Source organism: Patescibacteria group bacterium (assembly GCA_041661625.1).
Classification (GTDB): Bacteria; Patescibacteriota; Patescibacteriia; order JAHIZJ01; family JAHIZJ01; genus JBAZUB01.
This window is the reverse complement of sequence record JBAZUB010000001.1, coordinates 115,344-173,014: the sequence shown is the minus strand read 5'-3', so window position 1 is coordinate 173,014 and position 57,671 is coordinate 115,344. Positions and strand designations below refer to the sequence as shown.

Annotated in this window: 60 protein-coding genes and 2 tRNA genes (1 of these 62 only partly in view); 35 read left to right on the top strand and 27 right to left on the bottom strand. The window is 44.8% G+C overall.

The window, feature by feature from the left end; genetic code table 11:
* The 10 genes from rplA to WC734_00870 all read left to right on the top strand — a co-directional run.
* On the top strand, positions 1 to 29 hold the 3' end of the coding sequence (rplA, locus tag WC734_00915; GenBank protein ID MFA6197703.1) for a 50S ribosomal protein L1. It extends 652 nt beyond the left edge of the window; only the last 29 of its 681 coding nucleotides appear in the window; the start codon falls outside the window, past its left edge; the stop codon is at positions 27 to 29.
* A gap of 15 nt (positions 30 to 44) precedes the next feature.
* Entirely contained in the window at positions 45 to 584 is a 540-nt protein-coding gene (locus WC734_00910) for a cytidine/deoxycytidylate deaminase family protein (GenBank protein MFA6197702.1), read from the top strand.
* Positions 581 to 1,012, top strand: coding sequence for a hypothetical protein (locus WC734_00905; protein MFA6197701.1), 432 nt, complete (start codon positions 581 to 583; stop codon positions 1,010 to 1,012). The genes WC734_00910 and WC734_00905 overlap by 4 nt, the downstream gene beginning before the upstream one ends.
* Positions 1,013 to 1,038: 26 nt before the next feature.
* Entirely contained in the window at positions 1,039 to 1,602 is a 564-nt protein-coding gene (locus WC734_00900; protein MFA6197700.1) for an AAA family ATPase, read from the top strand.
* Positions 1,592 to 2,014 carry a dUTP diphosphatase gene (gene dut / locus WC734_00895; protein MFA6197699.1) on the top strand — a complete coding sequence of 141 codons (423 nt, stop codon included), beginning with the start codon at positions 1,592 to 1,594 and terminating at the stop codon, positions 2,012 to 2,014. The genes WC734_00900 and dut overlap by 11 nt, the downstream gene beginning before the upstream one ends.
* Before the next feature lie 9 nt (positions 2,015 to 2,023).
* Positions 2,024 to 3,727: an FAD-dependent thymidylate synthase gene (locus tag WC734_00890; protein MFA6197698.1), complete on the top strand. Its 1,704-nt coding sequence runs from the start codon at positions 2,024 to 2,026 to the stop codon at positions 3,725 to 3,727.
* Between the two features lie 54 nt (positions 3,728 to 3,781).
* Positions 3,782 to 4,393 carry a hypothetical protein gene (locus WC734_00885; GenBank protein ID MFA6197697.1) on the top strand — a complete coding sequence of 204 codons (612 nt, stop codon included), beginning with the start codon at positions 3,782 to 3,784 and terminating at the stop codon, positions 4,391 to 4,393.
* A complete protein-coding gene (gene gatB / locus WC734_00880) occupies positions 4,308 to 5,903 on the top strand; it encodes an Asp-tRNA(Asn)/Glu-tRNA(Gln) amidotransferase subunit GatB (GenBank protein ID MFA6197696.1) in 1,596 nt (531 codons plus the stop codon). Before WC734_00885 ends, gatB begins: the two co-directional genes overlap by 86 nt.
* Position 5,904: 1 nt before the next feature.
* Positions 5,905 to 6,105, top strand: a complete 201-nt coding sequence (locus tag WC734_00875; GenBank protein MFA6197695.1) for a hypothetical protein — start codon at positions 5,905 to 5,907, stop codon at positions 6,103 to 6,105.
* Positions 6,106 to 6,518: 413 nt separating this feature from the next.
* A complete protein-coding gene (locus WC734_00870; GenBank protein MFA6197694.1) occupies positions 6,519 to 6,896 on the top strand; it encodes a DUF805 domain-containing protein in 378 nt (125 codons plus the stop codon).
* A gap of 47 nt (positions 6,897 to 6,943) precedes the next feature.
* On the opposite strand, the gene miaA is transcribed toward WC734_00870, so the two are convergent.
* The 5 genes from miaA to WC734_00845 all read right to left on the bottom strand — a co-directional run bounded on the left by miaA (position 6,944) and on the right by WC734_00845 (position 11,541).
* Positions 6,944 to 7,849, bottom strand: a complete 906-nt coding sequence (miaA, locus tag WC734_00865) for a tRNA (adenosine(37)-N6)-dimethylallyltransferase MiaA (GenBank protein MFA6197693.1) — start codon at positions 7,847 to 7,849, stop codon at positions 6,944 to 6,946.
* Positions 7,839 to 9,224, bottom strand: a complete 1,386-nt coding sequence (locus tag WC734_00860) for a MiaB/RimO family radical SAM methylthiotransferase (GenBank protein MFA6197692.1) — start codon at positions 9,222 to 9,224, stop codon at positions 7,839 to 7,841. The genes miaA and WC734_00860 overlap by 11 nt, the downstream gene beginning before the upstream one ends.
* Complete coding sequence (locus tag WC734_00855; protein MFA6197691.1) at positions 9,221 to 9,655, bottom strand: hypothetical protein; 435 nt, start codon at positions 9,653 to 9,655, stop codon at positions 9,221 to 9,223. Before WC734_00855 ends, WC734_00860 begins: the two co-directional genes overlap by 4 nt.
* A gap of 303 nt (positions 9,656 to 9,958) precedes the next feature.
* Positions 9,959 to 10,708 (bottom strand): endonuclease/exonuclease/phosphatase family protein, encoded by a 750-nt coding sequence (locus WC734_00850; GenBank protein ID MFA6197690.1) that lies wholly within the window; start codon positions 10,706 to 10,708, stop codon positions 9,959 to 9,961.
* A 185-nt stretch (positions 10,709 to 10,893) separates the two neighbouring features.
* A complete protein-coding gene (locus tag WC734_00845) occupies positions 10,894 to 11,541 on the bottom strand; it encodes a Type 1 glutamine amidotransferase-like domain-containing protein (GenBank protein ID MFA6197689.1) in 648 nt (215 codons plus the stop codon).
* Between the two features lie 262 nt (positions 11,542 to 11,803).
* On the opposite strand from WC734_00845, the gene WC734_00840 reads away from it, so the two are divergent.
* On the top strand, positions 11,804 to 12,022 hold the full coding sequence (locus tag WC734_00840; GenBank protein ID MFA6197688.1) for a hypothetical protein: 219 nt from the start codon (positions 11,804 to 11,806) through the stop codon (positions 12,020 to 12,022).
* A 1,185-nt stretch (positions 12,023 to 13,207) separates the two neighbouring features.
* On the opposite strand, the gene WC734_00835 is transcribed toward WC734_00840, so the two are convergent.
* The 8 genes from WC734_00835 to WC734_00800 all read right to left on the bottom strand — a co-directional run bounded on the left by WC734_00835 (position 13,208) and on the right by WC734_00800 (position 19,498).
* Positions 13,208 to 13,444: a hypothetical protein gene (locus tag WC734_00835; protein ID MFA6197687.1), complete on the bottom strand. Its 237-nt coding sequence runs from the start codon at positions 13,442 to 13,444 to the stop codon at positions 13,208 to 13,210.
* A gap of 73 nt (positions 13,445 to 13,517) precedes the next feature.
* Positions 13,518 to 14,165, bottom strand: a complete 648-nt coding sequence (locus tag WC734_00830) for an alpha/beta hydrolase (protein MFA6197686.1) — start codon at positions 14,163 to 14,165, stop codon at positions 13,518 to 13,520.
* 99 nt (positions 14,166 to 14,264) lie between these two features.
* Positions 14,265 to 14,807, bottom strand: coding sequence for a hypothetical protein (locus WC734_00825; GenBank protein ID MFA6197685.1), 543 nt, complete (start codon positions 14,805 to 14,807; stop codon positions 14,265 to 14,267).
* A 350-nt stretch (positions 14,808 to 15,157) separates the two neighbouring features.
* Positions 15,158 to 15,364 (bottom strand): hypothetical protein, encoded by a 207-nt coding sequence (locus WC734_00820; protein MFA6197684.1) that lies wholly within the window; start codon positions 15,362 to 15,364, stop codon positions 15,158 to 15,160.
* Between the two features lie 1,113 nt (positions 15,365 to 16,477).
* Positions 16,478 to 17,002, bottom strand: coding sequence for an NUDIX domain-containing protein (locus WC734_00815; GenBank protein MFA6197683.1), 525 nt, complete (start codon positions 17,000 to 17,002; stop codon positions 16,478 to 16,480).
* A 283-nt stretch (positions 17,003 to 17,285) separates the two neighbouring features.
* The gene (locus tag WC734_00810) at positions 17,286 to 18,026 is read right to left on the bottom strand and encodes an SDR family oxidoreductase (GenBank protein MFA6197682.1); all 741 of its coding nucleotides are present in this window, start codon (positions 18,024 to 18,026) and stop codon (positions 17,286 to 17,288) included.
* Positions 18,027 to 18,301: 275 nt separating this feature from the next.
* Complete coding sequence (locus WC734_00805) at positions 18,302 to 18,682, bottom strand: cupin domain-containing protein (protein MFA6197681.1); 381 nt, start codon at positions 18,680 to 18,682, stop codon at positions 18,302 to 18,304.
* A 138-nt stretch (positions 18,683 to 18,820) separates the two neighbouring features.
* Entirely contained in the window at positions 18,821 to 19,498 is a 678-nt protein-coding gene (locus WC734_00800; GenBank protein ID MFA6197680.1) for an SDR family oxidoreductase, read from the bottom strand.
* Positions 19,499 to 19,764: 266 nt separating this feature from the next.
* Between WC734_00800 and WC734_00795 the strand changes: the two genes are divergently transcribed.
* Positions 19,765 to 20,124, top strand: coding sequence for a hypothetical protein (locus WC734_00795; GenBank protein ID MFA6197679.1), 360 nt, complete (start codon positions 19,765 to 19,767; stop codon positions 20,122 to 20,124).
* A gap of 117 nt (positions 20,125 to 20,241) precedes the next feature.
* Here the strand turns inward: WC734_00795 and WC734_00790 are convergent, their stop codons facing one another.
* The 6 genes from WC734_00790 to WC734_00765 form a co-directional block, all read right to left on the bottom strand.
* Positions 20,242 to 20,646: an NUDIX domain-containing protein gene (locus tag WC734_00790; protein MFA6197678.1), complete on the bottom strand. Its 405-nt coding sequence runs from the start codon at positions 20,644 to 20,646 to the stop codon at positions 20,242 to 20,244.
* A 1,647-nt stretch (positions 20,647 to 22,293) separates the two neighbouring features.
* Positions 22,294 to 24,051: a hypothetical protein gene (locus WC734_00785; protein MFA6197677.1), complete on the bottom strand. Its 1,758-nt coding sequence runs from the start codon at positions 24,049 to 24,051 to the stop codon at positions 22,294 to 22,296.
* A 208-nt stretch (positions 24,052 to 24,259) separates the two neighbouring features.
* Positions 24,260 to 24,580: a divalent-cation tolerance protein CutA gene (cutA, locus tag WC734_00780; protein ID MFA6197676.1), complete on the bottom strand. Its 321-nt coding sequence runs from the start codon at positions 24,578 to 24,580 to the stop codon at positions 24,260 to 24,262.
* A 263-nt stretch (positions 24,581 to 24,843) separates the two neighbouring features.
* On the bottom strand, positions 24,844 to 26,013 hold the full coding sequence (locus WC734_00775) for a baseplate J/gp47 family protein (protein ID MFA6197675.1): 1,170 nt from the start codon (positions 26,011 to 26,013) through the stop codon (positions 24,844 to 24,846).
* Positions 26,014 to 26,017: 4 nt separating this feature from the next.
* Positions 26,018 to 29,521: a DNA polymerase III subunit alpha gene (locus WC734_00770; GenBank protein ID MFA6197674.1), complete on the bottom strand. Its 3,504-nt coding sequence runs from the start codon at positions 29,519 to 29,521 to the stop codon at positions 26,018 to 26,020.
* An 18-nt stretch (positions 29,522 to 29,539) separates the two neighbouring features.
* Entirely contained in the window at positions 29,540 to 29,845 is a 306-nt protein-coding gene (locus WC734_00765; GenBank protein ID MFA6197673.1) for a hypothetical protein, read from the bottom strand.
* A gap of 126 nt (positions 29,846 to 29,971) precedes the next feature.
* Here WC734_00765 and WC734_00760 point away from each other — a divergent pair, with 126 nt between their 5' ends.
* From WC734_00760 to WC734_00735, 6 genes are read left to right on the top strand one after another with little or no spacing between them, the layout of a single operon-like run.
* Positions 29,972 to 30,814, top strand: coding sequence for a hypothetical protein (locus WC734_00760; protein MFA6197672.1), 843 nt, complete (start codon positions 29,972 to 29,974; stop codon positions 30,812 to 30,814).
* Positions 30,815 to 30,842: 28 nt separating this feature from the next.
* Positions 30,843 to 31,946 carry a rod shape-determining protein RodA gene (gene rodA, locus WC734_00755; protein ID MFA6197671.1) on the top strand — a complete coding sequence of 368 codons (1,104 nt, stop codon included), beginning with the start codon at positions 30,843 to 30,845 and terminating at the stop codon, positions 31,944 to 31,946.
* Between the two features lie 57 nt (positions 31,947 to 32,003).
* A complete protein-coding gene (locus WC734_00750) occupies positions 32,004 to 32,354 on the top strand; it encodes a hypothetical protein (GenBank protein MFA6197670.1) in 351 nt (116 codons plus the stop codon).
* A gap of 18 nt (positions 32,355 to 32,372) precedes the next feature.
* A complete protein-coding gene (locus WC734_00745; protein MFA6197669.1) occupies positions 32,373 to 33,059 on the top strand; it encodes a 50S ribosomal protein L25 in 687 nt (228 codons plus the stop codon).
* Positions 33,060 to 33,076: 17 nt separating this feature from the next.
* Entirely contained in the window at positions 33,077 to 34,144 is a 1,068-nt protein-coding gene (locus tag WC734_00740; protein ID MFA6197668.1) for a DUF3048 domain-containing protein, read from the top strand.
* A gap of 1 nt (position 34,145) precedes the next feature.
* Complete coding sequence (locus WC734_00735) at positions 34,146 to 35,276, top strand: DUF3048 domain-containing protein (GenBank protein ID MFA6197667.1); 1,131 nt, start codon at positions 34,146 to 34,148, stop codon at positions 35,274 to 35,276.
* A 27-nt stretch (positions 35,277 to 35,303) separates the two neighbouring features.
* On the opposite strand, the gene prmC is transcribed toward WC734_00735, so the two are convergent.
* Genes prmC through WC734_00715 form a run of 4 tightly spaced genes read right to left on the bottom strand, consistent with a single transcriptional unit; the run spans position 35,304 to position 37,897 of the window.
* Entirely contained in the window at positions 35,304 to 36,167 is an 864-nt protein-coding gene (prmC, locus tag WC734_00730; protein ID MFA6197666.1) for a peptide chain release factor N(5)-glutamine methyltransferase, read from the bottom strand.
* On the bottom strand, positions 36,164 to 37,207 hold the full coding sequence (prfA, locus tag WC734_00725; protein MFA6197665.1) for a peptide chain release factor 1: 1,044 nt from the start codon (positions 37,205 to 37,207) through the stop codon (positions 36,164 to 36,166). Before prfA ends, prmC begins: the two co-directional genes overlap by 4 nt.
* A 49-nt stretch (positions 37,208 to 37,256) precedes the next feature.
* Positions 37,257 to 37,487, bottom strand: a complete 231-nt coding sequence (rpmE, locus tag WC734_00720; protein MFA6197664.1) for a 50S ribosomal protein L31 — start codon at positions 37,485 to 37,487, stop codon at positions 37,257 to 37,259.
* 5 nt (positions 37,488 to 37,492) lie between these two features.
* Positions 37,493 to 37,897 carry a hypothetical protein gene (locus WC734_00715; protein MFA6197663.1) on the bottom strand — a complete coding sequence of 135 codons (405 nt, stop codon included), beginning with the start codon at positions 37,895 to 37,897 and terminating at the stop codon, positions 37,493 to 37,495.
* A gap of 230 nt (positions 37,898 to 38,127) precedes the next feature.
* Here WC734_00715 and rpsB point away from each other — a divergent pair, with 230 nt between their 5' ends.
* The 6 genes from rpsB (at position 38,128) to WC734_00685 (ending at position 41,429) form a co-directional block, all read left to right on the top strand.
* Entirely contained in the window at positions 38,128 to 38,886 is a 759-nt protein-coding gene (gene rpsB, locus WC734_00710) for a 30S ribosomal protein S2 (protein MFA6197662.1), read from the top strand.
* Between the two features lie 13 nt (positions 38,887 to 38,899).
* Complete coding sequence (locus tag WC734_00705; GenBank protein MFA6197661.1) at positions 38,900 to 39,484, top strand: translation elongation factor Ts; 585 nt, start codon at positions 38,900 to 38,902, stop codon at positions 39,482 to 39,484.
* Between the two features lie 2 nt (positions 39,485 to 39,486).
* Entirely contained in the window at positions 39,487 to 40,275 is a 789-nt protein-coding gene (ricT, locus tag WC734_00700; protein ID MFA6197660.1) for a regulatory iron-sulfur-containing complex subunit RicT, read from the top strand.
* Positions 40,272 to 41,120: a hypothetical protein gene (locus WC734_00695; protein MFA6197659.1), complete on the top strand. Its 849-nt coding sequence runs from the start codon at positions 40,272 to 40,274 to the stop codon at positions 41,118 to 41,120. The genes ricT and WC734_00695 overlap by 4 nt, the downstream gene beginning before the upstream one ends.
* Before the next feature lie 77 nt (positions 41,121 to 41,197).
* Positions 41,198 to 41,273 (top strand) — tRNA-Thr (locus tag WC734_00690).
* 70 nt (positions 41,274 to 41,343) lie between these two features.
* Positions 41,344 to 41,429, top strand: a tRNA-Tyr gene (locus tag WC734_00685).
* A 7-nt stretch (positions 41,430 to 41,436) separates the two neighbouring features.
* On the opposite strand, the gene WC734_00680 is transcribed toward WC734_00685, so the two are convergent.
* From WC734_00680 to WC734_00665, 4 genes are read right to left on the bottom strand one after another with little or no spacing between them, the layout of a single operon-like run.
* Positions 41,437 to 42,714 (bottom strand): glycoside hydrolase family 1 protein, encoded by a 1,278-nt coding sequence (locus WC734_00680; protein MFA6197658.1) that lies wholly within the window; start codon positions 42,712 to 42,714, stop codon positions 41,437 to 41,439.
* A gap of 4 nt (positions 42,715 to 42,718) precedes the next feature.
* On the bottom strand, positions 42,719 to 43,069 hold the full coding sequence (locus WC734_00675; GenBank protein MFA6197657.1) for a hypothetical protein: 351 nt from the start codon (positions 43,067 to 43,069) through the stop codon (positions 42,719 to 42,721).
* A 9-nt stretch (positions 43,070 to 43,078) separates the two neighbouring features.
* Complete coding sequence (locus WC734_00670) at positions 43,079 to 43,759, bottom strand: ABC transporter ATP-binding protein (GenBank protein MFA6197656.1); 681 nt, start codon at positions 43,757 to 43,759, stop codon at positions 43,079 to 43,081.
* A gap of 20 nt (positions 43,760 to 43,779) precedes the next feature.
* Positions 43,780 to 45,066: an FtsX-like permease family protein gene (locus WC734_00665; GenBank protein ID MFA6197655.1), complete on the bottom strand. Its 1,287-nt coding sequence runs from the start codon at positions 45,064 to 45,066 to the stop codon at positions 43,780 to 43,782.
* Between the two features lie 361 nt (positions 45,067 to 45,427).
* Here WC734_00665 and WC734_00660 point away from each other — a divergent pair, with 361 nt between their 5' ends.
* From WC734_00660 to rseP, 11 genes are read left to right on the top strand one after another with little or no spacing between them, the layout of a single operon-like run.
* Entirely contained in the window at positions 45,428 to 46,315 is an 888-nt protein-coding gene (locus WC734_00660) for a glycosyltransferase family 2 protein (GenBank protein MFA6197654.1), read from the top strand.
* The gene (locus tag WC734_00655; protein ID MFA6197653.1) at positions 46,312 to 47,802 is read left to right on the top strand and encodes an O-antigen ligase family protein; all 1,491 of its coding nucleotides are present in this window, start codon (positions 46,312 to 46,314) and stop codon (positions 47,800 to 47,802) included. Before WC734_00660 ends, WC734_00655 begins: the two co-directional genes overlap by 4 nt.
* Positions 47,771 to 48,799 carry a glycosyltransferase family 2 protein gene (locus WC734_00650; GenBank protein MFA6197652.1) on the top strand — a complete coding sequence of 343 codons (1,029 nt, stop codon included), beginning with the start codon at positions 47,771 to 47,773 and terminating at the stop codon, positions 48,797 to 48,799. Before WC734_00655 ends, WC734_00650 begins: the two co-directional genes overlap by 32 nt.
* 4 nt (positions 48,800 to 48,803) lie before the next feature.
* Positions 48,804 to 49,613: a glycosyltransferase family 2 protein gene (locus tag WC734_00645; protein MFA6197651.1), complete on the top strand. Its 810-nt coding sequence runs from the start codon at positions 48,804 to 48,806 to the stop codon at positions 49,611 to 49,613.
* Positions 49,610 to 51,580, top strand: coding sequence for a DUF4012 domain-containing protein (locus tag WC734_00640; protein MFA6197650.1), 1,971 nt, complete (start codon positions 49,610 to 49,612; stop codon positions 51,578 to 51,580). Before WC734_00645 ends, WC734_00640 begins: the two co-directional genes overlap by 4 nt.
* Positions 51,581 to 51,583: 3 nt before the next feature.
* Positions 51,584 to 52,591 (top strand): rod shape-determining protein, encoded by a 1,008-nt coding sequence (locus WC734_00635; protein ID MFA6197649.1) that lies wholly within the window; start codon positions 51,584 to 51,586, stop codon positions 52,589 to 52,591.
* Between the two features lies 1 nt (position 52,592).
* Positions 52,593 to 53,789, top strand: a complete 1,197-nt coding sequence (locus WC734_00630) for a glycosyltransferase family 1 protein (protein ID MFA6197648.1) — start codon at positions 52,593 to 52,595, stop codon at positions 53,787 to 53,789.
* Between the two features lie 41 nt (positions 53,790 to 53,830).
* Entirely contained in the window at positions 53,831 to 54,841 is a 1,011-nt protein-coding gene (locus WC734_00625) for a DNA polymerase III subunit (protein MFA6197647.1), read from the top strand.
* Positions 54,842 to 54,848: 7 nt separating this feature from the next.
* Entirely contained in the window at positions 54,849 to 55,898 is a 1,050-nt protein-coding gene (locus tag WC734_00620; protein MFA6197646.1) for a hypothetical protein, read from the top strand.
* 2 nt (positions 55,899 to 55,900) lie between these two features.
* A complete protein-coding gene (gene frr, locus WC734_00615) occupies positions 55,901 to 56,443 on the top strand; it encodes a ribosome recycling factor (protein ID MFA6197645.1) in 543 nt (180 codons plus the stop codon).
* A 3-nt stretch (positions 56,444 to 56,446) separates the two neighbouring features.
* A complete protein-coding gene (rseP, locus tag WC734_00610) occupies positions 56,447 to 57,556 on the top strand; it encodes an RIP metalloprotease RseP (protein ID MFA6197644.1) in 1,110 nt (369 codons plus the stop codon).
* Positions 57,557 to 57,671: the final 115 nt, after the last annotated feature.

The following is a 57,671-nucleotide window of genomic DNA, read 5'->3' as shown; positions in this document are numbered from 1 at the left end:
TGGGACCGGGGATAAGGGTCAGTCTATAATTATCCCGCATGCCTATGTCCATAAATAACCAACACCGTCCAGACTGGGACGATTATTTTATGGCAATTACGCGTATTATTGCTACTCGATCCACTTGTGATCGACTGCACGCCGGCGCAATTTTGGTAAAAGATAACCGGATCATATCCACCGGCTACAACGGCTCGCCACAGGGATTGGCGCATTGTGACGACGTCGGCCATCTTATAGAAGAGGGACATTGCGTCCGAACAATTCACGGCGAACACAACGCCATTCTGCAAATAGCCATTGCGGGTGGGCCGAGTACGATTGGCTCAACCATGTATGCCAAATACAACCCCTGCATTCATTGTGCCAAATACGTGGTATCGGCCGGTATCAAGCGGGTAGTGATTGGGCAGCTTTATCGCGGTGAGGCAGCGGTAGAATATTTAAAAAAAGCCGGAATCATAGTAGACAACTATCGAGCTAATCCTGATTGGAATACAACAATCCGGGAAATGTTTTCCGATCAAATCGAAACAATCGACGCTCCCGAAGGTAAAGTTAATCTCAAGGAGATAAAACTATGATCATTGGCTTAACTGGATATGCCATTGCTGGAAAGACGGCTGTGGCCGCATATCTCCAAACTAAGCGATTTGAGTTGCTTAAATATTCGGCGGAGAATCTGGCCAAAGTTGCGAAATTGCCCAACGGTGAATACGTTTTTGATGATCTAAAGACGCCCGAAGAAGTGGCGGCGCTGAAGCAATGCGGACGATTTTCCCTGTGGAGCGTGGAAGCTCCCATGCCGATACTTTACGAACGTTTGAAAACCAGCCAGAAAGGGAAACCGGGTACATTTGCCGAATTCCGCCAACGTGAAACTACTGAATTAACTAGTGATGCTGGGCAGAAATTATTCAAATGCCGGAAGTTGGCTGATTATAACATCGTCAATGATGGCAGTATTGAAGAGTTGCATTATAAGATCGACCTGATACTGCAGGAAATATAAAAGAACAATCAATACCTTCTGGGTATATGCCTGAACCAAAGATAGTTTTAGCGGTGGTTGGTCTGCCTGGGGCAGGAAAGACCGAAGCCACTCAATATATTCTCAAGCAGACAGGATGGCCCAAGGTATATTTTGGCGACGTAATATTCGACGAGATGAAACGTCGCAATTTAGATATCAACGAGGATAATGAAAAAGTAACGCGGAATGACATTAGGGCGCAACGTGGCATGGGTGCCTGCGCCATTATATCGATGCCCAAGATAAAGAAGTATTACCAAACATCCAGCGTTGTTCTGGAGAGTTTTTACAGTTGGGAGGAATACAGGGTCACCAAGCGAGAGTTCGGCGATAATTTTTACGTGCTGGCGCTTTTCGCTTCTCCTCATACCCGGATACAGCGGTTGATACATCGTCCGGTGCGTCCATTAAGCGAAGCGGAGGCCATATCACGGGACTATTCACAGATTGAAGACGCTCACCAAGCCGGACCGATCGCCCGAGCCGATTTCATGATTATCAATGAGGGCAGCCGGGAATATTTGTTTGATCAAATTGATAAAATATTAAAGAAACTGCGTGGAATTTAAGGTTCACAAACTATACGACGATACTCGTTTGCCCGAATATGCCCATCCTGGTGATGCCGGTATGGACGTATTTAGCCGTGAAGAATATCTGCTTAAACCCGGCCAACAACACACTTTTAAATTAGGCTTTGCGGCCGAGCTATCCGATGGCTATGTGGTTTTAATTTGGAGCAGAAGTGGGTTAGCGCATAAGCATGGTGTACACTGTTTATCTGGCGTGATCGATGCCGGTTATCGTGGTGAATACGTGGTCGGGTTGTATAATACCGGCCATGAACCATATCAGATTAAACAAGGTGATAAGATAGCCCAGATCCTAATCCAGCCAGTTGAGCGTGCCACCATTGTTGAAACTGATACTTTAACCCAAACCACCCGCGCCGATGGGCGATATGCCAGCACCGGGCGATAATCATATTCAATGACAAAATTAACTCACGAAGAAATAGAGTTGCTAAAGAGATATGTTACCGACCCGATAGGTAATGTATTTTGCGTCACCAATTTAGCCGGATTGACTGGTGCCGCCTACGCTCGTTACAGCCGAGCTAAGGGAGGCTTCAGGGAGGTCCTGCTGAAGGAATTTATCAAGGAGGGCGTAGTTGACCACCAGCACGCTTCCGAGCTCATTCAGCGCGTTTTAATTGCTTATGGGGATGATTCAGTCGGCGAGCTGGAAGGGGCGCACCTGTCTTTTGAAGAAATATCCATTTTGGCCACCAAGGAGATCGAAGAGTGCCGCATCGGCGGTTCCCCGATTGAGCAATCGACACGGTACGTGTTCTATGATCAAAAGGACGACCATGGCCACTTTCGCTATTACACTGATCCGGCCATAGCTTCATCGCCCTACGCTCAGCTGTATATCGAAACGATGGACTGGCTGTTTCAGACCTACTGCGACCTGATTGAGCCGATGCAGGAGTATTACCGCAAGTTGAAATCGCTAGAACAGGCCGAATATGACATAAAAGGCCAGGGCATTAAACAGCGCTGGGTCGATTTAACCGATCCGGCGGATCAAAAAGCGTTTAAGCGCACCTACCAGTCCGATATCCGAACCCGGGCTTGCGATGCGCTACGGGCTATATTGCCGTTAGCTACGCGGACAAATGTCGGCCTATTTGGCAATGGGCGCTTTTTCCAAAGCATGCTGTCAAGTCTGTATTCCAGTTCATTGCCAGAGGCGAATATGTTGGGCAATGCATCGCAAGCGCAATTGAATCAGGTAATGCCGGTGTATATCCGTCGGGCCGAGACCAACGCCTATCAAAATGAATGCGAGCAACGACAACAGGAATTAAGCGAAGAATATCTAAAGCATGTCAAACCGATGTCTGATGAGCCGGTCGCATTGTATGACAACGGCGCCAGCTACCTGGCCCACTGCCTGGCTGGCCAAGTGGTGACGCTAGATTTGGTGAAGAAAACCATGAATGAAATCCGGGATCAGCTGACCCTGGCTTTAATGTTATACCCAACTTCGAAGCACCCGCTTAATCAGCTGGTAAAGATCGTCGGTCAAATGACGCACGAACAACGTCAAAAGTTGATTAATGGCTACGTGGGAAACCGGCGCAACCGGCGTGATCGTCCCTACCGGGCCTTCGAAAGCGGCTATGACTACACATTTGATTTGGTAACCGACTTTGGGGTATACAAAGACTTGATGCGACATCGGATGACATCGCAATTACGCCAGCGATTTTCTCCCTTATTAGGTTTCAATATGCCACCGGATATAATAGCCGCTGGCCATGAATCCAAGGTGCGGGAATGTCATGATCGGTCGGTAAATTTGTATAATACTTTAGTTAAGGATTTTCCAATCGCCGCTTCGTATGCCACGTTGCACGGTTCTAACGTGCGCTGGTTGATGGCCTTCAACGAGCGGGAGGCCTATCATTTATTGGAATTACGAACCACACCACAGGGCCATTCCGGTTATCGCCGGGTGGCGCAATTAATGCATCAGAAAATTAAGGAACGTTCGGCTTGGCGCGCCGATTTGATGAAGTTCGTTGATTATCATGAATATCAATGGGCGCGGGGAGACGCCGAAGCTAAACAACGCGTCAAAGAAAAAGATTTGGACAAGAAGATCGGCCACTTAGATACCCTATAGGTTGCTCGATAGCGGTCGGGTGGTTGTGATATACTTAACTAAACAAAAAAACCCATGAAACGAGCCGGTTATCTCATTGCTGTGTATGGCATAAACAATATCGGTAAATCAACCCAGGTTGAAAAACTGGTAGATTTCTTAAAAGCCAACAAATGGCCGTCCGAAAGTGTGAAATATCCGGTTTACCGGCAAAAACCGACGGGTCCGCAGATAAATTCGATATTGCGCGGCGGAAAAAAACAAGGCATTTCCGAGGAAGAATTCCAAATGTGGTATGTACTGAATCGTTTTCAATATGAGCCTGTTCTGCGAAAAAAAATTCAGCAGGGTAAGATTATCGTAGCGGAGGATTATAAGGCGACCGGGATTGCCTGGGGGGCCACCAAGGGCGCTGACCTGGACTGGCTGGTAGATCTGAATAAGCCGCTATTAAGGGAAGATCTGGTAATATTGCTGGACGGTGAACGTTTCTTAGCGGGTAAGGAAAAACGGCACCTGCACGAAGGACGGGACGATTACATGAAGCTATGCCGCCGCTGGTATCAGAAATTGGCGGAGATGTACGATTGGAAAGTCGTCAATGCCAATCAGTCAATCCAACAAGTGCACGAAGATATTTTGGAAATTGTTTCAGCATTTTTACGCCAGCACAACACCTGGCAGTAAGACGGATAATATTATGGAATTAGAGCCGGTCATCGGCCTGGAAATTCACGTGCAGCTGAAAACTAAGAGTAAGATGTTTTGCAGCTGTGACAACGCGGGAGAAAACCAGCCGCCCAATACAACCATTTGCGAAATCTGCACTGGCCAGCCGGGTACACTGCCGATGTTAAACGAACAGGCGGTTGATTTTGGCATTCGGATCGCGCTGGCGCTCAATTGCCGCATACCCCATCAATCGGTGTTCAGTCGAAAGAGTTATTTTTACCCCGACTTACCAAAGGGGTATCAAATATCGCAGTATGACCAACCGATCGCTCTGGAAGGACAGTTTACTTTTCCGGTTGATGGTGAAACGAAGACAGTTGGCATCATCCGCGTTCATCTTGAGGAGGATACGGCTAAAATGACACATCTATCCAGCAGCGGAGAAAGCATGCTTGATTACAACCGCGCCGGAACGCCGCTGGTGGAAATAGTCACGCAACCTGATTTCCACACCCCTCAGGAAGCCAAGAGATTTTTGCAGGAATTGCGATTATTATTTCGCTACTTGGATGTTTCAGACGCCGATATGGAGAAAGGCCATCTGCGATGTGACGCAAATATATCGCTCCGGCCAGTGGGAGAGTTGAAGTATTATACCAAAATAGAGATAAAGAATTTAAACTCATTTAGATCGGTCGAAAAAGCGCTGCAATACGAGATCGAACGTCAAACCAAGCTCTGGGAAGCGGGCCAGGCGCCCAATCAGCACGCCACGCGCGGCTGGAATGATCAGCGGAATATTACGGTCGAGCAGCGCACCAAAGAAGGGGAGGCTGATTATCGCTATTTCCCCGAGCCTGATTTACCGCCACTGAAAGTTACCCAGGCTGAAATTGAAAAAATGCGCATCACCATGCCGGAATTACCGAGCCAGGCGCGCATACGTTTGAATGACTCATACGGGCTTTCGATTACCGATATTGATGCGATTGTCTCAGATCGGGTACTTCTGGAATATTATGAATCAACCATGTCAGAACTGGAAGCCTGGCAGGAATCAGAGGGTCTGGAAAGCGAGCCCACTATGACAGAGGAATCGCGAAGACGGCTGTCAAAAACAACGGTCAACTGGCTAATTCACAAGCTGTTAAAAATGATTGCAGACTCCAAGTCTGGTTTTGAGGATTTGAAAATAACACCGGAAAACTTTGCCGAATTTATCAACCTGATTGACCGGGGCAAATTGCACTCGGCTATCTCGGGTGAAGTTTTGAATCGTATGTTCGCTACCGGGCAAGACCCCTCCAGCATAATTGAAGAACGCGGCTTAAACAAAGCCGGTACTTTAGAGGATTTAGATTTGATAATCGTAAGGGTATTAAATGCTCATCCCAAGCAAATTGCACAATATCAATCAGGAAAGATTGTCGTACTCCAATATTTGATCGGACAAGTAATGAAAGAAACCAAAGGCAGCGTGAACCCGGATTTAATAAAGGATGCGTTACTAAGTAAGCTAAAATAATATGAATGAGCGTGGATCACATATGCAGGAGTATATCGAAGGCAGGTTTGGGCGGATGGAGGGTGAAGAAATTACTGACGCTGAACTGGAGGCCGCGAATAGAAGAAAGCGGGCGATAAAATCCGGTCAGGGAGACGGAGGTGAGGCTGGCGTTTTTGAGAGCGATGACAAAGAAAACGAACAGGAAGACGAGCCAGTTTAATACAAAAAAGGACCACCGGTGACGTTGGGAGCAAACCGCCCAGAGATCGCCAGGGTTGGGCGTTCCTTCCGGACGGGATTGACAAACGTCGCTAGTGGGTTGGCATCATCCACTCACGCGTGTGTTGTCACGTTGGTGGCCAGTGGCTGGCTCGGATGATGAAGTGATGTCGTGAGATTAGCACAAAACGCAGCAATGTCAATGTTACGTTATATGAAACCTTATCGCGAAAAGGTTGAAAAGTGTGAAAATTTTTCCTAACATTAGGTAAATAACAGTAATAATTATCCACCATATAATCACACAACGACCACTGTAACATTCAGGCAAAATATGGTATTATTATCACTAAGCGGTTTCAATGTGGGCCAATCAAATTAAACCATTACATATAATTTAATTAAAAAAAGACAATGAACTACTTCATGGAGGCATTAAAAAAGTACGCCGTATTCAATGGACGAGCAAACCGGGCAGAGTATTGGTATTTTGTTTTGTTTTACATTATTATCGCTGTGGTGCTGTCGATAATTGATGCCGTTCTAAAGACTAAGGGTACTCTGACGTATTTGCTATCGCTCGCTTTGTTGCTGCCGAATTTGGGATTGACGGTTAGGCGTTTGCATGATATCGGCAAGAGCGGACCGTGGATTTTCGTCTCGTTAATACCGGCGATTGGTTCAATCTGGCTGCTGATTCTGTTGGCTACGCAAGGTAATCCCGGTGACAATGCGTATGGCAGCCCATCAAAGCCGCTAATGGCCACCCCGAAACCTCCTACAACAGCATAAAGTATTAACAAAAAACTGGGTTGAAATTATACGATCCAGTTTTTTTGTTATTTATTCTGGGCAACAAAACGCCGGCAAAGTGCCGCAGCGGCACTTCTGTTTTTTATCCAGTGAATATTGGTACGTTTGCGGTACCAGGTTAGCTGCCGTTTGGCGTAGTGACGAGTGTCGCGCTTGATCAATTCAATCGCTTCATCACGGCTGATATCGCCACTGAGCCATTGGCCGATTTGGCGATAGCCGATACCAGACATGGCCGGACGCGACCAGCGATAGCGCTTGGCCAAACGTTTGACTTCCGCGATCAGGCCTTGTTTAACCATCAAGTCAACTCGCTGATTGATACGCTTGTAAAGCTTGGCGCGATCAATGCTGGCTCCCAATTGCAGGGTATGATAGCGTGGTTTTTTGGCAGCCGTTTGCGAACTGCTATGGTGTTTTGTCTGCTCAAGGGCGCGAATGACTCGGTGTCGATTTTTTAAATCAAGGGATTGTGCAGCAGCGGGGGAAAGTTTCTGAAGCAACGACGCCAATTGGGTAGTAGTTTTCGTTACCAACTTTTGGCGTAAAGATGCATCGGGGCCAGCTGTCGACAAAGAGTATCCTTCAGCCAGAGCTGTCACGTATAAACCCGTACCACCCACAATAAAAGGTAGTTTGCCTTGTTGCCACACTTCGGTCAAAACTCGATCGGCGTATTTCATGAAATCGGACAGTGTAAAAACTTGATTGGGCGTAACCAGATCTAGGCCATAATGCGGCACCACTTTACGTTCCGCACGGCTGGGTTTGTTGGTGCCAATATTCATATATTTATAGACTTGCCGCGAATCGGCACAAATTATAACGCCATTAAATTTCTTAGCCAATGACAAGGCCAGCGCAGACTTGCCCGATGCGGTTGGGCCAACCACATTAATCAGAAGATTGCGGTAATTACGTTTATTTTTCATCTTGTTTGTCAGGTGATGTTCCGTTCAAACTCCAAGCCGTAGCGCCAGATACTTTCACGCGCACAAATTGGCCGGTTAAGTTAATGTTAGTCGCGAACTTGATATTCTTGAAGCCTTTCGTATGACCATAGGCCGTGCCATTTTTACAACGCTCGACCAACACATCCTGTTCCATGCCAGCCAGCGGTTGGTTGTTTTCGAGAGCGACTTCAGCCAATACTGCGTTCAAGCGATTAAAGCGGCTCAGCTTATCGGCTGGCGTGACGTCATCGGGCCAATCGTAAGCCGCATTGCCGGGGCGGGGTGAATATTGAGCGATGTAGGCCATATCAAATCGTGCCTTACGTACCAGCTTTTCCGTCGCTTGATAGTCAGCCTCGGTTTCTCCGCAAAATCCCACAATGATATCAGTACTGATCGTGGCGTTTGGTATCAGCTGGCGAATTTTCGCCACCCGTCCCAGATAGTGTTCGATCGTATATTGACGGTTCATTCTTTTTAATACATGATTGGAACCAGACTGAACAGCCAGGTGGACATAGGGGGTAATGCGATGATTCCGAGCCATTGTTTCAATCAGCTGATCGTTCATGTCATAAGGGTGGCTGGTGATAAAGCGAATCCAATAGTTGCCATCAAAATTTGCTACATTGTTCAGTAGCTGGCTAAAATTCATTGGATTCGATACGGATCGTTTTTGGATTTCTAGTTTACCCGCGGCATTTGATTTCATTATCGAAACTTTTTGTTTCGGCAGATTTATCGCCACGCCCTCAAAATCCCAGCCGTATGAATTGACATTCTGTCCCAGCAGAGTGATTTCTTTATAGCCCTTGCTGACTAAAGCGAGCACTTCGGTGATGATATCATCGGGCAGGCGTGAAACCTCGCGTCCGCGGGTCAGGGGAACGGCGCAGTAACTGCAGAACTTATTGCACCCGGAAGAAATAGGCACAAAGGCTTGAAATGTCGATTGGTACGAAGGAGCGATGCTAAAATACTCGTCCAAAGGCGCGGTAGTACTGACAACGGGATTTGTCGGTTTCGATTTTAGTAATTCGGGCAGGCGATTAAGGTCTTTGGTCGGTAGGATATAATCGAACATCTGGCTCAGGGTGCGCTTGTCGGCATCAAGGACGCAGCCGGTCAGCACGGTAACAAATGGCCGGGTGGCCCGATACTGCGCCCAGCGTTCCGCCCGCCCGAATATCCGATCGACCGCTTTTTGGCGGACGGCGCAAGCCAGCACCATGATTAAGTTGGCCTCGCTTTCGTGTTCGGTCGGTTCATATCCCAAACCGGCCAATATTGTTCGAGCCCGCTCGGCGTCCGATTCGTTCATCTGGCACCCGAAGATCTGGATATAGTATTTCATGACTTAATATGTTTGATTATGCTGTCTAAGTCAGATTCATTAAAATGAACGAAGGAAAATTTAATATTGTTGCTGTGCTTAGAGATATATTCAGCTATTTTATACATTGTCCAGTTACAAAATGTGGTCGTGGGTACTTTTGATATTTGAAAACCACTGGCATTATTCGTATCGAGATAGTAGCAGTCCTGACCGGGTCGCGCAATCTTCTTGTTACTTCCAAAAGTATTTATCGCCACGGCCTCAAACTGGGTGGCTTTTTTCGTATGGGCCAATCCGATAATACGTTTGGGTATTTCACTGACCAGTTTGCGCTCGAATCTTGCCAGGTCGCTATTTAACGAACCAAACACAAACACATCAACGTCATTTTGACGAAACAAATCTAGATGTTTATTCGTACGAAAAGAGTAGCAAAGGGTGCTTCCCATGGTTGAATACTAAATGACTTTATCGATCCTTATTATACAGTAGGTAATACCAGTGAAACATACGCAATTTTGAGCAAAATGTCAAAAACACCTTTTGGTCAAAAGGTGAATATGACAAGCAGATTACAGTACAATGTTTCGGCGTATGCGACGCCGGGGACGAACGGAACTGGTAAACTTAGCGCAGAGCGCTACCAGTGAAGGAAGTCACCGATGTCGTATAAGCCGTGTTATACGAGGGTGGGCGTAGCGCAGTAGAGCGAAAGCGCAGCGTCCCCCTTGAGTTTGAGTTGGGGCGTTCCTCTATTTATCTTTTAATTCAATGTCAGCAAAACATAAAAAATGATCAGCCTTGCCATTTATTATATCAGAATTAGAAGATTCCCATTCTTTTGAAACAATGATTTTATCATAAGTTCTTCCTTTTGGAGTTGTTGGATTATTCTTTAAAACAAATTTAAAATCATTTTCAAATACATTTGGAATTAACTTTTCAATTTCATCATTAAAATTCATATCAGCACAGATTATTTTTGGCATTTTCTCATGAAGAATAATTATTTCAATTTGGTTTCTAATCTCTTTAAATTCACCATCTAAAAAATTCTTACCAAATTTTCTGAATGGAACCATGTGCCCAGATAGTACTCTAATGTTTGTTCCTTTAAAATCCAAGACCGCTTCCATGAAACCTTTATCATGAGAAAATGCCGTTTTCCCTCTCCATTCAAATTGGAGATTAGGATTAGGGAGTAAATTGAATTTTGATGAAATTACAGGGAATCTGCTGATGATAGAAATTGATAATTTATCATTATCTTTTAAATGGGAACCCGCTATTGAATGAGTCGTAATATATTGAAACCCCAAAGAATCAGCAATTATCTTTGGCTGATCATTTTTTTCAGAAACATGAATTTCTTGGAAACATGCAATATCTGGATTTATTGATTTTAGCTCTTGGATAAAGTAGTTAATATCTTCAATATCATATTCATGTTTCTGATTTGATTCTATGAAACCCCCACCAATATTCCATGTTGCAACTCTCATAATATGGGATTAATAAGTAAATATTTAATAATGTTTTGCTGGCTGTAGTCCCAACTCTATTTATGTACAACGTTTCGGCGTATCTGAAGTCTCGAAGTGAGTGGGGGGGGGGTATAATAGCACGGAGCGCTACCGCCTAAGCGAACGAATCCATATCGGATATACCGTGTTATACGATGAAAATATTATCCGTGTCCTTTAGGATTAAGCGTAATTTCCTCACCGCCTCCGAGGAGCTGAACTTCTCCGTCTTGGACAAGCAGTGCCTGGCCATCATTGAGCACCCGAACCGGATATTGCAGGTCTTTTGATTTTTCTTCAAGCATTGCCCTCATCTCCAGTGTGTAATGAGCTTTGAGTAAAAAAGGCACTAGGTTCATGGCAGTATAGTCTATGATACCGCATTGATCAAAACCGCGATTTGACCAGGTTGCCACAATAATTGACGGACACACGATATATGAACCAGCAGATGAACCAACGTACACAACACCTTTTTCGATCAGTCCCTGGAGAACACTTTCAAAGCCGCTTTCACGGACGGCTTTTAATAAGTAGAATGTGTTTCCACCCTCAACCATGATAATATCGTATCCGTCGAGTGCCTTTTTTAATTCTGATTCATTCTTACCGGCAATATCAATTTCCGTGTAGGAGAAGTTCAGCTCATTCATTTTTTGCCGATGTCGATCGACATAACCTGTATCATTGACCTTTTTCGATGCAGTAATAATGTATGCGATCTTACAATCGGTAATTTTCTTCGGCAAAAACTGATCTATATTATGGGCGGTGATGAACTGTCCGCTGGAAGTAAGAATTAGAGTTTTCATAGAGTCAGGATAATATTTATTTCGTATTACGTTTCGGCGTATCTGAAGTCTCGAAGTGAGTGGGGGGGGGGTATAATTGCGCGGAGCGCACCCCGAAACGAACGAGAGATTTGGGTGGAGCAAATGAGGAATTCTTGATTATTTTACCTTAAATTAGGACTTTTTACAATTCAATTTGCTCCTTGACATTTTTCAATAAATGTAATATACATTAGTGTCTCGTAATGCCACGAGACGAAAATGGCCTAAAAAGGGAGGAGCCATGGCAACAAGTCAGACTGCTACTTTTACGTGGGGTGGAAGGATCTATTCGGTAAAATCAGACAACCGCCGTAACGAGGTTCGTCTCCCCGATGGAACTTGGATAAAGGTGCAGTGGAGCAAGATCGGAGATGACCCTTGGATCGTCACGCCACTACATGCAATGGATCCCCACGAGGCCGTCGAGGTGGCCGCTACAGACCCGTCGATCACCACCTGAGAAGCGACAGCTTGATCTCAGTTTGTGTTGAGCCCCGCGTGGACTTCTGTTCCCGGGGCTCCCTTTCTTTTTCGAGACATTAAAAACGTAGTCTGAATCAAAGAAATAATCATGAATTCCTTATTTGCGGAACCAGATACACAGTGTTGTACGGTGTCGTGTTTTTGGCCATTATTAGCCACATTGATCGTCTAGCCATTGACATTTTCTGTAAGATGCGATAATTTACTTTGTCGAGGAAATGGTATTGTTGTGGTGTGTCCTGGCCCATGGGTCGTCATAGAAGGAGGTGGTCATGGCTCGTACCCCGCAGGAGATAGTCGAGAGTGTTCTCGCATGCATCCCCGACTCGGCTCCGGAGAAGGAGGTTCTGAGGGCTCACTTTGATGCGGATATGAAGACCCCTATGTTTCCTAACCTATCATGTGCTACCCCTGAGGTCCTCCAGGCAAAAGACATCAGACGGATAGCCGACGGCTGCCAAGCCTGCCAGGAGGTGTTCGGAGATCTCTCGTGGCCCGACTGGAAGGAAGAGCTCGCGGCCTATCTTCTACAGGCCGGTAAATAGGAGGTTCAACAGACATCCGCACACCCACGAGACCCACGGAGCCTACTCCAGGGTCTCGCTTCTATTTGTGAAAAAACACGATATCGTACAGCGTTTGCGTATATGCGACGTGCTAATGTCGTATACGCGCTGTTGTATGATGTCAATATTTATCGTTAGAACAGCAGCGGATCGTGACTAAGACCTTTTTGCCAAAGAAGGGCAAGGGTGATAATAACGAATGGGAGGATATATCGAACTGTTATTTTTACCTTTCGTTTATTGACCTTCAGTTTGAGCCGAGTGAGTACGTGGTACCAGAAGGTCATGTCCGGGTCTGACTTGCCGAATTGCTGAAAGGTGAGAATACATCCACCAATAACGATATTCTGTATCCACAGAACGATCGCCGCTATTGCAATTAGCCACCAGGAAAAGAATAAAGGCGAAATGAGGATGATAGCGAGTAACGTGAGATGTGCCCAGAATACGGGCCGATAATCGTTTTGCTGGTTCAACATTCTTGGAAGAGAAATATTGATGTCATATAACGTGTTAGGCGATGTGGCGCTCAACGAATACTGTTAGGAAGCGGGGAGACGCTCGGTATCTCCCCTGGATAGTCGCAAGGATCTAAACTAAGAAGTTGGAACGGGCTTTCCAGTCTCTCGGTAGTGCCCCAGATATTGCCTCTCCCTCTCTGCACCACCCTGTTCTTTGTATGCCTCATCCGAGTAGAATGTGCCGGTAAAGATCACCTCCACGGTTCCGGTTCCACTGTCTCGAACGGCAATTTGGGTAGTTTCAGCCGCAGCGTTCAAGGTGAACCGCGGGGCAGAATCTGGTCCAGTACGCCGAACAATGAGCTCTTTCATCATCATTACCTCCCTTCAGTAATTGGTCCGAGCTTCCTAACAGTATTCGTTCTTTCAAAGAGCGCCGTGTTGCCTAACTAGGTATTGTACGCCGTAATAAGAACTGCTTTTTCTTAAGATCAGCTTTTATCAGTTTCACAATCTCTGGAAACTCAGATATTTCAAAGTGACCATTAATACGAGGGTATACGATAATATTTGCATTTTTTAGTTTGACGGCATACTTTTTGGCGTGTGAAGGAGGTACTACGCCATCATTTTTTGAGAACAGTAAGTGAAGTATTGGTGAATTTTGCTCAAGCAATGATAAATCCACTGGTAATTTGAAGCCGCCAACCAAGTCATAGTTTGGCAGAGAATCGTCAAACGGTGGACAGACTAAATAGGTAGCAAGTATTTTTTTGGGAAATTTATTTTCCGAAAGGTACTTTGCCAAAAAAATGCCGCCGAGAGACCCGCCGATTAAAATAACGCCATCTCTCAACAGAGGAAAGTGCCGTTCGAAATGTAACGCCCATTCTCCATACTTGGCGTTATCTTGAAGGGGCATCCGAGGTCGTATGATTTCGAAATTTGCGCCAAGTTTCTTATCTAAAAACGTAGTGTGCCATTTAATTCTGTAAGGCACTGATATTTTACGAGTCTTTAAAAAATGCAAATATGTCTTTTGGTTCCTAAAAGTATCACCGCCGTGAATGTAAAATATCTGAGTTTTCTGCATAGATGTTAATTAATGAGTTTTTATTATGGCGTACAACGTTTGCTTATCATGCGCCGTGCATAGTATGACGTATATACGCTGTTAGGCGATGTTTGTCTCTCAACCGTTCGTATCTTGATAAAGCTTGAAAGCAGCAATTGCCTCATCGATGATGGTCATATCCAGTATACGCTTACTTTTTGGATTCTGGTAGTATTCTCGAATCCACGGAAGAGCGTCTTCAATTCTTTCGACCACGAGATCGGATGTAGAGAGTAAGAAAGGGTGAATCCAATCCCCAATGAGACTGCCGTTGAAAACAATGTTGGACCGGCGATGATGAGTGTCTTTCGGAATGACGGCGATGACTGGCCGGGAAAAATACTTGGCGATGAGTATTTCTTGAGCCGTACCAGCGCCAATACCTTTTCCGATTTCTTTTTCGGCGTCTACAATGATGAGATCGGATGATTTGATCATACTCGCATCATGACCGAACGTGAGTTGAGGCTGTGATTCGTCCTTCCAATCATCGCCGTCAACGAATTCGACACCATCAAGTTTTGAAAGCACCTGTGTGTAACGTGTTTTCCAGTCAGTCCAACCCTTTCGGTGGTCATCACCTTTTGGAATGGAACCGATGAAGCAAATCTTGAAACTCATACCAGGTAAATTACAATCTTAGTTGAGAGGCAACGTTTGCGTGTGTACGAAGTCGCTGGTGAATGGAGGGGGTACAATAAGGCCGGAGGCCAACCCCCATAATGAACCGGCGATTTGGGCGGAGCGGCATTTCGAACGCTACTCAGGTTTGAGGAACTTCTAAAACTTCCCTAATCCACCTCAAGTATAATCTTTAAACGCGGAGCCGTACACACACTGTTGCATGCTGTTTGGGTTTGGTTCGGGTTGACATAGGAACAATTTTGTGATAAGAATAGCACGGTTCCTTTCCAATCTGCTCGGCACCTGCTTGGCAGATTTCCGTGGTTTCTTACCACCTTCCAAGGAGGCTAAACATGCCCGATCTGCACATGAACTTCTTTACGCCGTCGGATCTGCTCCGGCTTGAGCAGAGTACAGCGCTCTTGATCCGAGCGATCAGACAAAGCATGACGGGATCCGAGAGCGGTGAAAGTCGTCTCGAGATTGACTTCAGGACGACCGCGAAAAACGTCGACGTCGTGAAGGGTGCACGCTGGCATATCATTCCTAGCCATGGTTGCCGAGACGTCCTTCCGTGCTTTAGTGAGTTTTATGAGTCGGATATCATTCAAGTGCCGAGCAATGTGGCCTGGAGAGACTACTACGAGCTACTCTTTCTCAAGGTTTGTAACGGGCTTGCGGGCACACTTGTCCTCGAAATGAGTAGCTCGGGCCGAGCGAGAGTGACTCTCCACAAGTCTGCTTGAGCACTTAGCTGCAACGTGAGATCTAGACCGCTGGTAAACGCTGGCGGTCTTCTTATTTAAATTTAAAGAACCAAACCCAAATGGCATATAACGTTTCGGCGTATGCGACGCGGAACAACGTGGAGTGACGTATACGCCGTGTTATATGATGGAACAATACATTCTTTACCCGACTGAAGGGAAGGGTTTGGGAATCAGGGCAATTTTTCTTCGGTTTTTAGGGCATTAACGCTTGACATCTCTTTGAAATGGTGATATGATTCCCCATTCTGTTTCTGGGCGGTTTTTCTTACAAGGATGCTGTAAGACGAACCCAGAGCAGGGGTTCGTTGTCAGCATTATCACATACCGAGGGGGATCCATCGATGGACACGATTCAGTTCGAGTACGAGGGCAAGAGCTACTGGGTGGGCATGGCGGCCTTCCACAAGAACCTCCCTATCAAGCTCCCGGATGGACGCATCCTGACGGTCACCGGAGGCTGGCAGGAGAGTATGCCGCCTCGGCCACTGGGACTCCAGATCCTCGAGTGTGCTAAGGCCACAGAGGTCGGGTAGGTGTGATGATACGTTCGCTTAGGTGGACGATGATCCTACGGGGCGTTGGTTCAAAGGAACCGCGCCCTTTTCTTATTTCAAACAGCAGAAGAAAAATTGCCCTGATTCCCAACCGCCACAGCAGGGGCGGAAAGAATGTGTTGTTCTGTCATATAACGGGCCGCGCCTGATGCGACGTGCCCGGAGCCACGCTCTGCGGGGTGACGGGCATGTCCGTATAGGCGCTGTTGTGCGATGTCGCGATTAGCGACGAGCGCAAACAGCGACGGCAGGAGCGGCCCGTTGTGGCGAAAAGCGAAGCGATTTCGTACAACGTTTGTGTATCATATGCTGTGTCGCGGTAGCGCATGGCAGATATACGCTGTTATGTGATGTGCCGCCCGGAGCCTGCATGATTTGTGAAATACGTTACACAATCCTTGGTAGATTTCAGAAAATTATCTGGAGAATCAGCTAATATTTTGAGTAACTCCTCTCTTGAAAACCATTTGATTCGTTCAACTTCTTCCTTTTGAATTGTAAACTCATTAATATCCCTATCCAGTAAGGCAAAATACCACTGGACGAAATACTTATGTTTACCGTCGTTCCTTTTATAAAACGCTTTTACAAAATGGTGGTTCGTCAAACCAATTTCTTCATCGGCCTCTTTGATGATGTTGGAGTCATAGGTTTCTCCTTCATCAACAGTCCCGGCGACTGCGGGACCCCATTTTCCAGGGTCGTTTTTTTTGTCGAATGATCTTTGGGCTAAGAGAGTGTCACCTTTAGAATTCTGAATCCATAAGGCCGAGACGCGATAAATATCCTCCGCATTTAAAGTTCCTCTTTCTTTCAATCCAACTACTTCGTCGTTTTCATTGACAATAAGTATTTTTGCCTTGCTCATACTCGTTTACAGTTCAATGATTTTCTTAGAGAGGCTCCGGGCGGCATGTCATACAACGGGCCGCGCCTGATGCGACGTGTCCGGAGCCACGCTCTGCGGGGTGACGGGCATGTCCGCATAGGCGCTGTTGTGCGATGTCGCGACTAGCGACGAGCAGAACAGCGACGGCAGGAGCGGCCCGTTGTGGCGAGGAGCGAAGCGATTTCGCCACAACGTTTGCGTGTATGCGATGTGGTAATATCGTATACACGCTGTTGTGCGATGATTAAATCAGCCGTGGTTGTTAACTGATATTCCCAAGCCGGTACCCACCATCAACGGTCAGTATTTCACCACACATTGCGTCATTCTTCACCAAGAAGGTAATCGCGTCGGCAATCTCTTCCGGTTGGATCATTCGTTTAATGAGATGCACCTCGCCAAGCTTCTTTTGTCGACGTGTATTTAACTTCCCCCACATCGGTGTTGCCACTCGTCCTGGTGCCACAGCATTAACCAATATTCTTGGTGCAAGTTCTTTTGCCAGATTCTTTGTGTAATTCTCGAGTGCTGCTTTGAAAGCGGCGTAGGCAATCGCTGTTGGTCGTCCATACCCCAATCGGCCATGAATCGAAGATACATTCACGATCTTACCTCGCTTCATGGTTTTCAATGCGTGCTTAATAACGGAAATATGACAAAGAAAGTTATTTTGAAACAGGTTCTCAAACGCTTCGACGTTCGTTGGATTATCGTGTTCATCGAAGGTTCCAGCGTTGTTAACGAGTACATGAAGTGAGGGATAAGTTTTTTTGATTCTTTCAAACATGTTCTGGACGGCAACATTATTGGTAATGTCCGCTTTGATCGCCAGGTTGCCTGTTGAATAGACGGTACATTGATCCAGGACATTCTTGGCTGATTGACCGTCCGTTTTGTAGTTAAGAACAACCGAACAACCTTCTTTGGCCAAGGCGATTGCCGTAGCTGCTCCGATTCCTTTTGAGGCACCAGTGACGAGGGCAACTTTATTCTTGAGTTTCATGGTGAATTATTATAAAGGCTGATTTAATTTTCGCACAACGGGCCGCGCCTGATGCGACGTGCCCGGAGCCACGCTCTGCGGGGTGACGGGTATGTCCGCATAGGCGCTGTTGTGCGATGTCGCGACTAGCGACGAGCGCAAACAGCGACGGCAGGAGCGGCCCGTTGTGGCGAGGAGCGAAGCGATTTCGCCACAACGTATGCGTATCATCTGCTGTGCCGCGGTAGCGCATGGCAGATATACGCTGTTGTGCGATGTTACCAAAAGCGCCATAGTTATTGATCGACGACCTTATCAGTTTTCAAAACATCCCGTTTGTTTTCTCCAGAGAGCACCTGCTTTATCACGAGAAATTTCACGACCTTGTCAGTATGATTCGTGAATGTGTGAGGGGTATGTTCCGTTTCGATGAGGTCACCAGCTTGGACAATTTGTTTCTCGGTGATCTCACCAGTTTTCCACTCTGCGGTTAGCTCACCTTCAATGATATACAGTGTTTCGAGGATTTTCTCATGATGGTGCCAGGTCTGGGTTGATCCAGGAACCTGATCATTATAATGAACTTCGTACTCTTCACGGAGATAATACCGAACATTCGTACCTTCAGGTTTTGAGACAAACGGGACTTCACTGCTTTTGAGAATTTTCATGGTCATAAATGGTTAGCTTTTGGTAATGTCGTACAACGTTTGCGTATATACGATGCGATAGTATCGTATATACGCTGTTGTCCGAAGTCTCCTTTTCTTTCGTTCGTCAGAACCTATTTCCGTAATAAATATATTTGATCCTGATTATTCTTGCTGTCTTGTCTCGACAATCTCAACCTTTTGCGGATTACGGAGTATTTTAGCATAGCGGTATTTAAATGGACCGCTGGACAATTCTACCACCTGCTCGGCCACCCATTTTGGTTCAAGGTATTCTGACGTGTCATTACTGTTTTTCCAGAAAGGCGTTTTCATGCCGGATGGCGCGACCACGAGAACCTTGCCAATTCCCAGATCAAGCGAGAGGGATGCTCCAAGCATGCCGAGTGCGGCTTTCGTGGAGGTATACATTGGCTCGAGTTCACGCGGAGTGTACTGCGAGCTCGAGGTTATGAGCATGACTTTAAGCGGCTTTCCAGGATTATTTTTCAATCGACGAACCATGAGGGCGGGTACGAGAAGGTTGATGTTTACCATTTCGGTGATTTGAGTATCACTCAGTTCGTCAACGTGGCCTGATTGGTAGAATCCAGCGGTATAAATCAACGTATTTACTTTTTCTATCTGCGACAGTAATTCATCGATTTGTTTAATGGTTTCTTCTAGGTGGCTTGTGATTGAAAAACTGACAAATCGAACATTGGTAAGATTGGGGTTTTTCCGACCGGCAATAGTAACTGTATGGCCGAGCGAACTATAGATTTTTGTCAGTTCAAGGCCTAGTCCAGATGTTCCGCCTACAATTAATATGTTTTTCAGCATACGTTCTTGAGATTAGCTTTTATAGAGAAGGATCAAATATATTTATTACGGAAATAATAGTGATAGCTTAGAAAGAAAAGGATATTTCGGACAACGTTTGCGTATCATCTGCTGTGTCGCGGTAGCGCGTGGCAGATATACGCTGTTGTGCGATGTCGTGTATTGGTCATTCTAACACCACTTGGGCGTCTCGTCGCAGTATTGACTAATGCGTTGTCTTATGATACGGTCCAACAGAACTTAGGCCGAAATAGGAGGGAGGCAACATGACCTTTGTTCAGATGTGTTTGAAGGCGGCTAACACAATCGCATTCTGCGATTTTCGGGTACGGGTTCTGCTTCTAGGTATTGGTGACACACCGCCGGTCCTGAAGTGTGTCATTCGAGTGGGTGAGAATCACTGGTTTCGATACCTTGTCGTGACCAGCACTGAAGTCACAGACAACCCCACGTTGGCGGTGTTGGCAACATCGCAGAACAAGAAACCAATCGAGGAAGTGAAACTCGGACGGCCAGCACAAGTAATCACGCTCAACGATCTGGTGGCAGGTAGTTACGTTGGCATAAGAAGAATGCTGAATGCCGACGAGATTGAGGCCAGCGTACGTACCCGGGGCAGCCGTTAACTACCAGCAGACGCCCAAGCTTCTTCCGAGACCCAAGGTTATCCAAGGGTCTCGCTTTATTTGTGAAAAAACACGATATCGTACAACGTTTCGGCGTATGCGATATAACGGCAAAGATTAGAAGACTGCACTTCTAACCTCGCCAGTATAGTCCAAACAATCCTTAACTCTCTGACGCTGAACATCGCTCAGCTCATCAATACTATGATATCGATAATCAGAATGTTCACCACTTAATTGCATAACCGAGTCTTTCGCTAGGCTGCACCTGTATATAAATACGTACGAACTATGTTTCTGGTGGTAGTAAACACCACTTAAGTATTTAATCTCGATATCGCAATTAAGTTCCTCCTTACATTCTCTAATTAACGTAGCCTGTATAGTCTCTGGAGGTTCTGGTGCACCACCTGGCAGCCCCCACCTTTCATTGTCGTAAGTTTGTTTGAGCAACAAAACATTCTGATTATCATCGGTGATAACAGCATGGACGCTGATTCTAAAAAGATGGTTATAGCTCATAATATTTGCCGTTATGTCGTATACGCCGTGTTATATGGTGTATTGCTTGGCCCTGAGAACTAGTAAAATATTCTTGGGGGACGGGGAAGGATTCTTCCCCTAAGGAGCGTTGGAACCGTTGGTGTGGTTTCGATTCGGATGGATGATGTTGAGGAGGGTGTTCTTTAGGAACACTTTCGATCCACTCGGGCCAAACATGAACACGCTGTACATAATGAACACGAGAAGCCCAACACCACCACACAAGAGAAGAACAACGATAATCGTGCAAATCCATTGGAGCACTTCAAGCATGACTACCTCCTATTGTGCGAGCCCCCCAAGAATATCTTATCTGTTAAAGGACGAATGTGTGATTTTATATCTGGAACGTCTTGAAGTCAAGCCGAGCAATATGCCATATAACGTTTGCGTATCATCTGCTGTGCAGCGAAGCGCATGGCAGATATACGCTGTTGTACGCCGTTTTCCTTAACCATATGAATAGTGAGTCATTTTTGGGCATTTATACTTGACATTTACCGAAATTTGAAGTACCATTGCTCATCCACGGGAAACTGGGATTTCTGTGGTAATCAGGCCGGAAGCCTGGAGGAGGAAGCATGTTCAGGCGAGTTATTACCCCGCTGCTCAGACATCTATTCATCCGAGAGTTCTCGAGCTGGGACGAGGATGCCGTTAGACTGCAGCTGGAAGCGTCCAGGAATTGTCTTGAGGAAGCTTTTCGGTTGAGGGATTCTGATCGTGCTGATGCAGTAATGGTGGAGGAGCATGATCCACACTACTCTTGTAGACCGTTCACTCGTGGTTACTACCAGACGCGGCTAATGATCGCCAACGAACGTGTGGTTTTAGCACAAAATAAGCTTGACTACATGCGCGGTCTTGCCTACCTGATGGGTTATGGAAAAATCGTGGACAGGGTGTCGCGCTGAGACCTTGTTCTCTATGCTTCTGAGCGCCTCGTGCTGGAACGTCCAATCGGACAATCTGGCACGAGGTCTTGTTTTAATGTTCAAAAATGACTAGGAGAAATGCTCGAGGAAAATGGCGTACAACGTTCCGGGCTAGCCGAAGTTGCGACGGAATGGAGGTGGTAGAATTGCGCGGAGCGCTACCGCCGGAATGAAGGAGTAATTTGGGTGAGTGAGCGAAAAATACTATCGTTTCCAGTAATCGAATTTTCTCATCAGTCCACTGCCGATAGTCGTCCGTATGATACCAAGGCATGTCTTTTGGCATTCAGATATACACTTTGTCTCTTGTGTACATGATTCATTGAAAGAGATGCCAAAGCAGCTTTCCCAACGGCCATCAAGTGGTATCTGGCACTCGAGCGAGGATGGATCATACGCCGAAGAAATCCGTCGATAATCCAATTTTCCAGGCGCAAATAAAAGTATCGCAAGAACAAAGATGAGTACTATGATGATTGTTCGGTAGATGTGTTGCATATATTTTCGCTCACGAACCGGCTAGCCCGTGTTGTGCGATGTGGCGAATGCTTACAGCCATGTCATACAACGTTTGCGTGTATGCGATCGTGCAGGGCATGTCGTATACACACTGTTATATGATGTATACTTTTCCTATCCTTTATACCATTGAGTGTCTTTCTGAGTGAACGGATTTCATTGAGGCAACCACCTAGTCTTCAGCGGGCGGATGCTTCTCGTCCATGAATTTTCTATGCAATTGCATTAGACGCGGATCGTCCTCGCTTCTAGAAGTCCGGCTCGAGAGGTACGGGTATTTTTTTTGGAGCTCCGCGAGCTCACTTTCGTTAAGTTGTCCAAGGATCGTGAAGCCGCGGACTTTGTCGGGGAAGGCAACACCCTTAGCTGATGCCAGGTTTCTAAGGTCAAGAAACCAACCGATGTATTTCGGGAAGTTAGCGTTGTTGGCGCTCTTAAGACTTGTAAGACACAGGGTCTCCTCTACCCGATCCGGAAAGTCGACTCCATCAGCGTTTTCCAGGCTATCGAGATACAGCGAGCCACCCACCCGATCCGGAAAGTCAACTCCACCAGCGTTTTCTAGACTATGGAGATACAGAGAGCCACCCACGTACCTGGGGAGTCGCAGGGTAGTCACAGAAACCAGTTTTTCTAGACTGAGGCTTCCCTCAATTCTGTCAGGCAGGATCATACCTTCGGCTGATGTCGCACTGCCGAGGCTGAGATCGCCGCTCAGGCGCTCTGGAAAGACCAGCCCATCAGCCGAACGCAATTTGTCCAAATCAATGTCTCTTTCGATCCTGGCTGGAAGAACGAGACCATCAGAAGATTCAAGACTGTTGAGATGGATGCTGGTGACCCTTTTCGGAAGCGTCACGCCCTTTGCCGAAGTCAGTCGGTTAAGCCACACTGAGCAAGCCTCAGCCGGAAGCACCACATTATTCGCCGATTCAAGACTTTTAAGAAGTAATTGCCCGACCTTTTTCGGGAACCTCACATTCTCGATAGCAACAAGACTTGAGAGATCGAGCAAAACGCCGACCTTATCCGGGAAAACGCAGTTCGTCGCGGTGACGAGACGTTTAAGCTGCATAAGACCGCCGACCTCGCGCGGAAACGTGACATCGTCTGCCGAAGTAAGACTGTTAAGCACGACCGAGTTTCCCACGCGTTCCGGAAACGTGACGCCGCGCGCGGTTTGTAAGCCGGGCATGAACAGCGAGCCACCAATCGATTGTGGGAGTACTAATTCTTTTGCTTCTCGCAGTTTGTCCAATCGGAGATGTCCGTCGATTTGCTTCGGAAATGTCAGACCATCTGATGATGTGAGTTTTTCAAGATACAGCGATCCAGATACGCGCTCAGGTAGCTCCACCCCGTGGGCCGATGGAAGTTTGCTCATATCAAGATCTCCGAAGTGGAATAGTTTTCCGCCAGCGAGCGCCTCTTCTGTCGTAATGCTGATTTTATCTTGGGGGATATCCAAGGCAATCGACAGGTCAGCCCTCATGTCGCGATGGTTTCGGATATTCTCGATGATTTCATTCACTGATTCACTCGCGGGAAGTCGCCTATCAATTTCATAAACGTACCGAAGTTGCTCGATAGTAAGTTGAACGCCTTGGTCGTGCGACCGCTCTATTTCTGAGAGACGGAGAAGAGCGCGGTTTTCGACTTTCTCCGCTTCTTCCTCCATTTGCTCGTAATTAGTGCGTTTGGTATCGGGTTTTGAATCGTCCTGAATCTCGGGCGGAGCGCTTAACCCATGGTCTCTGGGCGAATAGGGCATATCAGGAAGGGTGCGATCAGCCAGAAACTCGATCTCATTAAGTGTTTCTTCAGCTGAGACTTTTCCATCTAGAAAATGCGGATCGTCCCGACCTTCGCTCTGGCGAAGTTCATCGGGTGATAGAGGGTGAAAGGGGGGTTCTGACTTTTCTGGAGTCATTATAGTAGCATTATTCGATTAGCTGGATCGTCTTTGAAAGCTTGTGCATCACTGAGTCTGATATAAGTAAATCATATTATCTCATCCAGAGATACGGGGGTTTATTGGTTAATGAAAGGAAAAGTATATGCCATATAACGTTCACGAGTATCCGATTGTGCGGAGCATATCGGATACTCGTTGTTATCGGATGTTTCTCGGGCGATTTTCACTTCGTTTCTTTGTTTATCCAAGATTCATAATTATCATTTGCATTAACATTAATTTTAATTATGCAAGGCGTTTCATAAGGATGAAGCTTGACCACTGCAGATTTAACTTTTTCCCAGTTCTTGGTTTTTGTTTTTACTATCGAAACGGTTTCCTTGGAGTTCTCAATTTTGCCTTTCCACCAGTAAGTATTTTGTATTGGGAAAAAGTTCCCACAAGCAATCAGGCGACTTTTCATTAAAGAGGCCACGATTTTCTTCGCGGTTTTTAAGTCAGGATGTGTAATATAGATTATTATGAATCCGTTGTTCATTGGCATGTTTAAATCTTAGAAGTGCTTAGCCCGAGAAATTTCCGATAACGGGCCGCGCCTGATGCGACGTGTCCGGAGCCACGCTCTGCGGGGTGACGGGCATGTCCGCATAGGCGCTGTTGTGCGATGTCGCGACTAGCGACGAGCAGAACAGCGACGGCAGGAGCGGCCCGTTGTGGCGAGGAGCGAAGCGATTTCGCCACAACTAGGTATTATGCGAACTTAAATATATATACTTACCTAATATTAGCCAATAAGTGATATTGCGTTTATTTGAGACGTACTTCGATATGATCCGGCAAGGATGGCGCTCGAATTACCCAAAATGGCGAAAATCTCACTTCAGCTGAATCCACTTCCTTGAACCCGCTGAAATAGCCGGTGATTTCCTGACGGTCTTTGTTGACCAGGTTTTTGCGGTCAAACATCGGATTGGTCAATTTTACAGTGGTGCTGCCGCTTAACAAAGCCCTGACTTCAACGGTATTGGTTTTAACATCATAACGCTCGATCGTATAGGTGATAGGCTTGTCGGTATTGCGGCTGAAAGAATCCTCGGCTGAAATTTGTGATTCAGCTAACTCCAGCACCTGGCGTTCGGTTGCGGAGGCATCAAAAGCCACCCCTAGAATATTCATTGATGACGATACTTCAATAGTGCTGGTGGCTTGATCGGGTTCGGCGTTAACGTTTTCGGTAACAATTTCTTTGCGAGTGGCGGAAACATTCCAGTCGGCATTAATTTTTTTAATCTGCGAATTCAATTCGTTTATACCCTGGTCGTATATCTCGGATCGAGACGCTTCTTTGGCTTTTTGAATGTCATTGATCGTCGCGACTTTGGTGTCGGTCGTACCGCCCGACATGGCGGTGGCGCTTTCGCCGTAGATTTTATCTTGCAAGCCCGGCCATAGTCCCGGAAGAATAAAGTGGCTCGGATCTATTTCGTAGTCTTTGCCCACTTGGTCGGCGATCACGTCGACAGCCACCGAACCGTTAACCGGCGCATCCACTCGCTCGGTCGTGCGGAATAGCTTGCCGCCATCGGACACCAAACGAGTGCCGGCCACTAATGGCTGGGCTTTGTTATTCTTATTATATATCGTGATTGTACCGGCCGCCTTAGATGGGATCGAGGCCAGGGTGGTAAGGTCGGTGTATGATTTCTTTAGCTTCTGAGTATGCTGCAATATAATGCCAGGGATAGCCGCTTCATCTTGTTGAGTAGCGGCAGCGGGAGGAGTGGCAGAGCCGTATACCGACAAGGCAACGGTTAGGTCAACTGGCTCTGATTTAGCCGTTACGGTGATAATGGTGCGCGAGAATGAAAAATACACTATCACGCCTACTATTAACAAGCTTACGACAATAAAAACCGATAACAAAGGTCGGTAGTATCTTTGAATTTTGGCTGAGCTTATGTGGTGTTTTTCGGGCATATGCCTAGTTGATTTTTACAGATTTCGGGCCGAGTAATTGATTGACTTCGTTGGTCAGGCTATCCGCATAACTGACACGTAAATCAGCTTTGATGATACGCTGTCCGCGCACCCCAGGCAGCACAACATAAACTGATTGTTCACCCGGGTATTTTAACAGAATTTGCTTGAGTTTGTCATATATTGTCTGGTCTGTCTGGGGCGGTACATAAACATAGAGATTGCCGGATTCTGTAATGGGTAAAGTGTTGGTAACAACGTATTGTGGCGGAATAAATGAATTCATTATACTTGTCGCATCCGGTAGGTTTAATATGGCGGCGTCATTGGCGATAATTTTACGTTCGCTGTCTTTGTCTGTTATCCGTCCGCTGACTAGAATAGCCTGATCTTCTACCCATGGCGCAGACTTTTCGGATAATATTTTTGGAAACACCAACACCTCGACTGCGCCCGTACTGTCCTCAATTTTCGCAAAAAACATTGTCTCGTGTGATTTGGTCAATATCTTTTTTAAGCCGGTTACCATGCCGGCGATAATGACGGTATCCGAGCCGGCACAGCTTAGCAGATTGGCGATTGGAGTTACCCGATCTTTGACCACTTCGGCATATTCCGAAAAAGGATGCGCGGTGATATACAGCCCCAGCAGCTGCTTTTCCCAGGTGAGGCAGTCTAGCTGGCTGGCGGGTTGGGCCGTACGCAGGCGCAGGGCGGGCCGGTGATCTACCGGCGCGAGATGAAAAATATTGATCTGGCCATTGCTGCTGGCGCGATCGGCCGATTTGGCGTAGGCGAGCAGTGTTTCCAAGTTGGCCAAAAGTTGATTTCTTTCACCATAGCGTTCCATGGCACCGGCTTTAATCAAGCTTTCCATCGACTTCTTGTTCAGATCTTTTGATTTAACCCGCGTCAAGAAATCTTCCAGTGTTTGAAACGGACCGTTGGCTTTTCGTTCGGTAATTATCGTATTGACAATATTTGTGCCGACGTTCTTTACGGCGCATAAGCCGAATCGGATAGTGGGCTGGCCGGCAAGAGTTTTCTCGGCCACAACGGTAAAAGTAGAAAAGCTTTCGTTTATGTCAGGGGGCAATACCTGGATATTCATCTTGCGGCATTCATCGATCTCAATGGCGATCCGGTCGATATTTTCTTGATCGGATGTCAGCAGCGCGGCCATAAATTCGGCTGGGTAATTGGCTTTGAAGTACGCAGTCTGATAGGCTATTAAAGCATAACAGGCACCGTGAGAACGATTGAAGCCGTAACGGGCAAATGGTTCGATAAAGTCAAAAACTTTTTCGGCGGTTGATTTCGGAATGTCGTTATTAACGCACCCATCAATAAATTTGTTTCGCTGTTCGGCCAGAAGCTTGGCGATTTTCTTACCCACCGCTTTACGGAGCACATCGGCCTCTCCCAAAGTAAATCCAGCCAAAGCTTGAGCAATCTGCATAATCTGTTCCTGATATACGGCCACGCCGTATGTTTTTTCCAATATGGGTTGGAGCTTGGGATGCAGGTAAACCGTACGTTTCAGGCCATGCTTGCCGGCGATGAAGTCGGGGATAAACTCCATCGGGCCGGGTCGATATAAAGAGACCATGGCAATAATATCTTCCAAGTCGTTGGGTTGGAGCTGCTTCAGGTAGCGCTTCATGCCGGAGCTTTCCAGCTGGAAGACGCCGGTGGTTTTGGCTTGCTGCAGCAGACGAAATGTCGCTGGATCGTCCAGCGGTATGCTATCGAGATCGATTTGCTGCTGACGGATTTTCTCAATAATATTTATTGTGTTCTGCAATATGGTCAGGTTCTTCAGGCCCAAAAAGTCCATTTTCAAAAGACCCAGATCTTCGATCGGGTGGAGCGAGTACTGGGTGACGATAGTGGCGTCGTCCTGGGCGGCGTGTTGGACCGGAACGTAGTGATCTAGCGATTCCTTGGTAATAACCACGCCGCATGCGTGGACCGAAGCATGGCGGGCCACGCCCTCTAGTTTTTTTGCCGTATCAAGTAGATTGCGACCTTCGGCATCGTGGGCATATATTTCTCTCAATTCCGGAATACTGGCAATGGCTTCAGTCAGGGTGGTAAACATCGGAATTAATTTAGCGACGCGATCGCAGTAGCTGTAGGACAATCCCAGCACGCGACCGACATCACGGATGGCGGCGCGGGCAGCCATGGTACCAAAAGTGATAATCTGAGCGACGTGATCCTTGCCATATTTGCTTTCGACATATCGAATTACTTCATCACGACGGTCGTCGGCAAAGTCAATGTCGATGTCAGGCATTGATATGCGTTCAGGATTCAGAAAACGTTCAAATAGCAGCTCATATTTTAATGGGTCAAGATTGGTGATATTTGTCAGATAAGATACGATAGACCCGGCGGCAGAACCGCGTCCCGGACCGACAACTATCTTGTTTTGTTTGGCCCAGTTAATGAAATCCTGTACGATCAAAAAGTATGAAGCAAAGCCGGTCTTCAGTATCACCGACAGCTCATAGTCCAAGCGATCAATTACTTTCCGCTCAAGATCATCTTTCGGGTGGGCCGGGTCCTGGATGTCATAACGTGAAAGTAAACCACGATGACACAGCGCTTTTAAGTATGATTCCGTGGTTTGGCCCAATGGTACCTCAAAGTAGGGCAGGGTGATTTTACCCAGCTCGATAGACAAGTTACAGCGCTCGGCAATCTTAACTGAATTGGTTATAGCCTCAGGGTGGTCGGCGAAATCACTAGCCATTTCTTCAGCCGTACGTAACGACACATCAAAATCTTTATATGTCATCCGATTCTGATCGGATAATTTATGCTTTGTTTGAATACACAACAAGATATCATGCGCCGCGGCATCTTCTGGTGTCAGATAATGAGAGTCGTTTGTAGCCACCACGGGGACCTTCAAACGTTCAGATAGGTCGAATATCGCCTGGTTTACTCTGGCTTGATCGGCTACGTTAAGATGATGTTGAACTTCCAAATAAAAATTGTCAGGTCCGAACAAGTTTTGATATTGTCGGATCATTGTTTCGGCTAGATCCAGCTTACCGCTCAAAATATGCTTGGGAAGCTCGCCGGCCATGCAGGCGGTTAAGGCAATCAAACCATCATGGTGTTGGGCGAGTAAATCAAAATCAATCCGGGGTTTGTAATAATACCCCTCGAGATGAGCCCGGGTGGTGAGACTGATCAGGTTGCGGTATCCGATCTCATTTTGCGCCAACAGCACTAGGTGGTAGGGCCTTTCCTCGGTTCGGCTTACCTTATCGGCTCGACTGGCATGGGCGACATAAGCTTCGACGCCAATAATTGGTTTAATGCCGGCGGCTTGCGCTTTTTGATAAAACTCGATCGCGCCATACATGACTCCGTGATCGGTTAGGGCGATTGACTTCATGCCCAGTTGTTGCGCGCGCGCTATTAAATCATCAACCTTAGAGAGCCCGTCTAGCAGGCTATAGTGGCTATGGACGTGAAGGTGGACAAACTCCATTAAGGCGTAGGTGGAAAATTACTTGGTTTTGGCATTTGACGAGGCGTTTCGTTTCTTGGTTCGGCGTTCTTGAACATATGAAATTAAACTGGTGAGCGATTTGATTAGCAACCCAAAGTAGGCCGATGAGTTGGTAAATTTCTCCTTTATCGCATCGATCAGTTCGCCAAATGAGCGGACTTTAGTTTCCACTTCCTTGATAACCGAATTCGCTTCCCGGATTATCGATATCATATAATACAAAAACCAGCACAAAAAGCCGGTCAATACTGCTACCGATAGAGCGATGACCCAGAATAAAATGTCCTTGGAAGTTTCAAACATAGAGCCCCCTTTTTAAATAGCGAGTAAGTTATATAATCGATAAAATTCATGATTATTATAACATAGATCCGTCTTGTTGAAAAATAACGAATCTGGTACACTGTCAATGTCTTAAATACGATTTTTATGGCTCAACCCGGGGAATTAGGCAATCGAGAACTTAATGCCAGCTATTGGTATTTGACACACAAGAGTCTTCTCAGAAAGATACTCATTATTGGTCTTATTGCGTTTAATGCAGTTTTGATACTGCCCCTGGGATGGGGTGTTTATGGATACATAAGTGAATTACCCGGATCAGCTGCTTGGGCAGATGACATTAGAAGCAATTCAATCAACTGGGTCGGCGTCCATCAGAAAATAAAACCCAAAAACATTACCGTAAGCCGAACCGAAATAGTGCCTCGCTCAACCGGGACGTATGATATAGTCGTATGGCTCAAGAATCCAAATTCACAATGGTTCGCTGACCAAGCCAGTGTCACGGCCACATTGGCCGGTACAAAATCCGACCCCATAGAAATATTTATTTTACCTAACGAAGAAAAAATAGTCGCGATAAAAAATATCCGCATACCGGCCACAACTAACATTAGTCAGGAAACCGCTCGAAGCAGCGTCCTGGTAGATAGTTGGCAGCGCTTAGACGATCCAAGAAATTATCAACTGCCGAGTTTTAGCGTCAGCGATACGAAAGCAGAAAGTTTAGGAGATCAATATACGCAGACAAGAGTACTGGGCCATTTATTTAACAGAAGTTTATCGGGCTATGGATTAGTCGATCTAACGGTAGTGCTGTGGAATGGGCCAAAGGCAGTCGGTGTGGCAACGGCCGATCTCCAGAATGTGACTCTTAATGAAGAACGTTCGTTTGATGTCAGATTTTCTCAAATGTATCTCAATGTCACAGATATTACGGTATCACCCAGCGCAAATAACCTCGATGTTGATAATGTGCTGGATAAGTAATCAGATTATCATCAATACTTGAGGAATAATGAATCGGCTTCTCTGGCAATTAAAGCGCATGGATTGGATTATGACCAGCTTGGTACTGCTGCTGGTGTGTTTGGGCATGCTGGCCATATACAGCACATCATCAAATGTTAATGGATCGCCTGACGTAATATTTAGCAAACAACTGGTTTTTGCCGGTGTTGGATTATTAGGGTTTTTTGCCGCCAGTCTGATTAATTATCGTTTTTACCGATCTTTTAGTTTGCCCCTATATGTAATTGGCGGGATATTACTGGTGGTTGTCTTATTATTTGGCACCAAGATACACGGCACCACCGGCTGGGTATTTATAGGTAATTATGGATTTCAGCCGGTTGAATTTGTAAAGCTGTTTGCCATAATCATGTTGGCTCGATACTTTTCGCGACATGGCCAAGAATTTGACCGGCTGGGCACGCTGGTGCGCAGCTTCTTAATTATTGGGATATATTTGGTGTTGATTTTAAGCGAACCCGATCTGGGGTCGGCCATCATATATCTTATCATCTGGCTGGGATTGATATTTTTTGTAAACGTCAAGCGGTCTTTGGTAGTGATTATGATCGCGGGTATCATTGCTGCCGGTAGCGCCGGATGGCTGTTTGTTATGAAAGATTATCAAAAAGAGCGTATCACCAACCTTTTTATGCCCAACAAGGACTCTCTTTCGACCGGGTATAATATTCATCAATCTATTGTCGCCGTTGGATCGGGCGGGTTTTGGGGTCGGGGGTTGGGTTTGGGACCTCAAAGCCAGTTAAAATTCCTGCCCGAACAGCAAACTGATTTCATCTTCGCGGTGATTGCCGAGGAGATGGGCTTCATTGGGGTCGGTCTTACCTTAGGGATCTTTGCCGTTTTGTTTTTTAGAATTCTTTACCATGCCCGCAAATCAAGAGATGATTATTCCATATTTTTAATCGGCGGGGTTATAATTATGATATATACCCAGGTATTCATAAACGTGGGCATGAATTTGGGTATTGCGCCGGTGATAGGCGTGCCGTTACCATTTGTGAGCGCCGGTGGAAGTTCATTGATCACCAGCTTGATTGCCATCGGCATGATACAAAGCGCCATAATAAATCGGCCAAAAACCATCTGATAATTTGACGGGGGGTAAAAAAGTGCTATAATATAGCTACAAAAATAGGGATAAACTATGAATCGAAACGAAAAATCAAGGTTTTTACCGAATTCTGACAATCTTAAGCTGATTACTTATTGTCCGCTATGTAATGCCCACTTCAGTTTTAGTGCCGCAAAGGTGCTCGAGGAGCGGGAGGACGCGCATTTGGTCCATATCCAGTGCCAAAAGTGCTCATCATTCATTGTGGCCTTGATTTTGACTAATGCGATGGGAATCAGCACGGTCGGATTGATTACCGACTTGACCAGCGATGATGTCAGCAAATTTACGAATTCATCTCGCCTAACCGTAAATGATGTGATTGATCTATATCAGGTCACACAGAGCGGAAAAAATCTGGCAGAATTACTTATCAATCATTAACTGAAGGAATGGACACGTATGACTGAATTGGTATTAACAGCACAGCCCAGAACAAAAATCGGACGTCAGACAAAAATATTGCGGCGCGACGGTATTTTGCCGGCGGTTTTATACGGCAAGAATACCGAAACCACGCCGGTCCAGATAAATTACCGTGAATTTGCGAAAATATTTGAATTAGCCGGAGAATCAACTTTGATAACGCTGCAGTTAGACGGCAAGCCGTTCAAGGTGATTATTCACGATGTCACAAAGAACGCAGTCAGTGATAAATTCGATCACGTCGACTTCCATCAAGTAGACCTAAAAGAAAAAGTTGAAGCTGAAATAGAGCTGCAGTTTGAGGGCACCCCCCCAGCTGTCAAAGATTTGGGTGGCGTATTGGTAAAAAGCTTGGACAAGATCAAAGTTGAGGCGCTTCCACAAGATCTAGTAGCACACATAGTGGTCGACATTTCCAATCTTAAAAACTTTGATGACATCATACATGTGAGCGATTTGAAAATACCCGATACTTTGAAAATTCTTGATCGAGGTGATGAAACTGTAGCTTTGGTTCAGGCTCCAAGATCCGAGGCTGAATTAGAAGAACTCGATAAAACAGTTGAAGATAAAGTTGACCAAGTTGAAAAACTCGTCAAAGAAAAAGAACCTGGTGAAGAGGCCGAGGAGGCTAACGCCGAAGAAACCAAAAAAGCTGAATAACATAAATAAATAAAACAATGGCACTAAAAGATTTTCTTTGGTCGTTAAAAGATAACAAACGGCGTTTAACCGTTGTGATAGTCATCGTGCTGGTTCTTGTGGCTGGAGTTGCGGGATATCTGGTATTCGGAAGATCCGACAGTGACAATGATAATAACGGCATTTCAAAGAAAGACAACAAGAACACCAACGCGACTCGACTTCTCCCGCGTATTATCGATGGCGTGCCCGTTATTGATGCTAAAGAAAACATTCTGCCGGTTGCCATTATGGTAGAAAACCAAGTGTCATCTCGACCCCAAGCCGGCCTGGATAAATCAAATCTAGTCTATGAGGCCTTAGCCGAGGGAGGGATTACCCGGTTTATGGCTATATATGCTTCTGGTGATGAAATAGAAAAGATTGGACCCGTCCGGTCCGCGCGCGCCTATTATTTGGATTGGGCACGCGAATTGGATTCGGTGTACGCACATGTTGGCGGGAGCCCCGAAGCGCTTCGGTTAATACCACAATATGATATACGTGATTTGAATCAATTCTATAACAGTCAATATTTTTGGAGGGCCAAAGAAAGGCCGGCGCCGCATAATCTCTATACATCATCAAAATTAATGGGTTTCGCGGTCCGCGACAAAGATTATCCTAATACTGGTAATTATACCGGTTGGAGTTTCGCTGGCGAAGACAGTGCAATATCAAATACACTCAAAACGTTAACCATTGATTTTTCGACGATCAATTATCAAGTTGAGTATAAGTATGCACCGGCTACTAATGACTACGCCCGCTATCAGTCTGGCCAGCCGCACGTAGTCGAAACAGGTGAGACAATCAAGGCTAAGAATATCATTGTTCAATTTACAAAAACACGCCTGGTCGAAGAAGGACGCTTGAGTATGGAGACAATCGGCGAGGGCGTGGCTCGAATATATCGCAACGGAGAGGAGATTGTCGGTACTTGGAAAAAGGATTCCCGAGAGGATCGGACCAATTACTACGATGCCAGCGGACAGACCGTGGTGTTTACGCCGGGCACAACCTGGGTTGAGATTGTTCCGACTGACCGTAATGTAACCTATCAGTAGTATGCCCAATAAAACAAACTCAAATAATCTCATCACCTGGTTGCGCCAGCTTCAATGGAAGTACGTCTTACCGGTGGCGGTTTTTGTAATAATACTGGGGGCTGGTATAGCCATTTACACCGTACCCGGATGGAGTGAAAATATGCCTTGGTCAAAAGACAAAACGTCAAATAGTGGCAATCAGAACGACAGTCAGAGCTTATTAGTAAATAATTCCAAAACAGATTTAGTAGCCAGAGCTATTGATGGTGTTTTGGTAAAACCAGATTTAGCCAACGAACATCCGGTAGCCATCATGATAGATAATGTACCGGGTGCCTGGCCGCAAAACGGCCTGGAGGCAGCCTCGGTGATATATGAAACCCTAGTTGAAGGGGGAGCGACACGACTTATGGCTGTTTTTGCCGGTGGCACTAGTACCAAAATTGGTCCGATTCGCTCGGCGCGGCCTTATTACTTGGACTGGGTATCAGAGTATGACGCTTTCTATGGCCATGTCGGGGGTTCGCCGGATGCTTTGGGCGCGATTGATGGTTTAAAGATAAAAGATTTCAGTCAAATGAAAAATGGCCAGTATTTCTGGCGTGACACCGGTCGAGCGGCTCCGCACAATGTTTATACCAGCAGCGAATTAATCGCCCGCGCTCTACGGGATAAAAACATCACCGCCGCCACGACATACGAGCCTTGGAAATTTAAAGACGAGGCATTGATTGAGCAACGGCCTGCGAATCAGGGTGTAATCGAAGTTAAATTTTCAAATGGCAATACCTGGACATCGCAGTTTAAATACAACGCTACGGACAATACCTATCGACGATTTGAACCTAAGGACACACCGCAGGTGTATGCCGAATCTAGCCAACCTACTAAAGTAAAAAACGTTATTGTGCAAATAATACCCTCGATTCTAGGCGTAGGCGAAAAAGGCCGTTTAACGTTAGATGTGTCGGGTCAAGGTAGTGCTTATGTATTTCGGGATGGGGTGAAAATTGAGGGTTCTTGGCGCAAACCAGACCGTCTATTGCGGACGCGCTACTATGACACATACGGAAACGAAGTGGAGCTGAACCGGGGGACGACCTGGGTGTTGATCATACCAAAAGATCAACCAGTAACATATACTGAATAGTATAACGATATAGCCGGTTAGTAAAAATTATGCCGGCAGTTTTGTTATAATCAAAAACCGGGGTATGTTATTATAATCGCGGATCGATTTACAGCCATAGTTTGGCAATAGTCGATGAACCAATAGTGTTAACGGCGCACACTGACGCCATCCATGCTCAATAACGACACATTCGGGTTGATGGGTTACATTGAGAGATATATTACCAAAAAATTTACGATATATGTTTAAACCTCCCGCGCCGCCGCATAGGGCTTTATATGGTTCGAATCGCAATTCTTGGTAGGTGGGGCTATTTAGTATTTCTGCTCGAGTTAAATAGGGAAGGTTGGCAACTATTAGGTCTGATTTAACATGTCGCCAGGAAGATAGCAATACGCCTGATTTTAAGCGCAAATGATGCTGTCTGGGTAGTATTGCCTCTATATTACGTTTGGCTACGCTCAGAGCCTCAGGGCTACTGTCAGAGGCAAGCATGTTGAGTTTGGGGAATAAAATAGACAATGTGATAGCGATAACGCCGCTACCGGTGCCAATATCGATAGCGCACTTTACATGACGACGATTGATAATGTCGGCGGCGATATCAACCAGCTGCTCAGTTTCTGGGCGGGGGATTAATACGCGGCGATCAACATAAAATGTATGACCGTAAAACCCCGCCCGTTTAATTATATAAGCTACCGGTTCATGAAGAGAGCGCCGTTTTATAAGTGCCGAATATTTGTGTTGAAGTAACGAAGAAATACTATTCTCGGGGTGGGCAATAATGTATTCTGAAGTTTTATTACTGACATGTGTAAAAAGAAGGAGCGCTTCTTGCTGGGCAAAAATAATTCCGCACCGCTGCAGTTGCCGCGTTGCTGTATTTAATAAATTTGCATAGTTCATTTCGCGGCTGCTTTTAACGCTTGAATAACCAAGCCCAGATCACCATCTAATATTTGCTGGATATTGTGCCAGCTAGCTTTTATTCTATGATCGGTCACGCGATCCTGGGGATAGTTGTAGGTTCTAATTTTTTCCGAACGATCGCCGGTGCCGATCTGGTTACGACGGTTTTCGGAACGTTCGCGATGCTTTTTTTCTTCGGCCAATGCTAAAAGACGAGAGCGCAAAACCTGCATGGCTCTTTCGCGATTTTGTAATTGGGAACGCTCGTCCTGGCACTGGACCACCATGCCGGTGGGTTTGTGAACTATTCTGATGGCCGAGTAAGTTGTGTTAACGCTCTGGCCGCCGTGGCCACCGGCGGTAGATGCCTGAATTTCTAGATCTTCGGGTCGGATATCGATGTCGGTGGGCTCGGCTTCGGGCAATATCGCTACGGTGGCGGCCGATGTGTGGACACGGCCCGATTTTTCGGTCTCGGGCACACGCTGAACGCGGTGTACGCCGCTTTCATACTTAAGCTGACTGTAGACCGATTGGCCGCTGATTTCAAATATAATTTCCTTAAATCCGCCGATGCCTGTACGATTAGAGGTAATTAAATGAGTAGTCCACTTTTTTCGTTCAGCAAAGCGAGAATACATACGAAACAACTCAGCCGCAAATAGCGCCGCCTCCTCACCGCCCGTACCTGCCCTTATTTCGATGATAATATTTTTTTCATCCATCGGATCTGGTGGATGTAGCCCAATTTCAACTTCGGAGTTGAGCTGAGCCATCTCGTCATTGAGATTCTTTATTTCATCGTTAATCATTGCCACTACCTCGGAATCACTTTCTATATTTATGGAATTAGTCAATTTAAGGATATTATCAGCAATTTCAGCGAGGCGATCAATTTTTGTAACCAAAACTGAAATACGGTTGTATTCCTGGGAAAGCTTCTTCAATCGGTCAGGATCGCGCACAATTTCAGGATCGGACATCTTCTGCTCGATCTCTTTAATTTTGTCCCTTAAGTATTCGTATTTATCAGGCATATAATAACACGAAAAGCGCGGAAATGTGATTCCGCACCATGACGCTCGCTTATTTATGTTTCTTAGACGTTGTGGGCTTTTTCTTTTCCATCAAACGTTGATAGCGATCAACCCGGCCGGCCGTATCCATTAATTTCTGTTTGCCGGTATAAAAGGGATGACAATTTGAACACGTTTCTACGTGGGTTTCGAGCTGAACTGAACCAACTTCAAACTTATGGCCGCAGGCGCAAATAATTTTAGATTCTTTGTGATACTTGGGATGGGTTTCTTTTTTCATATAGGTTATGTTCTACGTCGGTTAAAGTGTAATCCTTTAGACTTCTGCGTGATGACGAATATGCCGAGAACGCCTATGTACGTAGCCACCGCTTCGCTGGGAAGCTGATATTGGCCATGGCTGAAAACAGCCAACAAAGACAACAGAGCAATTATAAACGTCCAAATCGGTACATAATACTCGCCATGAAATTTCGAAGCGTGACCGCGCGTCCACCGATCAAATTCTTTTGAGCCAGCATACAATCCTAGAATGCTGATAAACAGAACACTAATTGCACCAGCTGCCGAATTATATTTATTTTTTGAAAAGAAGTCAAGCGTATAAAGGCCAATTGTCATAATTGACCAGAAATCGGCAATATATTTCCAAAAGTATAGCCTGCCTCGCGCCAGCGTCTTGTTTGCCATATCGGATGAATAATACTCCAATCCGGTAAAAAGAGCAATAAATGATTATAAAATGTAATATGAGATGGGGGATACTTGAATTAATTAACGGAATCTGTTATTATCATTTTGTCTAATTTTTATATCCCACAGGTCCCCACATCATCGTCTCCGATGAGCCAGTGTATCACCTTGGCCGTAATTATGCGGTCGATGCGCTAGGTAAGGGGTCCGAGGTTACAAAGGATCTTATGAAACAAGAAATCTCATTGATTGAGCTGCTTAAAAGTGGCGTACACTTTGGGCATCAACAGTCTCGTTGGCATCCCAAGATGAAGCAATTCATCTTTACGGAACGCAGCGGTGTACACATTATCGACTTAGAAAAAACCAGAACAAAGCTAAATGAAGCCTTGGCCTACGCTCAGGACTTGTCGAGCCGCGGCGGTATTATTGTGTTTATCGGCACAAAAAAACAGGCCCAAAGTATCGTTAAGCGCCATGCGGAAGCCTGCGGGTCTCCGTATGTCATCAATCGTTGGATCGGAGGCCTGCTGACGAATTTTACGATTATCAAAAAAATGATTGATCGATTACTCGATCTTACCAAGAAACAGGCGAGTGGAGATTTAGACAAATATACCAAAAAAGAACAGTCGGAATTTAATAAGGAAATAATTCGACTGCAAACTCTAGTAGGCGGCATCAGTGAACTTAGAAAAATACCCGACGCCGTATTTGTGGTCGATTTAAAGATAGAAAAAACAGCAATTCGAGAGGCGCAAAGAAAGGGCATACCAATTATTGCCCTGGCTGATACCAATACCGATCCCAGCAAGGTGACATATCCAATCCCAGCAAATGATGACGCAACCAAATCTATCGATCTAATTACCGGCCTATTGGCCCAAAGCATATTAGCTGGCAAGAAACAAGCCAGCGCTGATAAGGCCAATAAGCCCGCCGATAGAATTCCTGTCAGCGAAACTGAAAGCAAATCCAAAGAATAACATTAGAATTACCATGAACATCACACTAGATCTTATCCAAGAGTTTCGCCGACGCACCGGCATGGGCGTAATGGACTCAAAACAAGCATTGAAAGATTCCGATGGAGATATCGATAAAGCTATGGCCACAATGCGTTTGAGGGGCGACAAAATCTCACAGAAGAAAGAAGGGCGCGTTACCAAGCAGGGCTTAGTTGAGTCATATGTGCATGCCAACCGAAGAGTTGGCAGCTTGGTCGTTTTATTGTGCGAATCCGATTTCGTTGCTCGAACGGATGTTTTTAAGAATTTTGCACACGAAATTGCGTTACAAGTCGCAGCCACTAATCCTGCCTATATTGCTCCAGAAGATGTACCGGATAGCGTTATTGAAGAAGAAAAAGAAATCTACCGGCAGCAAATAGACGCATCAAAGCCTGCAGATATACAGACCAAAATTATCAATGGCAAAATAGACAAGTATTTCCAAGACAGGTGTTTGTTAAAACAAGTATTTGTGCGGGATGATAGTGTTACGATTGAGGGACTGCTGAAGCAAAAAATTGCCGAATTGGGTGAAAATATTAAAATTCAACATATTGCCAGGTTTGAAATATAGCCATGAATACTGCGTTAGTTCAAATTGAACCTTGGGATCAGCCACATAAGGTAGGGCATTTGCCTAATGAAATAACACTGGGCAGCCGGATTGTGTTTACGATCGAGGGCAGTCTTGACATTGGCATTATTACTAAGCTTGACGAAAGCGGGGAAGCCTTAAATGAAACAGAAATACGCGATTGTGTTCGCGTCGCTACATCAGACGATATTCGTAAACTGCAAAGTAACAATGTAAAAGTAAAAGAGGAATTAAAGTTTTGCCAAGATCAAGTAAAGAAATTAAAGTTAGAAATGAAGTTAATCAGTTGCCATATATCTTTGGACGGCAGCCGGATAATATATGGGTTTACGGCCAGCGGCCGAATAGACTTCAGAGAATTACTCAGGGAGCTGACACGACGAGCCAATAAAAGCGTGCGGCTGCAACAGATCGGAATTCGCGATGAGGCCAGAGTTTGTGGGGATTTGGGTGCCTGCGGGCGAGAGTTGTGCTGCCGCAAATTTCTTAAACAGTTAGTTAGCGTAACATCACAATACGCCAAAATACAACAGATCGAACACCGTGGTTGTGATCGGCTGTCGGGCAGCTGTGGAAGACTTAAGTGCTGCTTGGCGTTTGAGATGAAAACATATATGGACAACAGTGCAGCCATGCCAGAAATCGGCAGTCAAGTGAAAACACCCAAAGGTATGGGCAAAGTGACAGCGCGTAATTTGGTTACTCAAGATTACCAAGTAATACTGGAAGACGGCACAACGTATTCGACCAAAATAAACAATAAAGCATGACCGACTATATATTAATTGCGATTGTTTTACTGTCTTTGATTGGAATAGTGTTTTTAATCTCAAAAAAAACAAAAGAACTATCTCGTTCCGATATTCTCTCTCCTAAACAACACAAGGAATTAAAGACCAAAGAACAAATCATCGCCCGGCGGCTCGAACGTAAATTTTCAAAATTTGGCTTAGTCATCAATAATTTTGGTAAACCTGTCGCGCAGGCGTTAAGATCCGGAGCTCATCGTATCTATACGGCACTACAAGAGCTTGAAGCCAGATATCATCATCGCACACTAAGCAAAGAAGTGGGCGAGTCCAGGGCTACAGGGCACGCATTTGTAAAGTTAAATACCGAAGCCAGCACATTATTAAATGATGAAAATTATAAAGCGGCCGAAAAGAAAATTATCGAGATGATTACGCTCGATCCAATGAATCCAGATACATATCGGAAGTTAGGTGAGTTATATGTCGAATCAAAACAATTTGAATTAGCCAAAGAGACATATCAATATGTTATTACGTTGGTTAAGAAGCAACAGAGTGAAATAGAGGTGAATGACGGTTCGTTAAACATACAACTCGCGGCAGACTATCTAGTGCTGGGACATATATTTCAGGATGATAACGACCAAGTGGCGGCATTAAATTATTTCGAACAAGCCTGCAAATTAGACCCAAATAATCCCAAGAACCTCGATCACTTACTTGAATCTAGTCTAGCCACACGGAATAAGGTATCGGCCTGGGAGGCATATGATCGATTAAAGTCCGTAAACCCAGATAACCAAAAACTAGCTGAATATGAACGAGAAATTAAAAAACTTGAAGAAGAGACAAAAAAGGTGTAGAGTCTGTTGAGTGATAATTTCTGCCGTTGTAGCTCAGTTGGTAGAGCAACTCCATGCCTGCCCGCCATTCGCCAAGTGCCGATGTAGCTCAGTTGGTAGAGCAACTCCATGGTAAGGAGTAGGTCCGCGGTTCAAATCCGCGCATCGGCTCCAGGCAATTGGCAGGCGGGGTAAGGAGTAGGTCGCCGGTTCGATTCCGGCCAACGGCTCCACGACAATATATGGGCAGGTACCGAAGCGGTCAAACGGGGCAGACTGTAAATCTGCTGGCTCACGCCTTCGTAGGTTCGAACCCTACCCTGCCCACCAGGATACATCAACACCTATCGGGTGTTTTTGTGTATCCGTCATGCTGCTGGATGAATTTAAGATAAGTATACGCACTAAGACGTACGGTTCGGCGCAATGACTTGTGATCAACGGCGATTAGCCCAAATCTAGGCCAGAAACCTTTATCCCACTCGAAATTGTCTAGTAGTGACCAATGCAAATAGCCACGCACATCACAACCCTCATTAATAGCCTTTTCAAGCCACTGGAGTGATTCGGTGATGAATGTGCCACGATGCTTGTCCCTGTCATCGGCGCAGCCATGCTCGGTGATAATTATTGGCTTATGGTATTTTTGTAATGATTTAATGGAATAATAAATTGTTTCAGGAAGAAGAGTCCAGCCCAGGTCTGAGGTTGGGGCGGCTATTTTAGCCTGCCGCCAAAGATTAAAACGCAAGCAAAAATAATGATTCAAACCCAAGAAGTCACAGCTACCCATAGTTCTATTTAAAACATAGCTATTCCAAACGAAGTCAGCTATGCGTATCAACATTGATGTAATTAAGTCACGCCGAGTAGCTTGGAAAAGTATATAGTGATGTGCCATACCGACTTGTGCATCAGGCGATAAATGTTTAATTACGCCTGACGATAATCTATGTGACTTTATTAAGTTCCGTAATGTTTTCCAAAAAATGTATAAGCTTCTTTTTTCAGGTGGAAACAAGCCGACAAAGTAAGCTGAGCCAGCATACACATTTGGTTCATTCAGCGTAATCCAATATTTTACATCCTTCCCCAGACGTCTAACTACATATTCGACGTATTTAGAGAATATTGCCGGGGAATCTTTTGATTCAAAACCACCTATTTTACTGAACCAAACCGGGAGTGTCCAATGCCATAATGTGACAATTGGTTCGATGCCCCGAGATCTTAGCTCTTTGATAACATCTCGGTAGTGATCTATCGCACTTTCATCGTACACACCAGGTTCGGGCTCAACGCGCGACCATTCAATCGAAAAACGATGGGCGTTATGGCCCAGGCTTTTTGCCAATTCAATATCTTCTTTAAAACGGTGATAGTGATCGCAGGCTACGCCCGATAAGTAATTTGTGGGATTTTTTATCTCTTCTCTGAATTGGTTGATATGATCATCCGAAAATCCATAGCCGGACTGCCTACGTAAACGATCAATAGCAGTGCCGGCTAGACGCTGATTATTGGCCTGTTCCCAAATGGTCCAATCATTCGTGTTGCCACCCTCTACTTGATGGGCCGCCGTGCTGGCACCCCATAAAAAGTTCTTAGGGAACATCTATTCAGGCAGCTTCATCAGATTCTTCATCCGGATCGTCGCTTCCAGAAAGAAAACGTTCTACCTGGATGCGAACCGAACTAACCTCAATCTTTTCGGGCTGCAGATCGCCGGAACGTGATATATGCACCCCTCGTTCATGTAGGGTGTTATAAACCTCGTGCAGAAGCGTCTCGCGCTCGGTAGCGGGCTCGATTTCACGCTCGGTGCGTTCACCAGTCTCAAGCATTTTATTCTTCAGAAGGGACATTTCATGCAACAACCCCGGCAGGCTCATGCCAGCCAAATCTTTTGACTCATGAATTTCATTTGAATGATCTGGCGACAATTCACTATTTAGATGCGGTGTGCTCATAAAGTATGTTTAGTTATCATTATGACCATCTTTGAGTTTGATAATCGTACGACATTGGTCGGCAACCTCAAGGTTGTGGGTTACCAATACGAATGTTTGCTGGTTATCTCGGTTTAACTTTTTTAACAAATCTATAATTTCCATAGATGTGTTGCTGTCCAATTCCCCGGTCGGTTCATCAGCGAGAATAATCGTGGGATTATTGATAAGCGCCCGCGCTATAGAAACACGTTGTTGCTGACCGCCGGATAGTTCATTTGGCTTGTGATTTATTCGGTCGCCTAAGCCAATCATTTCTAAGAGTTGTTTTGCTTTTATGCGCCGCTGGCTGCTGGACAAACCACCGTACTTACCGGCCAGTATGACGTTTTCAAGAGCTGTTAGTGAAGGCAATAAGTTAAAACCCTGGAAAATAAATCCGATACGATTGGCTCGAAACTTTACCGCCTCAGATTCACTAAGCTTCATAACATCTTTATCTTCGATCGTTAAGTTGCCGGCATCAGGCTTATCCAATAATCCCAGTATGTGCATTAAGGTTGACTTACCGCAACCCGAAGGTCCAATAATTGCGGAAAAATCACCCGGGTATATATTTACGCTGACATCATTCAAGGCATGAACAATGTTGTCTTTCGACATGCGATACTCTTTTTTCAGGTGTTGAGCCGATATAATTGGATTGGTCATAGGTGTGTTGTATATAGATGTTACAATTGACGCAATGCTTCGACCACTCTAAGTTTTGAGGCTCGCCAAGCTGGCAAAAGGCCAGCGGTCATGCCTAGGCCAAACGAAAATGCCAGCACTATAGCCAGAAAGACAGGGGAGAGCTCAAAAATCGCTCCACTCTTGTTGGCCACGGCATTGTTAATGATCACTATCATCAAGCTTCCTAAACCAATCCCGATCAATCCGCCAATCAATCCGATTATGCCGGCCTCAATGGTATACTCCCGAGCAATTGATCTCGATGAGGCTCCGATCGCTTTTTTGATGCCAATTTCCTTTGTCCGTTCAGTTATTGACATCACCATAGTGTTTATAATTGAGAAACCTCCAACAATCAAAGCGAGAATAGCGCTGCCCAAAATTACTGAATTAAAAACGGCTGAGGCCTTGTCAATCATTTCACCCAGGGCCTTAGGAGACATTACTATCACCTCGTCTTTGAACTGGTCCTTAATTCTTTGAGCTACCTGATCAGAGTCGTAGCCGTCCTTCCATGAGACAGCGGCTCCGGTTGAGATATCTTCAACTTTGAAAGTTCGGGCTTGTTCTATCTGGGCTCGCGTCTCGGCAGGTAGTTTGGCTAGCGCACTGTCGGATATTTCTTGCGCATTTGCGGCCTGTTCCTTGAGGGACTTTAAAAATGGGTTAGATTCAATATATAGGTCGCGAGCCACAGACAATGGCATGAATATGTATGTATCGGGGCCGGTCATAGTTTTATCGACTATTCCCAGCACTTTGAAATCCTGACCGCGTATTTTCATGGCGTCTCCGGTTTTCAACCCTTTATCTGTGGAGATGGTGTAACCGATGGTCACGCTATTAACTGGGTCGCTGGCCTCGATCATTCGGCCCTCTTTCATGGCTAATGTTTCCCAGTTGCGATTTTTAAATTTTGAGCTTAGATCCATACCCTCAATGGTGGGGGCCGGACCCATACTAACGGTAGCCTGGTCTAAGTTGGGTTCTTCCATGGGCATTTCAATGCCGGCAGCGACCGCCTCAACCCCATCGACTTTAGATATCTTATTCAGAGTGTCAACTGGAAGTGTGCCACCTGCGCCACCCATGCCAAAATTAGTCCCCTTTGGCGCCAGGGTTATTTGACCAGTGACATACTTCTTTCCACCCTGGATCATTTTATTAAATCGTAGAGCTAGCGATCCCATAACCGTAAAGGCCAGAATACCAATGCTAATGCCGAAAATAGTCAGCATGGAACGCAGCTTCTTGCGCCACATGTTGCGAAAAATCTCATTAAACATAGAATGTATAGACTTAATAATTACTAAATACTCTAATATATTATACGATACCATCGCATTTGTCCATACAACGTGGATTTTTAAACAGTTTATCAACAGCTTTGGCTTTGACAGTAAAATTGTGTCGTGGTACCTTAAACAATTCAATTTCTGTGGATAAAATAACGCTTCCATGAACAATATTCTTGGTAGATAGTTTTGTATGTTTCATAGGCATATTCCAGGCAGAATATTGGACCAACAATATCGAACAATATTACTGTTCATCCTAATGTAAGATTTGATATATGCCCTGGAAGTATATCGGTATGACGTGAATATACCCTTTCCAGAGCAGTGTAGTAACGGTATAATAGGTGCAATGAATATTACCAGCAACAATCAGGAAAAAGATCTATCAATCGTTATTGTTTCATGGAATGTTTGCGACTTACTCAAACAGGCGTTAGCTTCCATATATCAAGAAACAAATTTTATCAGCTTCGAAGTGATTGTGGTAGATAACAATTCGCACGACGGTTCAGCAGATATGGTAATGAATGAATTCCCGCAAGTCGTTTTAATCAGAAATAAGTACAATGCCGGTTTTGCTAAGGCGAATAATCAAGCCATAAAAAGGACGACTGGGAGATACATACTGCTATTAAATCCCGATACAGTTATATTAGATGGCAATTTGGATCACAGCGTTGGTTGGATGGATGATAATGTATCCGTGGGTATAATGGGCTGTCGTTTATTAAATCCTAATCACACGCCACAAGCCTCGGTTCGCCAGCTGCCAACAATTGGTGCCATGGCAATGACTTTGCTTAAATTACATCGTGTATTTCCAAATGCCAAAGCTATTAAAGATTACACCAGAGCTGATTTTGACTATAATAAAACCCAAACCGTTGACCAAGTAATGGGCGCATACTTTATGGTAAGACGAAAGACACTTGATCAAATCGGCCTATTGGATGAGGGGTACTTTATATGGTTCGAAGAGGTGGATTATTGCGCCAGAGCAAAAGAAATGGATTGGAAAGTGGCGTATTATCCGGACGCCTCCATTATACATTATTACGGCCAAAGCTTTCGTCAAGTTTTGAGTTTACGCAAACAAGTTATATTAAACAACAGCCTTTTGAGATACTACCAGAAACATGGGACAATGTGGGACCGTCTGATTGTAAAACTTTTATATATACCGAGCCTGATACCGAGCCTGGTGGTTAGTTTAATAATTCAACCATTCATGAAATGATCGGTACGCGTATCGGAAAAATATTCTGGTTGACTCTGGCGTGCTTGATTGTGGTTGATGGCTTGAGCTTGTGGGGTTGGCATGAGCCAAACTTAGCTCGGATATTCGTAATCGTCTTGGCTATTGTCGTTTTTGGCCTGTCGTATTGGCGTCTCGATGTCGGCATGTGGATAGTACTGGCCGAACTCATTGTCGGATCAAAGGGATATATATTGTCTTGGGCCGCGCCGAATTTTGTCGTCTCAATTCGATTAGTGCTTTTTGCTGCCATTATATTGGCGTGGTTGATCACCAGAATAAGGCAGAAGAATTTCCCCTTCATACATTCGAGTATATTTCGTAGCTATGTCGGTCTATTAATATGTATTTTTGTCGGGGTCATTGTAAGTCTGTTATATCATAATAAATATATTGATATATTTTACGATGTAAATGGATATCTATATCTGGGATTATTACCGGTAATGTATGATGCATTCAGTTCTCGGATGGCTATTAGCAAAACACTCCAGGTTATATGGGCGGCTCTGATGGCCATATTTATAAAAACTGCAATAATGTTGTTTATATTTGCCGGTCAATTCGAATTCATGGTTCAAGCATACCGATGGATAAGAGATACGCGAATTGATGAGGTTACATTAATTGCCGGCAATGCTTATCGGATATTTTCTCAAAGCCAGATCTGGAGCATGTTCGGTTTTTTAATTGCATTAATAGTCATTACGTTGTCGGGGAAAGCGATGATTTCACGCCGATGGTGGTGGTTCTTTATGGTAGCATCTGGCGGCGTGGTAATAATAAGTTATTCACGTAGTTTTTGGTTAGCGCTTATAATTACCCTGATATCCTGGTTGTGGTATCTATTTCGGTATGGGGGCCGTTCAAAAAAGGCCATTGTAAAATATACAGCGTGGCTGGTTCTTATATTGGCTGGGGAGCTACTTTCAATAATACTAATTATTCGTTTGCCCAATTTATTAAAATTGAACCACAACACAGCATCTTTATCATCATTAGTTGAAGATAGATTGGCCAATGATCAGCAAGCCGGCCTTCAAAGCCGTTGGAACTTAATTAAACCTTTAACAAGTAAGATAATAAAACAGCCAATAGTGGGGCATGGTTTTGGTTCAACAATAACATATCAATCAAAAGATCCGCGGATAACCGCGGGATCGGGCGGGGGAGCCTATACAACTTATTCATTTGAGTGGGGCTACTTAGATATTCTATTAAAAATTGGGGTGGTTGGGTTAGTTGTCTATGCTTGGTTTGTTGGCCGTATATTAAAATCCGGATATCGGGCAATAAAAGATACAGGAACCGAAAAACCAATCATGTTGGGCTTGTTTTTTGCCATGATATCCTTGTTAATTACCCATATTACCACGCCGTATCTTAATCACCCACTAGGTCTGGGTTTGATAATGTTTTGCGCTGTAGTTTTTGAATATGCAACACACGATGACGGGGCACCCGTCTAGAAATATCAGATTATCAATAAATTTATTAACCTATAATTCGAGCCATGACCTTGAACGATTTTTTAACTCGTTAAAAAATCAATCTTTCAAGAATTATAATGTTATCGTCATAGACAATGCATCAAATGACAACAGTGTGGAATTATCCAGAAATTGCTGTCCGGGTGCTAAAATCATACGCAATAAATATAATCTAGGCTATGCCGGCGGACACAATGTGGGCCTGTCATTGACTGACACAGAGTACGTGCTGGTGGCAAACCCCGACGTTACATTGACGGAAACTTTCCTCGAAAGATTAGTCGTGTCCTTAGACGAGGATGAGAGATTAGCGTCGGTGGGGGGCAAGTTATTAGGAATGACGGAAAACTTGAATAAACATAAACATTGTGGTATAATCGACACTACCGGTATAATTGTTTATAGAAATCGTCGATTCGTTGACCGCGGTCAAGGGGAAGACGATATGGGTCAGTATGAAAACGATTCCAACGTTTTTGGTCTGAGTGGCGCGTTGGTAATGTATCGTATGAAAGCGCTGAGAGAGGTATGTTTACCCGGTGGTCATTTTTTTGATAAAAGGTACTTTATGTACCGTGAAGACATCGATTTGGCCTGGCGTCTGCAACATTATGGTTGGCGGGCACGATATATCCATACGGCTTTGGGTTGGCACCGAAGAACTGCCGCCGATCCGAATAAGTCAGGCAATGTGAGCACCGCACGTCATCGTTTTAAAAAATCACAATTGGTGAATTACTGGTCTTACCGAAACCACCTGTATACTTTATTGAAGAACGAGCGATTAAGTGACTTCTGGCGAGACGGTATTGGAATCGTGTGGTATGAATTGAAAAAATTGACATTCATCATCATATTTGAGCCCGGCAGCTTGAGAGCCTGGAAGGAAATATGGCAGCAACGACACACGCTAAAGCAGGATCGTAAGTCAATTCAATCACAAGGGCGCTGTCATATGTATGAATGGCGTGTATAGGACTATGGATATATCTATAATCATTTTAAACTATCGATCAAAAGGACTAACCAAACAATGTTTGAAGGGAATTAGGTTACTCCAGACAAGTCTTCAAATACAAACAATCGTGGTCGATAATGCATCAAATGACGGTACTGATGAAATGGTGCGCGATGAATTTTCTTGGGCTGAATATATTTCTTCACCGGAGAACAAGGGGTATGCAGCCGGAAACAATCTGGGCATACACAAAGCCAAGGGAAAATATCTGGTAATTCTAAATCCCGATGTTGCCATATTTAACAATTCGCTCGAGACGCTATTTAAATATATGGAGACGCATCCGCATGTGGGGTTATGCGGACCAAAATTAATAAATCCTGATGGTAGTGTTCAGGCGTCATGCCGCACTTTCCAAACCCCGAAGATTATTTATTATAGAAGGACACCGCTGGGTCGCTTGCCCAAACCGCGCCAATTAATAAGACAACACTTGATGCTGGACTGGGACCACAGACAAAATAGGCCAGTCGATTGGATGATCGGCGCTTGTTTTATGGTCAGAGCTTCTGTCTTACCCGTGGTGGGCTTACTGGACGAAAGATTTTTCCTATATTTAGAGGATATGGATTGGTGTCGTCGGTTTTGGCAATCTGGATATGAAGTCCACTATGTGGCCGATGCGGAAATGGTGCACTATCACCAGAGATTGTCAGCCGAAAATCCAGGCCTGGTTGGATTATTTAGCTATGGTACAAGGATTCATATTATCAGCGCTTTTAAGTATTTTGCTAAATATTTTGGCACAAAATTACCTAATACGAAATTATGATAAATCTCCATCCCGGTTCGGCCTTATCAGAAAATGGTACTACGGTGATAAATAATAATAGACGAAGGATGAAGCGCATATTGTTGATTTTAGTTAGTATTTTGAGTGTGATAATCATATTTACTGGTATTGGCTATTTGGTATATCAAAAGGATGCTCGGATACTGCTGGCTAAATCATTGAGTGGCAAAGATAATTTTTATGCTGCTCAAAAAGATATTACTGCTGAAGATTTCAAAGGCGCTGCCCAACACCTGGATAGCGCCGGTAAGGACTTTGCCGAGGCCTCAAAGAGTCTTGATAAAATGGGCAGCTTGAGGAAGATCCCTTATATCCGAACACAGGTTAGCGCCGTAACCAACGTGCTATTGGCTGGCACTCAAACTGCCTCCGCGCTGGAAAAAGTTAGCCAATTAGCCGATGAAATAATCACACCGATAAAGAAAGACGGGCAATTTACTTTGGCGTCAGTGACGCCGGAACAGAAGCACGTAATTCTGCAAAAAATTACCGAATCATATCCAGACCTGGTGGGCATCAAGGCCGAAATAGATCTAGCTGTTGCCAATATTGATCAAATTCCAGACCATGGAGTACTGCCTGCATTGAAGAATTCTATTAAACCAATCCAGGACCAATTGCCCAATTTACAGGAGGCACTGGTGAGCGCTTTGCCGGCAACGGAAATATTGCCACCGATCGCCGGATATCCCGACGAACAAACATATTTGTTTTTACTCCAAAATAATACGGAGCTACGTCCTACGGGCGGCTTTATAGGAACGTATGGAATACTAAAGGTAAAAGACGCCGAGATTACATCGTTCAAAACTGATAATATATACAATCTAGACGACCCAGTTCAAAATACTCTCAACATCGAACCGCCGGCAGTGCTGCGGAAATATCTAAAAGCCGAAAAATGGTTTATGCGTGATAGTAACTGGTCGCCTGATTTTCCAACTAGTGCGGAGAAGGCGCTTTGGTTCTACGCCAAAGAAAATGGTCGTGAAAAGAATATCAATGGCGTAATAGCTACAACGCCAGATATGATACGATCACTTTTGAAACTGACCGGTGAAATTAAGGTAAATGGCATAACGTTTAATGAGGCCAACTTTGTTGAGACATTGCAATACCAGGTTGAGCAAGGCTATTACCGGCAGGGGATATCAGAATCAGATCGTAAGGAGGTTATTGGTGCGATGGCCGATGAATTGATGAAACGACTTATGAATTTCCCTCAAAAACGCTGGGGTGAACTATGGCAAGTGATCGGTGACAACATCGAACAGAAACAAATGTTGTTCTATTCAAATAAACCGACCCTGCAGGCGATGATCAATCAAGAAAATTGGGGCGGTAATGTCAGGCCTACCACCACCGAAGATTTCTTAATGATAGTGGATGCTAATATGGCAAGTTTGAAATCGGACCCCGGTGTAAAGAGAACGATCGATTATAAAGTTGAAAATGCTGACGATGGGTTATACGGCGACGTCACCGTTACATACGACAATCAGGGCACTTTTAATTGGAAGTCAACTCGATATCGCACCTATACCCGAATTTACGTCCCCAAGGGAAGTCAACTGATTGAACAATCGGGCGTAATGCTAAATGACATGCTAAGCGGTGGAAAACCCGGACAAGCCGAAGTTTTCGATGAATTTGATAAAACAGCCATCGCTGGATTTATTTCTATCGAACCAAAAACTACCGGTCAACTGCATTACCGCTATAAGCTGCCCAGCGCCGTATCTGAAACTGTAAATGGTGATCGCTATTCACTAATCGTAGAAAAACAGGCTGGAACAACAGCCCACGCTCTGAATCTCAATTTAACCTTTAAAAGATCGATTCTAACAGCGGAGCCCATTGACAAATTTCAGAAGAAAGAGCACAATAGTGTCGCTCTGAATACGGATTTATTGACCGATCGGGCATTTGATATCACATTCAAGTAAACCATGTTTGTAAAGAAAATTGGCATAGATCTAGGGACGGCCAATACTTTGGTGTATGTTCCAAAAAGGGGTATCATCATAAATGAGCCCTCGGTTGTCGCCATATCAATCGCTGATAAAAAAGTATTGGCCGTTGGGGAAGAGGCTAAGGAAATGTTGGGTCGCACTCCCGACACTATTATGGCATCCCGGCCGATGCGTGATGGTGTCATCGCTGATTATCGTACTACTGAAAGTATGTTACGTTATTTTATTAATAAGGCCCTGGGTGGAGTACGATTTTTCCGTCCCGAAGTAATGGTAGCTGTTCCGGCCGGTATTACATCCACCGAACGTCGGGCCGTAATAGACGCCACTCTTCAAGCCGGCGCTAAAGCGGCATTTATTATAAAAGAGCCAATCGCAGCCGCAATCGGTGCCAATATACCCATTGGCTCTGCCTCTGGGCACATGATTATTGACTTGGGCGGCGGTACAACTGAAATTGCCGTAATCTCTTTGGGAGGCATAGTGGCCAGCACCTCGATTCGTGTCGGCGGGAATAAGCTAGAAGTGGCGATTACCGACTTTATTCGCCGTAAATACGGCTTGGCCATCGGTGACCGTACGGCTGAGGAGCTGAAGATTACGATCGGATCAGCCATGACGGTAGAAGAAAAGCTATCGATGGATATTCGGGGACGCGATATGGTCAGCGGATTACCAAAAACAATAACGGTTACATCAGACGATGTTACGGATGCGATCCAGGACGAGCTGGGTGCAATTATACAAGCGGTAAAGTCGGTATTACAAGTAACACCACCAGAATTAGCCGCTGATGTAATAGACAAAGGTATGGTTTTGAGCGGAGGTACGGCTCTATTGCGCAATCTGGATAAACTGTTATCCCAGGCTACGGGCGTACCGACGTATACGTCTGACGATTCGTTGCTATGTGTAGCCAAGGGTACGGGCATTGCTCTGGAAAATCTGGAATCATATAAACGTAGCATACTCTACACAAAATAGTATGATAATCGGTATCGATGCATCACGAGCTAATATCGCTCAACAAACCGGCACCGAGCTATACTCATATACCCTGATAGAAGAATTCAAAAAATTGGCCGATTTAAATGATCGGTTTATATTGTATTCCAAAGACAAACTGAAATACGGATTGGAAATATTACCTCCAAACTTCGATTCTCAAGTGTTGCGATGGCCGCCTAAATTTCTTTGGACGCAAATCAGGCTATCATTTGCCATGGTCATGAGACGTCAAGACGTACTTTTTGTACCAGCGCATACTATACCATTACACCATCCCAAAAATACCGTAGTAACAGTTCACGATATCGGCTTCGAACAAATTGATCGTTTGTATGATAAGAAAATGATCGGGTCTGGAGGGGTTTCACGCCGGGTATTATCGGCCGGTGCGCGCCTTTTCACGCTAGGAAAATATAGCGCTAGCGAACTAGATTATCATCGCTGGGCAACCGAATATGCCATTAGACACGCTAAAAAAATAATTACAGTATCAGAATTTACTAAAAACGAAATAATCAAACGATATGGCATATCAATAAATAAAGTAGCGGTAATTTATCACGGGATAAACCGCGCGGTATTTAAAAAAATCAACGATACTGCAGCTATAAAGAAAACATTGGATAATATGAAAATATCCTCACCATTTCTGTTATATGTAGGGCGGCTAGAGGAAAAAAAGAATACCCCAGGACTAATAAAGATATTCAGAATATTAAAGACTAAGTATAAAATGCCGCATCAGTTAGTTCTAGTTGGAAAACCGGGGTTGAATTACGATGCAGTGAATAAGCTAATCGATCAATACAATTTAAACGCTTTTGTTGTAAGGCCCGGCTATGTTAATGAGGGCGAGCTAATTCATCTGCGAAATGCAGCCGATGTATTTGTTTTTCCATCGCTGTATGAAGGGTTTGGCATGCCGATTCTTGAGTCCATGGCATGCGGTACGCCGGTAGTGTGCAGCCGGGCAGCCTCATTACCCGAAGTTGCCGGTGATGCTGCCTTGATGGCAAATCCTGAAGATTACGAAGAGTTCGCATCAAAAATTCATCGTGTTGTTGCTGATGCTGATATACGTAATGGATTAATTAATCGTGGCTGGGAAAGAATCTCCCATTTTCGTTGGGACGAGTGTGCCAAAAAAACCCTCGATGTCATAAAAGAGCCATAAAGTACATAGACTAAGGCTTGATTATCTGGTATAATCAAGTCATGAATCATAGTGAAACATCCATCAATAGATGGCCGGTGTTCGGGCATACGGCGATTGTGTCGTATCTGCAACAAGCCGTTAAAAAAAGGCAAACCGTACAGGCATATTTGTTGCACGGTCCAACGCAACTTGGTAAAGCTACAATAGCAAGGCTATTTGCCAGATCGTTGCTCTGTACTAATGAAAATACTCAGCCTTGTGAAGAATGTGCCGGATGTCAAAATACCCTTAACTGTACCCATCCTGATTTTGTTGAACTTGAAAAAGACCCGGATCAGCAGAATATTGGCATCGAACATATCCGGGACCGGGTTATTAAAAGACTGCAACTTAGTTCCTTTTTAAATACCTATAAAGTGGCCGTAATTAATGATGCACAATATTTAAGTCCGGAGGCGGCCAATGCATTATTAAAAACACTGGAAGAACCGCGCCAAAATGTAGTGATAATATTGATAGCCAACGGTTTGAGCGGGCTACCGTCAACTGTTGTATCACGTTGCCAAACGTTTGAGTTCTTCCCGCTATCGACAGCCAGTATTGAAAAATACATCCAAAAATTGCATCCAAAAATTAAAAGAAACGATTTACGAACTATCGCGGGATTATCACGTGGGAGGCCGGGTCGGGCGTATGAGTTAATAAATAAACCGTCTGAACTTGAGCGCACAATTGATACTTACAAAAAATATCGCGAAGTTTTAACGGCACCAATTTGGCAAAGGATAAAATTGCTCAATGAACAAGTAAGCGGAACATCATTTCAAGAAACAAAAGACCAGGCCGAACACCTTATTCAGGGTCTAGCCGTAATACTTCGTGATGAGATATTGCGCCACTATGATTTACCCGGTTTGGCTACGTATTTTCCTGAAAATAGCCAAACAATCAAATATATAAATGCGCCTATATCGACAGACTTGATGCGCTTATTGATGTCGCTGCGCCGTTCTTTGTCTCAAAATGCTTCACCGCGGATTATTTTAGAAAATTTTTGTCTTGAATATTAAAACACCTATGAAAACTAAATTTATATTATTTGCTTCATTGCTGGTATTATTAACAGGCTATACCTGCCGAATTGGCGGGCCGGCTGCTAACGATGGGGGCGTGTTTAGATCTTCAGATCGCGGTGAAACGTGGACTCAAAAGGTGTTCGTCAGTAAGGAAAAGAAAAAGACTGTAACGATCGGAAACGTTGACACTCGAGTGTTACTATTTGAGCCGGGAAATAGCAGTACGATATATCTCGCTAGCGAAGCAAATGGACTATATCGGTCAATCGACTCGGGCGACACGTGGTCAAAGACGGGACTAAACATTGGTCGCATTACCAGCCTCGATATAAATCCAGATGTGCCCAAAACTATTTACGCCACTACTGGTCAAAGCCTATTTCGATCAACAGATGGGGGCGACAAGTGGAGCAGTATATACACCAACACATTGGCGAATAACAATCTGTTTAATACAATTGTCGACTTTTTTGACACACAACGAATATATCTGACTGACAACATCGGTTCAATCTATAAGAGTTATGATGGTGGGGATTCTTGGCAAACCATAAAAAGTTTTAATAAACCAGTGTCGATACTAAAAATGAACCCGATCGACTCGCGTAAACTATATGCCGCTATAAAAGGTGGTGGGTTTCAGTACTCTGGAGATGGCGGAGTCAATTGGCTCTCATTACAGGATGGTTTGAAAAAGTATCAAAGCGGCGACATAATTAATGCCATTGCATTTGATCCGGTCCATGGTGATACGGTATATTTAGGCACTAATTATGGCCTACTTAAATCAATTGATAATGGACTTACCTGGCAAGAAATTCCTACATTGATAAAACATAACACACAATCGATCCGTACCGTGACAATCGATCCGATCAGTACGCAAAGGATTTATATAAGCACTGACACAATTGTCTATCGCTCTGATGACGGGGGACAAACCTGGAAATCATTAAAGACCATTAAGAGTACTCGCACCATAACACAGCTCCTGGTTAACCCCGACCAATCAGACGTATTATACGCCGGCGTCCTATTTATAAAAAAATAACTATGACCCTAATCGAGTCAGAAATTACATCAACAATAGAATTTTTTAAGCAAGACATTAATACATTGAGGGTCGGTCGGGCTCATCCAGCTTTAGTTGAGCATATAAAAGTTGATTATTACAATACTCCGACGCCCTTGATACAACTGGCTAGCATTACGGCTTCCGACGCGAAGACTCTGTTGATTCAACCTTGGGATAAAAACGGTCTTAAGGATATTGAGCGAGCGCTGTCGCAGGCTGATATCGGCGCTAGCCCGGTGGTTGATGGTGTGTCTATAAGAATTACACTGCCATCGTTGACCGAAGAACGTCGGACAGAGATGGTAAAGCTTCTTGGTGAAAAGACGGAAAAAGCTAGAGTTGCCATCAGACAGCATCGTGAGGAAACAATCAAAGATTTGAAACAACAAAAGGAGTCAGGCAGCATTTCCGAGGATATATTATTTAATAAACAAAAAGAGGTCCAGCAATGTGTCGATGCCGGAATGGCAGAAGTACAAAAAGTGGCTGACATGAAAAAACAAGAAATAACCACGATATAACATATGATATGGACGCTTCTAATATTCGTTGTCATTCTAGGCCTGATTGTTATCATACATGAACTGGGGCATTTTCTTACAGCTAAGAGACTGGGTGTCAGAGTTGATGAGTTTGGGATCGGTTTTCCGCCGCGCATATTCGGAATACAAAGAGGGGAGACTGATTATACTGTTAATCTGATACCAATCGGCGGTTTTGTAAAAATCCACGGTGAGGATGGTGGCAATGAACATGATTCCAGAAGTCTAGGGAATCGACCCGCCTGGCAGCGCTTGCTTGTTCTGTCGGCCGGTGTGGGAATGAATATATTATTAGCAGCGGTATTGTTTTCTTTTGGTTTCAGTATCGGTTTGCCATCGGTAGTTGATAATAACACACAGGCAAAATCAATTAGGGACCTTAAGGTACAAATTGTATCGGTAAATGAAAACACTCCAGCTTCAGATGCTAAATTACAGCCCGGAGATCAAATAGTCTCGATCGACCAGACACCAATTAACTCAATTGAGCAAATAGAGAATTACAATAAAACAAGAGCCGAGCAATCTGTTGTTGTTTCAATTATTCGTTCAAGCAATAAGCTAGACGTACCAATCTTGTTGAAAAACCTCGATGGCTCGGGTGATGGAAAAATGGGCGTGAGCTTAGTAGAAACTGGGATAACCTCATTTTCAATTCCGACGGCCATATATCTTGGATTCAAAAACACATTCATATATCTTTGGGCTATTATCGTGTCTTTCTATACTTTGATAAAGAATCTATTTATTGGGCAACCAGTTGGCGCGGATGTAGCCGGTCCGATTGGAATAGCCGTCTTGACTGGGCAAGTAGCCAAGCTGGGTTTTATGTACCTGTTACAATTTACCGCACTTCTATCATTAAATCTTGCCGTAATTAATTTCGTGCCATTTCCAGCCTTAGATGGCGGTCGGGCTCTGTTTGTCACGATCGAAAAGATCAGAGGAAAGAAAATTAATCGTGATATTGAAAGTGCGATACACAATATCGGATTTACGCTTTTGTTGATATTGGTGGCGCTGGTAACATTGCGTGATTTGACAAAGTTTGGCGGAAGTATTGTAGGTTTTGTGAAAAATATATTTACCTAGGCGCGTAATATATAATAATATCCTAATATTAGCCAAGTATTATGTTTGGTACTTGCTATTTTACGGTTATTATCATATCATTGCCAAATGTGTAGTGCTTACAAACAGCTGACAT

Excerpts from the sequence above, each read along its gene's own strand:
- WC734_00910 (MFA6197702.1), top strand. The coding sequence starts at position 45 with ATGTCCATAAATAACCAACACCGTCCAGACTGGGACGATTATTTTATG.
- WC734_00905 (MFA6197701.1), top strand. The coding sequence starts at position 581 with ATGATCATTGGCTTAACTGGATATGCCATTGCTGGAAAGACGGCTGTG.
- WC734_00900 (MFA6197700.1), top strand. The coding sequence starts at position 1,039 with ATGCCTGAACCAAAGATAGTTTTAGCGGTGGTTGGTCTGCCTGGGGCA.
- WC734_00890 (MFA6197698.1), top strand. The coding sequence starts at position 2,024 with ATGACAAAATTAACTCACGAAGAAATAGAGTTGCTAAAGAGATATGTT.
- WC734_00885 (MFA6197697.1), top strand. The coding sequence starts at position 3,782 with ATGAAACGAGCCGGTTATCTCATTGCTGTGTATGGCATAAACAATATC.
- gatB (MFA6197696.1), top strand. The coding sequence starts at position 4,308 with ATGCCAATCAGTCAATCCAACAAGTGCACGAAGATATTTTGGAAATTG.
- WC734_00875 (MFA6197695.1), top strand. The coding sequence starts at position 5,905 with ATGAATGAGCGTGGATCACATATGCAGGAGTATATCGAAGGCAGGTTT.
- WC734_00870 (MFA6197694.1), top strand. The coding sequence starts at position 6,519 with ATGAACTACTTCATGGAGGCATTAAAAAAGTACGCCGTATTCAATGGA.
- miaA (MFA6197693.1), bottom strand. The coding sequence starts at position 7,849 with ATGAAAAATAAACGTAATTACCGCAATCTTCTGATTAATGTGGTTGGC.
- WC734_00860 (MFA6197692.1), bottom strand. The coding sequence starts at position 9,224 with ATGAAATACTATATCCAGATCTTCGGGTGCCAGATGAACGAATCGGAC.
- WC734_00855 (MFA6197691.1), bottom strand. The coding sequence starts at position 9,655 with ATGGGAAGCACCCTTTGCTACTCTTTTCGTACGAATAAACATCTAGAT.
- WC734_00850 (MFA6197690.1), bottom strand. The coding sequence starts at position 10,708 with ATGAGAGTTGCAACATGGAATATTGGTGGGGGTTTCATAGAATCAAAT.
- WC734_00845 (MFA6197689.1), bottom strand. The coding sequence starts at position 11,541 with ATGAAAACTCTAATTCTTACTTCCAGCGGACAGTTCATCACCGCCCAT.
- WC734_00840 (MFA6197688.1), top strand. The coding sequence starts at position 11,804 with ATGGCAACAAGTCAGACTGCTACTTTTACGTGGGGTGGAAGGATCTAT.
- WC734_00835 (MFA6197687.1), bottom strand. The coding sequence starts at position 13,444 with ATGAAAGAGCTCATTGTTCGGCGTACTGGACCAGATTCTGCCCCGCGG.
- WC734_00830 (MFA6197686.1), bottom strand. The coding sequence starts at position 14,165 with ATGCAGAAAACTCAGATATTTTACATTCACGGCGGTGATACTTTTAGG.
- WC734_00825 (MFA6197685.1), bottom strand. The coding sequence starts at position 14,807 with ATGAGTTTCAAGATTTGCTTCATCGGTTCCATTCCAAAAGGTGATGAC.
- WC734_00820 (MFA6197684.1), bottom strand. The coding sequence starts at position 15,364 with ATGGCTAGGAATGATATGCCAGCGTGCACCCTTCACGACGTCGACGTT.
- WC734_00815 (MFA6197683.1), bottom strand. The coding sequence starts at position 17,002 with ATGAGCAAGGCAAAAATACTTATTGTCAATGAAAACGACGAAGTAGTT.
- WC734_00810 (MFA6197682.1), bottom strand. The coding sequence starts at position 18,026 with ATGAAACTCAAGAATAAAGTTGCCCTCGTCACTGGTGCCTCAAAAGGA.
- WC734_00805 (MFA6197681.1), bottom strand. The coding sequence starts at position 18,682 with ATGACCATGAAAATTCTCAAAAGCAGTGAAGTCCCGTTTGTCTCAAAA.
- WC734_00800 (MFA6197680.1), bottom strand. The coding sequence starts at position 19,498 with ATGCTGAAAAACATATTAATTGTAGGCGGAACATCTGGACTAGGCCTT.
- WC734_00795 (MFA6197679.1), top strand. The coding sequence starts at position 19,765 with ATGACCTTTGTTCAGATGTGTTTGAAGGCGGCTAACACAATCGCATTC.
- WC734_00790 (MFA6197678.1), bottom strand. The coding sequence starts at position 20,646 with ATGAGCTATAACCATCTTTTTAGAATCAGCGTCCATGCTGTTATCACC.
- WC734_00785 (MFA6197677.1), bottom strand. The coding sequence starts at position 24,051 with ATGACTCCAGAAAAGTCAGAACCCCCCTTTCACCCTCTATCACCCGAT.
- cutA (MFA6197676.1), bottom strand. The coding sequence starts at position 24,580 with ATGCCAATGAACAACGGATTCATAATAATCTATATTACACATCCTGAC.
- WC734_00775 (MFA6197675.1), bottom strand. The coding sequence starts at position 26,013 with ATGCCCGAAAAACACCACATAAGCTCAGCCAAAATTCAAAGATACTAC.
- WC734_00770 (MFA6197674.1), bottom strand. The coding sequence starts at position 29,521 with ATGGAGTTTGTCCACCTTCACGTCCATAGCCACTATAGCCTGCTAGAC.
- WC734_00765 (MFA6197673.1), bottom strand. The coding sequence starts at position 29,845 with ATGTTTGAAACTTCCAAGGACATTTTATTCTGGGTCATCGCTCTATCG.
- WC734_00760 (MFA6197672.1), top strand. The coding sequence starts at position 29,972 with ATGGCTCAACCCGGGGAATTAGGCAATCGAGAACTTAATGCCAGCTAT.
- rodA (MFA6197671.1), top strand. The coding sequence starts at position 30,843 with ATGAATCGGCTTCTCTGGCAATTAAAGCGCATGGATTGGATTATGACC.
- WC734_00750 (MFA6197670.1), top strand. The coding sequence starts at position 32,004 with ATGAATCGAAACGAAAAATCAAGGTTTTTACCGAATTCTGACAATCTT.
- WC734_00745 (MFA6197669.1), top strand. The coding sequence starts at position 32,373 with ATGACTGAATTGGTATTAACAGCACAGCCCAGAACAAAAATCGGACGT.
- WC734_00740 (MFA6197668.1), top strand. The coding sequence starts at position 33,077 with ATGGCACTAAAAGATTTTCTTTGGTCGTTAAAAGATAACAAACGGCGT.
- WC734_00735 (MFA6197667.1), top strand. The coding sequence starts at position 34,146 with ATGCCCAATAAAACAAACTCAAATAATCTCATCACCTGGTTGCGCCAG.
- prmC (MFA6197666.1), bottom strand. The coding sequence starts at position 36,167 with ATGAACTATGCAAATTTATTAAATACAGCAACGCGGCAACTGCAGCGG.
- prfA (MFA6197665.1), bottom strand. The coding sequence starts at position 37,207 with ATGCCTGATAAATACGAATACTTAAGGGACAAAATTAAAGAGATCGAG.
- rpmE (MFA6197664.1), bottom strand. The coding sequence starts at position 37,487 with ATGAAAAAAGAAACCCATCCCAAGTATCACAAAGAATCTAAAATTATT.
- WC734_00715 (MFA6197663.1), bottom strand. The coding sequence starts at position 37,897 with ATGGCAAACAAGACGCTGGCGCGAGGCAGGCTATACTTTTGGAAATAT.
- rpsB (MFA6197662.1), top strand. The coding sequence starts at position 38,128 with ATGAAACAAGAAATCTCATTGATTGAGCTGCTTAAAAGTGGCGTACAC.
- WC734_00705 (MFA6197661.1), top strand. The coding sequence starts at position 38,900 with ATGAACATCACACTAGATCTTATCCAAGAGTTTCGCCGACGCACCGGC.
- ricT (MFA6197660.1), top strand. The coding sequence starts at position 39,487 with ATGAATACTGCGTTAGTTCAAATTGAACCTTGGGATCAGCCACATAAG.
- WC734_00695 (MFA6197659.1), top strand. The coding sequence starts at position 40,272 with ATGACCGACTATATATTAATTGCGATTGTTTTACTGTCTTTGATTGGA.
- WC734_00680 (MFA6197658.1), bottom strand. The coding sequence starts at position 42,714 with ATGTTCCCTAAGAACTTTTTATGGGGTGCCAGCACGGCGGCCCATCAA.
- WC734_00675 (MFA6197657.1), bottom strand. The coding sequence starts at position 43,069 with ATGAGCACACCGCATCTAAATAGTGAATTGTCGCCAGATCATTCAAAT.
- WC734_00670 (MFA6197656.1), bottom strand. The coding sequence starts at position 43,759 with ATGACCAATCCAATTATATCGGCTCAACACCTGAAAAAAGAGTATCGC.
- WC734_00665 (MFA6197655.1), bottom strand. The coding sequence starts at position 45,066 with ATGTTTAATGAGATTTTTCGCAACATGTGGCGCAAGAAGCTGCGTTCC.
- WC734_00660 (MFA6197654.1), top strand. The coding sequence starts at position 45,428 with ATGAATATTACCAGCAACAATCAGGAAAAAGATCTATCAATCGTTATT.
- WC734_00655 (MFA6197653.1), top strand. The coding sequence starts at position 46,312 with ATGATCGGTACGCGTATCGGAAAAATATTCTGGTTGACTCTGGCGTGC.
- WC734_00650 (MFA6197652.1), top strand. The coding sequence starts at position 47,771 with ATGCAACACACGATGACGGGGCACCCGTCTAGAAATATCAGATTATCA.
- WC734_00645 (MFA6197651.1), top strand. The coding sequence starts at position 48,804 with ATGGATATATCTATAATCATTTTAAACTATCGATCAAAAGGACTAACC.
- WC734_00640 (MFA6197650.1), top strand. The coding sequence starts at position 49,610 with ATGATAAATCTCCATCCCGGTTCGGCCTTATCAGAAAATGGTACTACG.
- WC734_00635 (MFA6197649.1), top strand. The coding sequence starts at position 51,584 with ATGTTTGTAAAGAAAATTGGCATAGATCTAGGGACGGCCAATACTTTG.
- WC734_00630 (MFA6197648.1), top strand. The coding sequence starts at position 52,593 with ATGATAATCGGTATCGATGCATCACGAGCTAATATCGCTCAACAAACC.
- WC734_00625 (MFA6197647.1), top strand. The coding sequence starts at position 53,831 with ATGAATCATAGTGAAACATCCATCAATAGATGGCCGGTGTTCGGGCAT.
- WC734_00620 (MFA6197646.1), top strand. The coding sequence starts at position 54,849 with ATGAAAACTAAATTTATATTATTTGCTTCATTGCTGGTATTATTAACA.
- frr (MFA6197645.1), top strand. The coding sequence starts at position 55,901 with ATGACCCTAATCGAGTCAGAAATTACATCAACAATAGAATTTTTTAAG.
- rseP (MFA6197644.1), top strand. The coding sequence starts at position 56,447 with ATGATATGGACGCTTCTAATATTCGTTGTCATTCTAGGCCTGATTGTT.